Annotated in this window: 53 protein-coding genes and 1 tRNA gene; 31 read left to right on the forward strand and 23 right to left on the reverse strand. The window is 68.0% G+C overall.

Going from position 1 to position 56,397, the window contains the following annotated elements; all coding sequences use genetic code 11:
- The 3 genes from OMP43_RS18620 to rpsB all read right to left on the reverse strand — a co-directional run.
- The coding region (locus tag OMP43_RS18620) for a hypothetical protein (RefSeq protein ID WP_280281041.1) at positions 1–432 on the reverse strand (432 nt) is incomplete at its 3' end.
- Between the two features lie 90 nt (positions 433–522).
- Positions 523–1,449 (reverse strand): translation elongation factor Ts, encoded by a 927-nt coding sequence (gene tsf / locus OMP43_RS18625; RefSeq protein ID WP_280281043.1) that lies wholly within the window; start codon positions 1,447–1,449, stop codon positions 523–525.
- 224 nt (positions 1,450–1,673) lie between these two features.
- A complete protein-coding gene (gene rpsB, locus OMP43_RS18630) occupies positions 1,674–2,471 on the reverse strand; it encodes a 30S ribosomal protein S2 (RefSeq protein ID WP_280281045.1) in 798 nt (265 codons plus the stop codon).
- 224 nt (positions 2,472–2,695) lie between these two features.
- Here rpsB and OMP43_RS18635 point away from each other — a divergent pair, with 224 nt between their 5' ends.
- A complete protein-coding gene (locus OMP43_RS18635; protein WP_280281046.1) occupies positions 2,696–2,941 on the forward strand; it encodes a hypothetical protein in 246 nt (81 codons plus the stop codon).
- Positions 2,942–3,351: 410 nt separating this feature from the next.
- Positions 3,352–3,570 (forward strand): hypothetical protein, encoded by a 219-nt coding sequence (locus OMP43_RS18640; protein WP_280281047.1) that lies wholly within the window; start codon positions 3,352–3,354, stop codon positions 3,568–3,570.
- On the opposite strand, the gene OMP43_RS18645 is transcribed toward OMP43_RS18640, so the two are convergent.
- Together OMP43_RS18645 and OMP43_RS18650 are read right to left on the reverse strand one after the other, a co-directional pair.
- Positions 3,506–4,288, reverse strand: a complete 783-nt coding sequence (locus OMP43_RS18645) for a phosphatidylcholine/phosphatidylserine synthase (protein WP_280281136.1) — start codon at positions 4,286–4,288, stop codon at positions 3,506–3,508. The two genes, OMP43_RS18640 and OMP43_RS18645, sit on opposite strands and share 65 nt — an antisense overlap.
- A gap of 56 nt (positions 4,289–4,344) precedes the next feature.
- Positions 4,345–5,073 (reverse strand): phosphatidylserine decarboxylase, encoded by a 729-nt coding sequence (locus tag OMP43_RS18650; RefSeq protein WP_280281048.1) that lies wholly within the window; start codon positions 5,071–5,073, stop codon positions 4,345–4,347.
- A gap of 108 nt (positions 5,074–5,181) precedes the next feature.
- On the opposite strand from OMP43_RS18650, the gene OMP43_RS18655 reads away from it, so the two are divergent.
- The 8 genes from OMP43_RS18655 to OMP43_RS18690 all read left to right on the forward strand — a co-directional run bounded on the left by OMP43_RS18655 (position 5,182) and on the right by OMP43_RS18690 (position 14,379).
- Positions 5,182–6,564, forward strand: a complete 1,383-nt coding sequence (locus OMP43_RS18655; protein WP_280281049.1) for a cytochrome P450 — start codon at positions 5,182–5,184, stop codon at positions 6,562–6,564.
- Positions 6,565–6,686: 122 nt separating this feature from the next.
- Positions 6,687–7,304 carry a methyltransferase domain-containing protein gene (locus OMP43_RS18660; protein ID WP_280281050.1) on the forward strand — a complete coding sequence of 206 codons (618 nt, stop codon included), beginning with the start codon at positions 6,687–6,689 and terminating at the stop codon, positions 7,302–7,304.
- 79 nt (positions 7,305–7,383) lie between these two features.
- The gene (locus OMP43_RS18665; RefSeq protein ID WP_280281051.1) at positions 7,384–8,604 is read left to right on the forward strand and encodes an NADP-dependent isocitrate dehydrogenase; all 1,221 of its coding nucleotides are present in this window, start codon (positions 7,384–7,386) and stop codon (positions 8,602–8,604) included.
- Positions 8,605–8,743: 139 nt separating this feature from the next.
- Positions 8,744–10,702, forward strand: a complete 1,959-nt coding sequence (locus OMP43_RS18670) for a hypothetical protein (RefSeq protein WP_280281052.1) — start codon at positions 8,744–8,746, stop codon at positions 10,700–10,702.
- 13 nt (positions 10,703–10,715) lie between these two features.
- Positions 10,716–11,300: a hypothetical protein gene (locus OMP43_RS18675; protein ID WP_280281053.1), complete on the forward strand. Its 585-nt coding sequence runs from the start codon at positions 10,716–10,718 to the stop codon at positions 11,298–11,300.
- Between the two features lie 178 nt (positions 11,301–11,478).
- Entirely contained in the window at positions 11,479–13,278 is a 1,800-nt protein-coding gene (locus OMP43_RS18680; RefSeq protein ID WP_280281054.1) for a cation:proton antiporter, read from the forward strand.
- 73 nt (positions 13,279–13,351) lie between these two features.
- Positions 13,352–13,864, forward strand: a complete 513-nt coding sequence (locus OMP43_RS18685; protein WP_280281055.1) for a hypothetical protein — start codon at positions 13,352–13,354, stop codon at positions 13,862–13,864.
- Positions 13,865–13,866: 2 nt separating this feature from the next.
- The gene (locus tag OMP43_RS18690; protein ID WP_280281056.1) at positions 13,867–14,379 is read left to right on the forward strand and encodes a hypothetical protein; all 513 of its coding nucleotides are present in this window, start codon (positions 13,867–13,869) and stop codon (positions 14,377–14,379) included.
- Positions 14,380–14,397: 18 nt separating this feature from the next.
- On the opposite strand, the gene alaS is transcribed toward OMP43_RS18690, so the two are convergent.
- Genes alaS through OMP43_RS18705 form a run of 3 tightly spaced genes read right to left on the reverse strand, consistent with a single transcriptional unit; the run spans position 14,398 to position 18,908 of the window.
- Entirely contained in the window at positions 14,398–17,049 is a 2,652-nt protein-coding gene (gene alaS / locus OMP43_RS18695) for an alanine--tRNA ligase (protein WP_280281057.1), read from the reverse strand.
- Positions 17,050–17,093: 44 nt separating this feature from the next.
- Complete coding sequence (locus tag OMP43_RS18700; protein ID WP_280281058.1) at positions 17,094–17,642, reverse strand: site-2 protease family protein; 549 nt, start codon at positions 17,640–17,642, stop codon at positions 17,094–17,096.
- A gap of 9 nt (positions 17,643–17,651) precedes the next feature.
- On the reverse strand, positions 17,652–18,908 hold the full coding sequence (locus tag OMP43_RS18705; RefSeq protein ID WP_280281059.1) for a Xaa-Pro peptidase family protein: 1,257 nt from the start codon (positions 18,906–18,908) through the stop codon (positions 17,652–17,654).
- Positions 18,909–19,071: 163 nt separating this feature from the next.
- Between OMP43_RS18705 and OMP43_RS18710 the strand changes: the two genes are divergently transcribed.
- The 3 genes from OMP43_RS18710 to OMP43_RS18720 all read left to right on the forward strand — a co-directional run bounded on the left by OMP43_RS18710 (position 19,072) and on the right by OMP43_RS18720 (position 21,370).
- On the forward strand, positions 19,072–20,391 hold the full coding sequence (locus OMP43_RS18710; RefSeq protein ID WP_280281060.1) for a dicarboxylate/amino acid:cation symporter: 1,320 nt from the start codon (positions 19,072–19,074) through the stop codon (positions 20,389–20,391).
- Between the two features lie 79 nt (positions 20,392–20,470).
- The gene (locus OMP43_RS18715; protein ID WP_280281061.1) at positions 20,471–21,037 is read left to right on the forward strand and encodes a hypothetical protein; all 567 of its coding nucleotides are present in this window, start codon (positions 20,471–20,473) and stop codon (positions 21,035–21,037) included.
- A gap of 9 nt (positions 21,038–21,046) precedes the next feature.
- Positions 21,047–21,370 (forward strand): hypothetical protein, encoded by a 324-nt coding sequence (locus OMP43_RS18720; protein WP_280281062.1) that lies wholly within the window; start codon positions 21,047–21,049, stop codon positions 21,368–21,370.
- Positions 21,371–21,414: 44 nt separating this feature from the next.
- Here OMP43_RS18720 and OMP43_RS18725 read toward each other — a convergent pair whose 3' ends face one another.
- The 4 genes from OMP43_RS18725 to recA form a co-directional block, all read right to left on the reverse strand.
- Positions 21,415–22,041: a glutathione S-transferase gene (locus tag OMP43_RS18725; RefSeq protein ID WP_280281063.1), complete on the reverse strand. Its 627-nt coding sequence runs from the start codon at positions 22,039–22,041 to the stop codon at positions 21,415–21,417.
- Positions 22,038–22,529, reverse strand: coding sequence for a hypothetical protein (locus OMP43_RS18730; RefSeq protein ID WP_280281064.1), 492 nt, complete (start codon positions 22,527–22,529; stop codon positions 22,038–22,040). The genes OMP43_RS18725 and OMP43_RS18730 overlap by 4 nt, the downstream gene beginning before the upstream one ends.
- Positions 22,526–23,920: an RNB domain-containing ribonuclease gene (locus tag OMP43_RS18735; RefSeq protein ID WP_280281065.1), complete on the reverse strand. Its 1,395-nt coding sequence runs from the start codon at positions 23,918–23,920 to the stop codon at positions 22,526–22,528. Before OMP43_RS18735 ends, OMP43_RS18730 begins: the two co-directional genes overlap by 4 nt.
- A gap of 250 nt (positions 23,921–24,170) precedes the next feature.
- Positions 24,171–25,250: a recombinase RecA gene (gene recA, locus OMP43_RS18740; protein WP_086129910.1), complete on the reverse strand. Its 1,080-nt coding sequence runs from the start codon at positions 25,248–25,250 to the stop codon at positions 24,171–24,173.
- 175 nt (positions 25,251–25,425) lie between these two features.
- Between recA and OMP43_RS18745 the strand changes: the two genes are divergently transcribed.
- Positions 25,426–26,145 (forward strand): MOSC N-terminal beta barrel domain-containing protein, encoded by a 720-nt coding sequence (locus OMP43_RS18745; RefSeq protein WP_280281066.1) that lies wholly within the window; start codon positions 25,426–25,428, stop codon positions 26,143–26,145.
- A gap of 319 nt (positions 26,146–26,464) precedes the next feature.
- On the opposite strand, the gene OMP43_RS18750 is transcribed toward OMP43_RS18745, so the two are convergent.
- The 5 genes from OMP43_RS18750 to smpB form a co-directional block, all read right to left on the reverse strand.
- Positions 26,465–26,827: a response regulator gene (locus OMP43_RS18750; protein WP_280281067.1), complete on the reverse strand. Its 363-nt coding sequence runs from the start codon at positions 26,825–26,827 to the stop codon at positions 26,465–26,467.
- Positions 26,828–26,867: 40 nt separating this feature from the next.
- The gene (locus tag OMP43_RS18755; RefSeq protein ID WP_280281068.1) at positions 26,868–29,264 is read right to left on the reverse strand and encodes a response regulator; all 2,397 of its coding nucleotides are present in this window, start codon (positions 29,262–29,264) and stop codon (positions 26,868–26,870) included.
- A 76-nt stretch (positions 29,265–29,340) separates the two neighbouring features.
- Positions 29,341–31,422 carry a M13 family metallopeptidase gene (locus OMP43_RS18760; RefSeq protein WP_280281069.1) on the reverse strand — a complete coding sequence of 694 codons (2,082 nt, stop codon included), beginning with the start codon at positions 31,420–31,422 and terminating at the stop codon, positions 29,341–29,343.
- A 105-nt stretch (positions 31,423–31,527) separates the two neighbouring features.
- Positions 31,528–32,088, reverse strand: a complete 561-nt coding sequence (locus OMP43_RS18765) for a DUF2062 domain-containing protein (protein WP_345846900.1) — start codon at positions 32,086–32,088, stop codon at positions 31,528–31,530.
- The gene (gene smpB / locus OMP43_RS18770) at positions 32,081–32,560 is read right to left on the reverse strand and encodes an SsrA-binding protein SmpB (RefSeq protein WP_086129916.1); all 480 of its coding nucleotides are present in this window, start codon (positions 32,558–32,560) and stop codon (positions 32,081–32,083) included. Before smpB ends, OMP43_RS18765 begins: the two co-directional genes overlap by 8 nt.
- 225 nt (positions 32,561–32,785) lie before the next feature.
- Here smpB and OMP43_RS18775 point away from each other — a divergent pair, with 225 nt between their 5' ends.
- Together OMP43_RS18775 and recJ are read left to right on the forward strand one after the other, a co-directional pair.
- Positions 32,786–32,950, forward strand: a complete 165-nt coding sequence (locus OMP43_RS18775; RefSeq protein WP_280281070.1) for a hypothetical protein — start codon at positions 32,786–32,788, stop codon at positions 32,948–32,950.
- A gap of 49 nt (positions 32,951–32,999) precedes the next feature.
- Complete coding sequence (recJ, locus tag OMP43_RS18780; RefSeq protein WP_280281071.1) at positions 33,000–34,763, forward strand: single-stranded-DNA-specific exonuclease RecJ; 1,764 nt, start codon at positions 33,000–33,002, stop codon at positions 34,761–34,763.
- Between the two features lie 58 nt (positions 34,764–34,821).
- Here the strand turns inward: recJ and OMP43_RS18785 are convergent.
- The 3 genes from OMP43_RS18785 to OMP43_RS18795 all read right to left on the reverse strand — a co-directional run bounded on the left by OMP43_RS18785 (position 34,822) and on the right by OMP43_RS18795 (position 37,082).
- Positions 34,822–34,896 (reverse strand) — tRNA-Glu (locus OMP43_RS18785).
- Positions 34,897–34,956: 60 nt separating this feature from the next.
- Positions 34,957–35,421, reverse strand: coding sequence for a YbaK/EbsC family protein (locus OMP43_RS18790; protein WP_280281072.1), 465 nt, complete (start codon positions 35,419–35,421; stop codon positions 34,957–34,959).
- The gene (locus OMP43_RS18795; protein WP_280281139.1) at positions 35,418–37,082 is read right to left on the reverse strand and encodes an MFS transporter; all 1,665 of its coding nucleotides are present in this window, start codon (positions 37,080–37,082) and stop codon (positions 35,418–35,420) included. The genes OMP43_RS18790 and OMP43_RS18795 overlap by 4 nt, the downstream gene beginning before the upstream one ends.
- Positions 37,083–37,351: 269 nt before the next feature.
- On the opposite strand from OMP43_RS18795, the gene OMP43_RS18800 reads away from it, so the two are divergent.
- The 3 genes from OMP43_RS18800 (at position 37,352) to hppD (ending at position 40,077) form a co-directional block, all read left to right on the forward strand.
- On the forward strand, positions 37,352–37,618 hold the full coding sequence (locus OMP43_RS18800; RefSeq protein ID WP_280281073.1) for a DUF6356 family protein: 267 nt from the start codon (positions 37,352–37,354) through the stop codon (positions 37,616–37,618).
- Between the two features lies 1 nt (position 37,619).
- The gene (locus OMP43_RS18805; protein WP_280281074.1) at positions 37,620–38,966 is read left to right on the forward strand and encodes an FAD/NAD(P)-binding protein; all 1,347 of its coding nucleotides are present in this window, start codon (positions 37,620–37,622) and stop codon (positions 38,964–38,966) included.
- 73 nt (positions 38,967–39,039) lie between these two features.
- Complete coding sequence (hppD, locus tag OMP43_RS18810) at positions 39,040–40,077, forward strand: 4-hydroxyphenylpyruvate dioxygenase (protein ID WP_280281075.1); 1,038 nt, start codon at positions 39,040–39,042, stop codon at positions 40,075–40,077.
- A gap of 78 nt (positions 40,078–40,155) precedes the next feature.
- On the opposite strand, the gene OMP43_RS18815 is transcribed toward hppD, so the two are convergent.
- Positions 40,156–41,499 (reverse strand): dicarboxylate/amino acid:cation symporter, encoded by a 1,344-nt coding sequence (locus OMP43_RS18815; protein ID WP_280281076.1) that lies wholly within the window; start codon positions 41,497–41,499, stop codon positions 40,156–40,158.
- Between the two features lie 162 nt (positions 41,500–41,661).
- Here OMP43_RS18815 and hmgA point away from each other — a divergent pair, with 162 nt between their 5' ends.
- The 5 genes from hmgA to OMP43_RS18840 all read left to right on the forward strand — a co-directional run bounded on the left by hmgA (position 41,662) and on the right by OMP43_RS18840 (position 45,524).
- Entirely contained in the window at positions 41,662–42,942 is a 1,281-nt protein-coding gene (gene hmgA / locus OMP43_RS18820) for a homogentisate 1,2-dioxygenase (RefSeq protein WP_280281077.1), read from the forward strand.
- Positions 42,939–43,295, forward strand: a complete 357-nt coding sequence (locus OMP43_RS18825) for a Rieske (2Fe-2S) protein (protein ID WP_280281078.1) — start codon at positions 42,939–42,941, stop codon at positions 43,293–43,295. The genes hmgA and OMP43_RS18825 overlap by 4 nt, the downstream gene beginning before the upstream one ends.
- Before the next feature lie 133 nt (positions 43,296–43,428).
- The gene (locus tag OMP43_RS18830; protein ID WP_280281079.1) at positions 43,429–43,860 is read left to right on the forward strand and encodes a hypothetical protein; all 432 of its coding nucleotides are present in this window, start codon (positions 43,429–43,431) and stop codon (positions 43,858–43,860) included.
- Between the two features lie 144 nt (positions 43,861–44,004).
- Positions 44,005–45,159: an isovaleryl-CoA dehydrogenase gene (locus tag OMP43_RS18835; RefSeq protein WP_280281080.1), complete on the forward strand. Its 1,155-nt coding sequence runs from the start codon at positions 44,005–44,007 to the stop codon at positions 45,157–45,159.
- Positions 45,156–45,524, forward strand: coding sequence for a hypothetical protein (locus OMP43_RS18840; protein ID WP_280281081.1), 369 nt, complete (start codon positions 45,156–45,158; stop codon positions 45,522–45,524). Before OMP43_RS18835 ends, OMP43_RS18840 begins: the two co-directional genes overlap by 4 nt.
- 43 nt (positions 45,525–45,567) lie before the next feature.
- Here the strand turns inward: OMP43_RS18840 and OMP43_RS18845 are convergent, their stop codons facing one another.
- Positions 45,568–47,637: a M13 family metallopeptidase gene (locus tag OMP43_RS18845; protein ID WP_280281082.1), complete on the reverse strand. Its 2,070-nt coding sequence runs from the start codon at positions 47,635–47,637 to the stop codon at positions 45,568–45,570.
- A 127-nt stretch (positions 47,638–47,764) separates the two neighbouring features.
- On the opposite strand from OMP43_RS18845, the gene OMP43_RS18850 reads away from it, so the two are divergent.
- The 7 genes from OMP43_RS18850 (at position 47,765) to OMP43_RS18880 (ending at position 54,889) form a co-directional block, all read left to right on the forward strand.
- Complete coding sequence (locus OMP43_RS18850; RefSeq protein ID WP_280281083.1) at positions 47,765–49,366, forward strand: carboxyl transferase domain-containing protein; 1,602 nt, start codon at positions 47,765–47,767, stop codon at positions 49,364–49,366.
- A 40-nt stretch (positions 49,367–49,406) separates the two neighbouring features.
- The gene (locus OMP43_RS18855) at positions 49,407–50,204 is read left to right on the forward strand and encodes a hypothetical protein (protein ID WP_280281084.1); all 798 of its coding nucleotides are present in this window, start codon (positions 49,407–49,409) and stop codon (positions 50,202–50,204) included.
- Between the two features lie 54 nt (positions 50,205–50,258).
- The gene (locus tag OMP43_RS18860; protein ID WP_280281085.1) at positions 50,259–50,762 is read left to right on the forward strand and encodes a hypothetical protein; all 504 of its coding nucleotides are present in this window, start codon (positions 50,259–50,261) and stop codon (positions 50,760–50,762) included.
- The gene (locus OMP43_RS18865; RefSeq protein ID WP_280281086.1) at positions 50,759–51,082 is read left to right on the forward strand and encodes a DUF3088 family protein; all 324 of its coding nucleotides are present in this window, start codon (positions 50,759–50,761) and stop codon (positions 51,080–51,082) included. Before OMP43_RS18860 ends, OMP43_RS18865 begins: the two co-directional genes overlap by 4 nt.
- A 154-nt stretch (positions 51,083–51,236) precedes the next feature.
- The gene (locus tag OMP43_RS18870) at positions 51,237–53,108 is read left to right on the forward strand and encodes a biotin carboxylase N-terminal domain-containing protein (RefSeq protein ID WP_280281087.1); all 1,872 of its coding nucleotides are present in this window, start codon (positions 51,237–51,239) and stop codon (positions 53,106–53,108) included.
- A gap of 114 nt (positions 53,109–53,222) precedes the next feature.
- Positions 53,223–53,678, forward strand: coding sequence for a MaoC family dehydratase (locus tag OMP43_RS18875; RefSeq protein WP_280281088.1), 456 nt, complete (start codon positions 53,223–53,225; stop codon positions 53,676–53,678).
- Positions 53,636–54,889, forward strand: a complete 1,254-nt coding sequence (locus OMP43_RS18880; protein ID WP_280281089.1) for an NAD(P)/FAD-dependent oxidoreductase — start codon at positions 53,636–53,638, stop codon at positions 54,887–54,889. The genes OMP43_RS18875 and OMP43_RS18880 overlap by 43 nt, the downstream gene beginning before the upstream one ends.
- Here the strand turns inward: OMP43_RS18880 and OMP43_RS18885 are convergent.
- Positions 54,886–56,352 (reverse strand): NAD(P)/FAD-dependent oxidoreductase, encoded by a 1,467-nt coding sequence (locus OMP43_RS18885; protein WP_280281090.1) that lies wholly within the window; start codon positions 56,350–56,352, stop codon positions 54,886–54,888. The two genes, OMP43_RS18880 and OMP43_RS18885, sit on opposite strands and share 4 nt — an antisense overlap.
- Between the last annotated feature and the right edge of the window lie 45 nt (positions 56,353–56,397).

Raw genomic sequence — 56,397 nt, forward strand, 5'->3', positions numbered from 1 at the left:
GCGCCGGATCCGGATGACCGGGGCGGATTCCATGCCGGGGACGAGCAGCGCGACCTGGCATATCCCCTCGGGCGCCAGCGCGCGCATCGCCGCCTGCATCTCGCGCTTGCCCGCCCCTTCCGGCAGGCTTGCCGTCAGGTACCGGCCGATATCGTCCGGCCCCCGGGGCCCGGCCGGCGGCGGCACCAGCCCGATGGCGGAAGCATGGGCCTTGCCGTCGACGATCCATTTGCCGGTTGCCGGATCGAACAGCGGCAGCTTCGCGAGCGCCCCGGGCCCGGGGGCAAGATCGACCGAGGCGCCGGTGATCTCGATCTCGGCATCGGGAACCGCCGCCCCGCGCGGCGCCAGGAACCACCAGCCATAGCCGAGCAGGATCAGGACGATCACCCCGATCAGCCCGATCCGCGCCTTGATCCCGAACCCCCGCATCCGCGCGAAGCTGCACCATGCATCCCCCGAACGCAAACGGGCGCGGCACCCCGGGGATGCCGCGCCCGCGCATTCAGGTCCGGGAAGACCTTACTTGGTGAGGCCCGCCGTCGCGGCCACCTCGGCCGCGAAGTCGCTCTCTTCCTTCTCGATGCCTTCGCCGAGCTGGAAGCGGACATAGTCCTTGAGCACGATCGACGCGCCCGCGTCCTTGCCGGCCTTGGCGATGACGTCCGAGATCGGGGTCTTGCCGTCCATCACGAACAGCTGGCTGAGCAGCGCGTTCTCCTTGGCGAACTTCTTCACCGCGCCTTCGACCATCTTGTCGATGATGTCGGCCGGCTTGCCGCTCTCGGCCGCCTTCTCCTTGGCGATCGCGCGCTCGCGCTCCAGCGTTTCCTGATCGAGGCCGGTCTCGTCGAGTGCCAGCGGGAAAGCCGCCGCGATGTGCATCGCGACCTGCTTGCCGAGCGGCTCGAGCACGTCGACGCCCGCATCGCTCTCGAGCGCGACGAGCACGCCGATCTTGCCCAGGCCCGGAGCCGCGGCATTGTGGACGTACGGGATCACCGCGCCCTGCGACACCTGCACCAGCTTCGCGCGGCGCAGGACCTGGTTCTCGCCGATCGTCGAGATGTTGTTGGTCAGCACCTCTTCGACGGTGCCGCCCGGCAGCGGCGCCGCCTTGATCACGTCGATATCGTCGCCCAGCTCGATCGCGACCGAAGTCACGTCACGGACGAAGTTCTGGAAGATCTCGTTCTTGGCGACGAAATCGGTCTGCGAATTGACTTCGACGGCCACGCCCTTGGTGCCGGCGACGGCAACGCCGACCAGGCCCTCGGCCGCGGTGCGGCTCGACTTCTTGGCGGCGGCGGCCAGGCCCTTCGAGCGCAGCCAGTCGCTGGCGGCTTCGAGGTCGCCATTGGTTTCGGTCAGCGCCTTCTTGCAGTCCATCATGCCGGCGCCGCTCTTTTCGCGGAGCTCCTTCACGGCAGCAGCGGTGATCTCGGCCATGTTTCTTTCCTCTTGGTTGCGGCGGGCGCTTGCCCCGCCGGTATGTCAAAACCCCGTTCGTCCCGTGCTTGTCGAAGGGCCGTCTCGCTTGCCGCTCCGGAAAAAGGGCGGGGCTTCGACGACCCCGGACCGGCTCCGGAGGCGAACGGGGGATAAGGCGTCGTTCCGAACTGACCGGGCGCCTAGTGCGCGCCTATGTCAGTTCGGAGACAATCACTTGCAAGTCAGGCGTCGATCTGGCGCTCGCCCTCGACGGCCTGCTCCGAAGCCTCGGTCAGCGCCGGCTCGACCGGTGCTTCGTCCTGCGCGCCCAGGTCGACGCCGAAGCTCGCCTGGCGGTCCTGGTTGCCGCGGGTCGCCGCGATGGCGATCGCCTCGCAGTACAGGCGGATGGCGCGCGAGGCGTCGTCGTTCGCCGGAACCGGGAACGCGATGCCGTCCGGCGAGACGTTCGAATCGAGGATCGCGACGACGGGGATGCCGAGCGTGTTGGCTTCCTTGATCGCCAGCTCTTCCTTGTTCGCGTCGATCACGAACATCACGTCGGGCAGGCCGCCCATGTCGCGGATGCCGCCGAGCGAGAGCTCGAGCTTGTCGCGCTCGCGGGTGAGCTGCAGCACTTCCTTCTTGGTCAGGCCGTGCGTGTCGCCCGAAAGCTGCTCCTCGAGCGTCTTGAGGCGCTTGATCGACTGCGAGATGGTCTTCCAGTTGGTGAGCATGCCGCCCAGCCAGCGATGGTTGACGAAATGCTGGTTCGCGCGGCGCGCGGCCTCGGCGATCGGCTCCTGCGCCTGGCGCTTGGTGCCGACGAAGAGGACCTTGCCGCCGGCGGCGACGGTCGAGTTCACGAACTCCAGCGCGCGCGCGAAGAGCGGCACGGTCTGCGAGAGGTCGATGATGTGAACGCCGTTGCGCTCGCCGAAGATGTAGGGCTTCATCTTCGGGTTCCAGCGATGGGTCTGGTGACCGAAGTGCGCGCCCGATTCGAGCAGCTGCTGCAGGGTGACGACGGGTGCCGCCATAGGGATAACTCCTTCCGGTTGAGCCTCTGGGAAGCGAGTGATCGCGAAACGCGACACCGGTTTATGATGCTTCCCATGCGGGTTGAGAGCGGCGCGCTTACTCGAAAGCGGAAGGCGGCGCAAGCACGCGATGGACGGATAGCGCCTCAGTTTGAATTCTAAGCCACCCACTGTCGCTTTCCGGCCTGTCTCCCGATATGCTTGGCGGAAAGCATGGAGGCGATATGCCGCTTGAGGACATAGGGCCGCCGACCGTCACGCTAACGGGTATAAACACCCGCGCGGTTGATCGGAACGGTACCGCGGTCATCATTTCCGCGTCACAGGAAGCGATCGACGATTTTGGCTGGGGGGTTATCCTGCCCATGGCCAGCCGGAAATATGATGACGGTATGTTTGATGCAAACGCCACTCCGATGGTGCGCGTGACCGTCGCTGATTGCCAGAGATGGATGGACGATAACGCCTAGAACGGATCGACATTCAGGACCTGTATCGAGCGCACCTCGCCGACGGAGAAAAGGCCGTTCCCCGGCGAAGGCCGGAGCCCGGTCGCGGCGTCGTTCGAAAGGTTCTCGTGTCTGGCCAGATGCGCCGAGACTAGGCCCCAGCCTTCGTCGGGGAACGGGAAAGCCCCCCCCCTCAAATATCGATCCGTCCTAGAGGCTCGATGGAAAGAAACGCCCAGCCGAAGCGATCGGCTTGGCGGCACGCTTCGTGCCGCTCCGGCCAACCTGGAACATGCAAGGAACATCCGCTTGACACCGGAACGTTAGCGGAACATAAAGGGCTCACAACGCGGACACGGAACGTCGGCGGGCGCCAAGGGGTTGGAATCGCAGGGTTCTTGCCGGGCAAGGCGCGTTTTGGGAGCCAAGTGATGACTGCACTGCTTAGCGTTCTGCTGTTCGCCGCTGCCTTCGCCGTCGCCGGCTGGACGATCTTCTCATCGATCGCCGCCGCGCTTCCCCGCATGCGGGAACTGACCAGCCGCGCGCTCGCGGCGCCCTTGCCCGAGCCGGCGCCGGCCCGCGTTACCGTTCGCTACTCGGCTCCGGCCCGGCGCTCCGCTGCGTTCCCGCTGCGCGCAGCTGCCTGATCCGGCGATAGCCGCGCATGCTGAGCGGGATCGACGCGAGGTACAGGATCGCGATCACCGCCAGCGTCGGCCAGGGCGCGGCCACCAGCGCCGCGACCAGCACCACCAGCACGGCGATCGCCTCGAAGCGGATGCGCTGCTTCAGCCGGACGTGCGGCGCGAAGGTGGCGACGCTGGAGATCATCAGCACCGCGACGAACGCGCTCCACGGCGCGACGACGATCGGCGAGCGCAGGTGCGGCTCCTCGGTGAACAGCCACAGATAGAGCGGCAGCAGCGCAAGCACGGCGGCCGCGGGCGCGGGCACGCCGGTGAGGAAGCCGGCGGACTTGTGCGGCTGGTCCTCGGCGTCGATCTGGGCGTTGAACCGGGCGAGGCGCAGCGCGCAGAACAATGCATGGATCAGGGCGATCATCCAGCCGAACCGGCCCAGGGCCTGCAACGACCACAGATAGAGGATCAGCGCGGGCGCGACGCCGAACGAGATCGCGTCCGACAGGCTGTCCAGCTCGGCGCCGAACCGGCTTTCGCCGCGCACCATCCGGGCGACCTTGCCGTCCACGCCGTCGAGCAGCCCGGCAATGAGCACCATCAGGACAGCCAATTCCCATTTCGCGTCGATCGCGAACCGTATCGCGGTCAATCCCGAACATAATGCGAGGGCGGTGATGGCGTTGGGCGCGATGGCGCGCAGCGGTATCCCGCGCACCGGGCGCATCCGCCGCATGCGCCGCATTCGGCGGGGCCGGAGCGCGCGCTCCTCGCGCCGCTCGCTCACTGCGAGATGCCGCTGACGGCGGCGGCTCCCTTCCTGGCGATGATCGTCTCGCCCGCGATCGTGCGCTGGCCGAGCGTGACCTGCGCGACATAGTCCGCGGGCAGGAACACGTCGACGCGGCTGCCGAAGCGGATCAGGCCGACGCGCTGGCCCGCGACGACCATGTCGCCCGGCTTGGTGAAGCTGACGATCCGCCGCGCGACCAGGCCGGCGATCTGGGTGAAACCGATGCGCAGGCCGTGCTTGTCCTCGACGATGAAGTGCTGGCGCTCATTCTCCTCGCTCGCCTTGTCGAGATCGGCGTTGAGGAAGCGGCCCGAGATATAGATCACGTGCCGGATCGTGCCGGTGATCGGCGTGCGGTTCACATGGACGTCGAACACGCTCATGAAGATCGAGACGCGCACCATCGGCGCGTCGCCCAGCGCCTGGGGCCCGCGCAGTTCCGGAGGCAGCTCCACCGGCTGGATCATCGTCACCAGCCCGTCCGCCGGGGCGATCAGCATCCCTTCCCCCTGTGGCGTCACGCGGATCGGATCGCGGAAGAATGCCGCGACGCCAAAGGCGAGAAACACCAGCGGCCAGGTGATGAAGTCGAAGATGAACAGGCTCGCCAGGGCGATCGCGGCGGCGATGGCCACATATTTGCGCCCCTCGGGGTGAATGTCCGGGAAACGCCACTTCACCGTCGAGGTCCCCAGCGGGGGCTTGTCCATAGATGCCATTGGAAGCCTCTAGCCGCGTGTCGCGGCCAACACAACGCAGGCGACGCCGCCTCTTTCCCGCGGGACACTCGCGGCGTAGGGAACCGGCATCGCCTTGGAGGATGCGCGATGCTGACGGACGGCGCGATTCGAGCCTTTGCCGAAGCCGGAGACGGCGGCCCGGCCGCGTTCCATCCGCCCCGTCCCGAGCCCCTGGCCAGCGTGCTGCCCTGGCGGATCCTGGGCACCGCCATGCGCAATCCGATCGCGGCCTGGCCGCCTGTGCTGTTCGAGGGCACGAGCTGGCGCCCGCCCTTCCCCGGCGCGCCCGTGTTCCTCACCGATCCAGCCGCCGTCCGCGCCGCCATGGGCGAGCGGGCCGAGGATTTCCGCCACGGCGATCTGTGGCGCCGGGTGATGCACCCCGCCTGGGGCGAGGGGCTGGTCGCCGTCGAGGGCGCCGAGTGGCGCTGGCAGCGCCGCGCCGCCGCGCCGGCGTTCCGTGCCGCCCAGATGGCGGCCCTCGCCCCGCGCATGCGCACCGCCGCCGAGGCCGCGCTTCTGCGCTGGCGCCACGCCGCCCAGCCGATCGACATCGCCGCCGAAACCGGCCGAATCGCCTTCGACGTGATCCTCGACACCGTCCTTTCGGGCGGGGAGGATTTCGAACGCGCCGAGACGGAGGCCCGCGTCGGCGCCTTTCTCGGTCAGCTCGAATATCGGCGGCTCAGCTACCTCCTCCTCCCGGACCGGGCACATCGCGGCAAGCTGAACAAGCCCGCGCCCGAAGCCGCGCAGCTCCGCGCGGATGTCGACCGGATGATCGCCCGCCGCCGCGCCGCGCCGCCGCGCGGCGACCTGGTCGACCTGCTGCTCGACGCCACCGATCCGGAGACCGGCCGCCCGATGGACGACGGGCTGCTGCGCGACAATCTGCTCGGCTTCATCCTCGCCGGCCACGAGACCAGCGCCGTCGCGCTCGGCTGGGCGCTGTGGCTCGCCGCCGCGCACCCGCCAACGGCCGGGCGCCTGCGCGTCGAGGTCGAGACGGTCACCGGCGGCGCCCCTGTCGACGCCGGCCATCTCGAGAGCCTGGTCTTCACTCGCCAGGTGATCCAGGAGACGCTCCGCCTCTATCCCCCCGGCTATCAGCTCACCCGCGTCGCCATGCGCGATACCGAGATCGACGGCCGCCGGATCCGCGCCGGCACGCGCATCCTGATCGCCGTCTATGCGCTCCACCGCCATCGCCGCCACTGGCACGACCCCGACGCCTTCGACCCCGATCGCTTCGCCCCCGGCATGCCGGTGCCCGACCGGCATCTCTACATGCCTTTCGGCGCGGGCCCGCGCATATGCCTGGGCGCTGCGTTCGCGATGACCGAGCTGGTCGTCACCCTCGCCACGCTCGTCCGCGCCGCGCGCTTCACGCCCCTGTCGGCGCTTTTTCCCGTCGCCGGCACGAGCATCCGGCCGGGTGGCGGACTGCCGATGCGCGTCGCATTTCCCTGAGCGCCGCCCGATTTGCCCACAGTTCAGCTGCCCGGATGCGGCGAAATGCAACCGTGCCGCTTGCATGTTCGTTCGAATTGCCCAAATGCCGCGACTGTCTCCAAGTTGTAATAAGGTCGCCCATGCCCGCTTCCACTGCCGCCAAGGCCCGCACGCGTCACCGCCGCCCCGCCGGCACGCCGTCGCCCTGGGGCATGTTCTTCCGCGGCTTCCTGAAGCGCCCGGTGATGGTCGGCGCCGTCGCGCCCTCGTCGCGCTTCACGATCAACAAGATGCTCGCGCCGGTGGACTGGGAGAACACGAAGCTGTTCGTCGAGTACGGCCCCGGCGTCGGCACCTTCACCCGGCCGATCCTCGAGCGGCTCGCGCCGGACGCGAAGCTGATCGTGATCGACACCAATCCCGATTTCATCCGCTATCTGAAGCAGAGCATCACCGATCCGCGCCTGATCGCGGTGCAGGGCTCGGCCGCGGACGTGAAGCAGATCATCGCCGATCACGGCTTCGCGCATGCCGACTATATCGCCTCGGGCCTGCCCTTCTCCACCCTGCCCCCCGGCGTGGGCGACGCGATCGCCAAGGCGACGCGCGAAGTGATCCGCAAGGGCGGCGCCTTCCTCGTCTACCAGTATAATCCACGCGTGAAGAACTTCCTCACGCCGCACTGGTCGCACATCGATCATGCGATGGAGTGGATCAACATCCCGCCCGCGCAGCTCTGGTGGGCCTGGAACGACTGACGGCCGGCGCGGGGTGCTTGATCCCCCCGCCCCATCCTCCTAGACGCTCGCCAAACCCCCTTAAAAGGACAAGCGAGCAATGGCGAAGATCAAGGTTGCAACGCCCGTCGTGGAGATCGACGGCGACGAAATGACGCGGATCATCTGGCAGTGGATCCGCGAGCGCCTGATCCTCCCCTATCTCGACGTCGAGCTGAAATACTACGACCTCTCGATCGAGAACCGCGACGCGACCGACGACCAGGTCACCATCGATTCGGCCAAGGCGATCCAGCAGTACGGCGTCGGCGTGAAGTGCGCCACGATCACGCCGGACGAGGCCCGTGTCGAGGAATTCAGCCTCAAGAAGATGTGGAAGTCGCCGAACGGCACGATCCGCAACATCCTGGGCGGCGTCGTGTTCCGCGAGCCGATCGTGATCAAGAACGTTCCCCGCCTGGTTCCGGGCTGGACCGACCCGATCGTCGTCGGCCGTCACGCCTTCGGCGACCAGTATCGCGCGACCGACTTCAAGGTGCCCGGCGCCGGCAAGCTCACGATGAAGTGGGTCGGCACCAATGGCGACGAGCTCGAATATGAAGTGTTCGACTTCCCCGCCGCCGGCGTCGCCATGGGCATGTACAATCTCGACGAGTCGATCCGCGACTTCGCCAAGGCGAGCATGAACTATGCGCTCGACCGCGGCTGGCCGCTCTACCTCTCGACCAAGAACACGATCCTCAAGGCCTATGACGGCCGCTTCAAGGACCTGTTCCAGGAGACCTTCGACGCCGAGTTCGCGCAGAAGTTCAAGGATGCCGGCATCGTCTACGAGCACCGCCTGATCGACGACATGGTCGCCTCGGCGCTGAAGTGGTCGGGCAAGTTCGTCTGGGCCTGCAAGAATTATGACGGCGACGTCCAGTCGGACACCGTGGCCCAGGGCTTCGGCTCGCTCGGCCTGATGACCTCGGTCCTCATGTCGCCGGACGGCAAGACGATCGAGGCGGAGGCGGCGCACGGCACCGTCACCCGCCACTATCGCATGCACCAGCAGGGCAAGGCGACCTCGACCAACCCGATCGCGTCGATCTTCGCCTGGACGCAGGGCCTGTCGTTCCGCGGCAAGTTCGACAACACGCCGGACGTCACCAAGTTTGCCGAGACGCTGGAGCAGGTCTGCATCGAGACCGTCGAGAGCGGCAAGATGACCAAGGATCTCGCCATCCTGATCGGCCCGGACCAGCCCTGGATGACCACCGAGCAGTTCTTCGAGGCGATCCGCGAGAATCTCGAAGCGAAGATGGCCGCCTGGGCGTAAGGCATATCCACCTCCGGCACCCCCGGGTGCCGGAGGCCGGAAGGTTAACCTTCATCTCGGTGCAAATGAGCGATTGTCACCGCCCTTGAGATGAATCTACCATCCCTCCCGATCAAGAGGATGATCGAGGGGGGAAATCATGCTCAGTTCGTTGCGCCAGTTGGCGGCAGCGCTCACGCTGCTCGTCGCCGCGGCCCTGCCTGCCGCCGCGCAGCCCTTTCCGGGCCCATTCCAGCCAGCGCCCTTTCCGCAGCCCTTCCCCTCGCCGGGACCGCTGCCCGCGCCGGCGCCCTTTCCGGGTTCGGTGCCGTTTCCCGGGCCGCCCGTGGCGCTGCCGCCCCTCACGCAAATCGGGATCGATCCCAATCTCGGCCCGATCTGCGCGGGCCTTCCCGGCCTCGGCGCCGCACCCTGCGAAATCGTGCAGCGCCAGATTCCGATAGAGATGCGCGCGACGCAGATCTTCCCCCAGCTCATGCGCACGGGTTTCGACCCCATCCAGGGCCAGATCTGCGCCGGCCCGCTCGGCCCGGGGCCGTGCGTCGCCGTCGCCCGCTGGATCGCGATGCAGGAACTGGCGCAGCAGCAGATCCAGCTGCAGGTGATCGGCAACGTGCCCGGTGTCGGCCCGATCTGCGCGGGTCCGCTCGGTCCCGGACCATGCGAGGCGGTTCGCCTCTATCTCATGCAGGCGACTGCATCGATGCCGATGAATCCGTTCAATCTCCGCCAGGTCCAGGCGGTGGGAGGGAGCGGGATAGCCGGGCCGAACTGCAACGGGCCGTTCGGCATGATGCCGTGCCCGATGGTCGGGCAGGTCGGCCTCGATCAGCTGGGCATGACGCCAATCCCCGGCGCCGGCACGTTCGGCCTTCCCGGCGGACTGAACACGCCGCAGGCGCTGGCAGCTGCCTGCGCGCAGCGCGTCGCGCTCGACGTCGGCGCCTTTGCCGGTTGCGTGGGCCAGCAGGTCATCCTGCCGCAGAACGAGCAGGCGGTGCTGGATTGCGCGGTATCCAGCAGCGATGTGACGGCTTTCGGCAAATGCGCGGCGCCGCAGCTGGGCATCCGCGTTTCCGAGGATCAGAAGATCCTCGCCGATTGCGCCTTCCGGACCAGGGGCGACGCGCAGCGGTTCGCCGCCTGCGCCGGCGGCCAGTTCGCGGCGGGGGCGCTCGGCCCGAACGAACAGGCGGTGCTCGCCTGCGCGGCATCGTCGGGCGCCAATAGCGAGGCGTTCGTCGCTTGCGCGGCGCCGCGCTTCCTGTCGCGCCAGCAGCAAGCGGTGCTCGATTGCGCGGTCGGCGCGAGTGACGTGACCAGCTTCGCCACCTGCGCGGCGCCGAATGCCGGCATCTCGATGTCCGAAGATCAGCGTATCGTCGCCCGCTGCGCCATGCGCAGCAACGGGGACTCGGCTAGCTTCGCGACCTGTGCGGGATCGGCATATCTGGCCAACGGACTGGGCGAGCGCGAGCGGGCCGTGCTGGGGTGCGCGGCCAGCGCCAATGGCGACAAGGGCAGGTTCGCGGGATGCGCGGCCGAGACGCTGTTCGGCAAGAATCTGAGCCGCGAGCAGCAGATCGCCCTGCGCTGCGCCGCGGAATCGGGCGGCGACGGCAGCGTGATGCTCGGTTGCGCCGCCGCGAACATGTTCAATCTCCAGCTCAACCCCGAGCAGCAGATCGCCGTGCAGTGCGTGGTCGGAACCGGCGGCCAGCCCTATGCGGCGGCCGGCTGCATCGCCTCGCGCCTGACCTTGCGCGAATTGACCAAGTGCCTGAGCGACGGAGTCGGCGGCAAGGGCTGTTTCGGCGATTCCAACGACCTTGTGGGGAAGAATGGCTGGGTGCGCCGGACCATGGGCCAGATCGCCGGCGGGCCGAACTCGCTGATCAACAACCCCGGGCAGATCTGGGGCGGCGACAACAGCTTCGTCCGCAATCCCGGGCAGATCTTTGGCGGTTCGAACTCTTTCGTGCGCAATCCCGGGCAGATCTTCGGCGGGCCCAATTCGGTGTTCAACAGGCCGAGCCAGCTGCTCCGGGCGCCGAAGGTCCGGATCGGCGGCAAGAGGATCTGCCTGCCCTGGTGCTGAAATGGAGGACATGATGCGCAAGTCGATCGGCCTGCTTCTGGGATTGGTGTTGTTCACGACGCCGGCCCTGGCGCGCGACAAGGACCTTCGCACGATGAGCAGTGCGAGCGGCGAGGCCGAGATCGGCTTCTGCGTGCGCCCCAGCCCGGATGCCTTCGGGTTCCCGGGCCACAGCTTCGTCACTTTCTCCGCCACGCGCCCCGGCGGCGGACGCAGCTTCCGCGCGGTCGGGCACACTGTCGCCGCCGGCACGAGCCCTGCCGGCGCCGCCTTCACCTATTTCGGGGGAAGGCCGGTGGCCGGTGCGCAGATGGAGGAGCGCTACACCCATCTCAAACAGGCCTGCCTGAACCTGAAGGTGGACCGGGCAGCCTATGATCGCGCGGTCGCGGCCGCGCGTCCGACCCTGACCGCGCTCGGCTTTTCGAACGAGACGGCGGCGGCGCTCGAGCGCTATTCGCTCAATGGGAATGACTGTATCGATTTCGCCGTCCGCGTCGCCGACGCGCTCGCGCCGGCGGGGCTCCGGGTTCCGGCACGAAGCGCAGTCGACACGCCGCGGACCTATCTGGAGAAGCTGATCGCGGCCAATCCCTGATTATGGCGCGATTCCCGGCGCTTCGAGCCTTGCAATATGGGACCCGCCATGCTGCCCTTTGCCGCATGGTCAGAATCTCCCCCAGCACGCATATCCCGGCGAAATCGGCTCCGGTTCGAGCCGATTCTCGTTGCCGCCCAGGCGCGGGATTCGCGAAGGCCGGCGGAGCCCCCGCTCCATGCTGAACCTCGGCAATAGCGGCCTCAGCGACACGCTGGTGATCCTCGGCGCCGCCGGGCTGGTCATCCCCGCCTTCGCGCGCGTCCGGATCAGTCCGGTGATCGGGTTCATCCTGGTCGGCGCGCTGGTCGGCCCGTTCGGCCTGGGCAGCCTCGTGCCCACCAATCCCTGGCTCTATCACATCACCATCTCGGACGCGCATGCGATCGAGCCGTTCGCCGAGTTCGGCATCATCCTGCTGCTGTTCTCGATCGGCCTCGAGCTGTCGTTCAAGCGATTATGGTCGATGCGCACCCTCGTCTTCGGCGTGGGCGCGACCGAGCTGCTCGGCGCCGGGCTCATCCTCGCCGCCGTCCTCTATCTCACCGGGCTCAGCACCGGCGGCGCGATCGGGCTCGGCCTGGCGCTGGCGCTGTCCTCCACCGCGATCGTGCTGCCGATCGCCGGCACCACCAGCGCGGTCGGCCGCGCCGCCTTCGCGATGCTGCTGTTCGAGGATCTCGCGCTCGTCCCGATCATCTTCCTGCTCGGCGCGCTCGCCCCCGCGGCGGGCGGCGAAGCCGGCTGGATCAAGCTCGCCGTGACGCTCGGCTTCGGCCTCGCCACGGTCGCGATCCTGTTCGTCGGCGGGCGCATGCTGCTGCCGCGCATGTTCGCCCAGGCGGCGCGCACCAAGAGCCCCGAGCTGTTCCTCGCCGCCAGCCTGCTGGTGGTTATCGTCGCCAGCCTCGCCACCAGCGCGGCCGGCCTCTCGCCGATCGTCGGCGCGCTGATCGCGGGCCTGCTGATCGCCGAGACCGAATATCATGGCGAGGTCGAAGCGATCACCGCGCCGTTCAAGGGCCTGGCGCTCGGCGTGTTCCTGATCACCGTGGGCATGCGGCTGGACCTGGACTTCATCGTCCACAACTGGGCGCCGCTGCTCGGTGCCTCGCTGCTGGTGATGCTGGTCAAGGCGGCGGTGACGACCGGCCTGCTCCGCCTCTCGGGCGCGCGCGCCGGCACCGCGGCGGAAGCCGGGGTGCTGATGGCCAGCCCCTCCGAGACCACGCTGATCGTGCTTGGCGTGGCCGGGGCGGCGGGACTGATCAGCCCGAGCACCGCGGCCTTCTGGACCACCGTCACCGCGATCGGCCTCACCGCCACGCCGCTGCTCGCCAAGGCGGGGAGCGCCGTCGCGCAGCTGATCGAGCGCTCGAAGATGGAGGAGGCGTCCGACCCCGCGCTCGAGGAAGTGCAGAACGGCACCGTCATCATCGGCTTCGGCCGGGTCGGCCGCACCGTGGCGGACATGCTGCGCCGCCACAACCTGCCCTATATCGGCGTCGACGCCGATATCGACAATGTCAACGCGGCGCGGCGCGGCGGCTATAACGTGCTGTTCGGCGACGTCACCCGCTCCGAGCTGGTCGACAAGCTCAACCTCGGCCATGCCAAGGCGCTGGTCCTCACCATGGACGATCCGGTGCTCACCGTGCGCCTTGCCAAGCGAGTGCGCGGCTGGGTGCCCAACCTGCCGATCATCGCCCGCGCCCGCGATTCCGGCCACGCCGCCGAGCTCTATCGCGCCGGTGCCAGCGAAGCGGTGCCCGAGGCGCTGGAAAGCTCGCTCCAGCTCTCCGAAGTGGTGCTGGTCGATCTCGGGCTCGCCGTGGGCCCGGTGATCGCCTCGATCCACGAGAAGCGGGACGAGATGCGCAAGAAGATCAAGGAAGTCGCCGGCATGGATCGCGAGCCGCGCTTCCGCCGGGTGCGCGTCGACAAGGGCGGCGGCGAGGAGGCGGACGCGCCGGCCTGAGGCCGATTGCGCTTGCCGCCCGCGCCGGCCGGGCGCATTTCAGGCACCTGTTCCCGTTCGGAGAATATTGACGATGTTCCTCAGCCTGCTGCTCCTCGCGCATGCCGCCGCCGGCCAGACCGCCGATCCCGTCGCGCCCGCCCGCGCCGGCCAGTATCAGTGCGTCGTGCCCAATCGGGAGAAGAAGACCTGCCTCGGCACCACCAGCTACAAGATCGCCGGCAGCAGCTATGAAGCGGTCACTCGCCTGTTCCTCGCTCCCTCGCCGCTGATCACGATGGAGGTGCGGACCCGCGGCACGGTGGCGGACGGCAAGTTCTGCGAGACGGTGAAGCTCGCCGATTTCGAGGCGGGCACGGTGATGGCGAACGGCAAGCCGGCCGATGCGGCGACCGCGACCGCGGTGAAGAGCCAGCTCACCGCGGTCGTCGCGGCGCTCGACGGCAAGACCGTCTGCTCCGCGATCAAGCCCGCCGAGGACGGCCTGCTGCTCAACGAGACTACCATCGATGGTGCCGCCCGCCCCGATCTCGGCCAGAAGTTCATCTGGGTCGGCGAGAAGGACGGCTACGGCCTGGGAATGTGACCATGATCGCGACCCTGCTCCTCCTCGCCGCCGCCGCGCCGCTCCCCGCCGCCGACGCTCTCGACCCGGCCCGCGCCGGAAAGATCCGCTGCATCGGCCCGGACGCGCATGCGCGCACCTGCGCCACCATGGTGCGCTACACGGTGCACGAGGACGGCCGCTTCGAAGCCGTGGTCACCGGCGTCGTCTCCACCGAGCCGACGATCCTGCTCGAATATCAGACCGCGGGCCGGATCGAGGACGGCGCCGTCTGCTCGACCGTCCGCCCGGTCGACTTCACGTCGGGCCGGCTCAGCAAGGACGGGGCACCGCTCGCCCCGGCCGTGGAAAGCTCGGTCCGCGAGCGGCTGATGCTCGCGCTCCAGCCGCTTGCCGGCAGGAAGCGCTGCTATCGCGACAAGGTCGATGGCGACGGCATCGTGTCCGACATCACGATCGACGGCCTTGTCCGCGCCGACATGAACCAGCGCGCTCTATGGGTCTCGTCCGAGGACGGCTGGGCACCAGGGATGTGAACGGCGCTCCGCGGCGGCTCAGGCCGCCGCGGTCGCCTCGGCCAGTGCGGCCTTGACCGCGTCGAGCGCCGCAGCGCCCTTGTCGCCGTCCGGGCCGCCGCCCTGGGCCATGTCGGGCCGGCCGCCGCCACCCTGCCCGCCCAGCACCGCCACGGCGACCTTGACCAGGTCCACGGCATTGGCCGGCACGCCCTCCGTCACGCCGACCGCGACCGAAGCCCGTCCCTCGTTGACCGCGACCAGCGCGACCACGCCGCTGCCGACGCGCTGCTTGGCCTCATCGACCGCGCCGCGCAGTTCCTTGGGCTCCAGCCCGTCGATCACCTGGCCGATGAAGTTGATGCCGGCCACCTGCTCCGGCCCCGCCGCCTGGGCAGACCCGCCGCCGCCCAGCGCCAGCGCCTTTTTCGCATCGGCCAGCTCGCGCTCGAGCTTGCGGCGCTCCTCGACCAGCGCAGCGACGCGCGCCGGCACTTCGTCCGGGCTGGCCTTGAGCGTCGCGGCGGCCTCGCGCAGCCGCTCGTCGCGTGCGTTCAGCCACAGCCGCGCGCCTTCGCCGGTCAGCGCCTCGATGCGCCGCACGCCCGAGGAGACCGCGCTCTCCGAAACGATCTTGAAGATCGCGATGTCGCCGGTCGCATTGACGTGCGTGCCGCCGCACAGCTCGACCGAATAGGACGCATCCTCGCCCAGCCCCATCGAGAGCACGCGCACTTCGTCGCCATATTTCTCGCCGAACAGCGCCATCGCGCCCGCGGCGATCGCGTCGTCGGGCGTCATCAGCCGCGTCTCGACCGCGCCGTTGTGGCGGATCTGCGCGTTCACATCGGCCTCGATGTCGGCGATCTCCCCGGGCGTGAGCGCCGACGGGTGGGAGAAATCGAAGCGCAGCCGATCCGGCGCCACCAGGCTGCCCTTCTGGGTAACATGCCCGCCAAGCCGCTTGCGCAGCGCCGCGTGCAGCAGGTGCGTCGCCGAATGGTTGGCCCGCACCCGGTCGCGGCGATCGGCATCGACGGTGAGGTGGACGGCATCGCCCACCGCGATCTCGCCCTTCTCGATCCTGGCATGGTGCGCATGCAGGCGGCCGAGCGGCTTGGACGTGTCGGCCACCGCGGCGCTCGCCTTGTCGTTCCAGATCACGCCGGCATCGCCCATCTGCCCGCCGCTCTCGGCGTAGAACGGCGTCTGGTTGGTCAGGATCGTCACGCTGTCGCCGGCGCCGGCCCGATCGACCTTGGCGCCTTCCTTGACGATCGCGACCACCTGGCCCTCGCCCTGGGTGCCGGCATAGCCGGTGAACTCGGTGCCGCCCAGTTCGTCGGCCAGATCATACCACAGCTCTTCCGAAGCCTTTTCGCCCGAGCCCTTCCAGGCGGCGCGCGCGGCTTCCTTCTGGCGCTTCATCGCCGCGTCGAAGCCCGCGCGGTCCACGCCGATCGCGTTGGCGCGCAGCGCGTCCTCGGTCAGGTCATAGGGGAAGCCATATGTGTCGTAGAGCTTGAACGCAGTCTCGCCCGGCAGCGTATCGCCTTCGGCCATGCCCTGCGTCGCCTCGTCGAGCAGGCGCAGGCCGTTCGCCAGCGTCTGGCGGAAGCGCGTCTCCTCCTGCAGCAGCGTCGCCTCGATCAGCGGCTGGGCGCGGACGAGCTCGGGATAGGCGGCGCCCATCTCGGCGACCAGCGCCGGCACCATGCGGTGCATCAGCGGATCCTTGGCGCCGAGCAGATGGGCGTGGCGCATCGCACGGCGCATGATCCGGCGCAGCACATAGCCGCGGCCTTCATTGGCCGGCAGCACGCCGTCCGCCACCAGGAAGCCCGAGGAGCGCAGGTGATCGGCGATCACGCGATGGCTCGCCTGGTTCTCGCCGGTGGTCGAAGCGCCGGTCAGCGCGCCCGATTCGGCGATCAGCGCCCTGAACGTGTCGGTATCGTAATTGTCGTGCACGCCCTGGAGGACGGCGGCGACGCGCTCCAGACCCATGCCCGTGTCGATGCTCGGGCGCGGCAGGTCGCCGATGATCTCGTCATTCTCCTGCACGAACTGCATGAAGACGAGATTCCAGATCTCGACGAAGCGGTCGCCATCCTCTTCGGGCGATCCCGGCGGGCCGCCCCAGATATGGTCGCCATGGTCGTAGAAGATCTCCGAGCACGGCCCGCACGGCCCGTCCGAGCCCATCGCCCAGAAATTGTCCTTGGTCGGGATGCGGATGATCCGCTCCTCGGGCAGGCCGGCGATCTTCTTCCACAACTCGAAGGCCTGGTCGTCGGTATGATAGACGGTCGCGGTCAGCCTGGCCGGCGAAATGCCCCACACCTTGGTGAGCAGGGTCCAGGCATGGGTGATCGCCTGCTCCTTGAAATAATCGCCGAAGGAGAAATTCCCCAGCATTTCGAAGAAGGTATGATGGCGCGCGGTATAGCCGACATTGTCGAGGTCATTGTGCTTGCCGCCGGCCCGGACGCATTTCTGCGAGCTGGTCGCGGTCGAATAGGGGCGGCTCTCCAGCCCGGTGAACACATTCTTGAACGGCACCATGCCGGCGTTCACGAACATCAGGGTCGGGTCGTTGTGCGGCACCAGCGGGGCGCTGGGAACGCGGGCATGACCCTGGCCCTCGAAATAGTCGAGGAAGGAACGGCGGATATCGTTGGTGGACGTCATACGCGCGACTTAAGCGAGCAGTTGGGGATGAACAAGCATTTCGACTAGCCGCGGCGGCGATGGCTGGCATGTATCGTTCGCAAGATCACGGACCCGTCACTTCCTTTGAACGGCAGAAGGTTGGCAACCGCCATGCCGCCTGACACGAGCACAAGCGGCGCCAGTGCCAGCTCGGCAACGTGCAGGCCCATCATTCCCAGCAGCGTGGCAACACCGCCGGCGACGAGCGCCACCGCGAAATTCGCAGCCGGCCCTGCCGCCGCGATATATGCTTCGAAGCGCTGGCGCCCCCAATGGCCCGCGAACTCATATACGACATATCCGGCGACATCACCGCCTCCTCGCGGCGCGACAATCGTCAGCTGCCGTGGACGCATCCGAAGGGAGAATATCCAGACGCAAATATACCTCACCTCTGCGCCGAGCCTCGCAGCCATCCAAGCGTGACCGAGCTCGTGAATCAGCGTGGCGCCGAACGACGACAGGAAGAACAGCAGCAGCGCCGACGGAAAATTGAAGTGGGCGCCCTCATAGAGGGCGCCGAAGGCAACGGCGTTGACGATTAGAAAGACGGCTATCGCAAGCTGGCGCATATATATCCCTCAGACCGGCGCATCGATCGACCGGGGCGGTTCGCTGAACCATTTCGGCCCGCCATCGGTCATGTGGAAGCAGTCCTCCAGCCGCACGCCGAAGCTGCCGGGAATATAGATGCCCGGCTCGTTCGAGAAACACATGCCCGGCGCCAGCTGCGTCCGCTCGCCGCGCACCAGGTTGACCGGCTCGTGCCCGTCGAGCCCGATGCCGTGCCCGGTGCGGTGCGACAGGCCGGGCAGCCTGTAGTCCGGCCCCCAGCCCAGCGAGGCATAATAGCGGCGCACCGCATCGTCCACGCTGCCCGCGGTCGCGCCGATCCTGGCCGCGGCAAAAGCGGTCCGCTGGCCCTGCGCCACCTGGTCCCAAACCTTGCGCTGCTCCGCCGTCGGGGTGCCGTGCACCCAGGTGCGCGACACGTCGGACTGATAGCCCTGCACGGTGCAGCCGCAATCCATCAGCACGATCCGGCCCTCGGCCACCGGCGACGGCACCTTGGTGCCGTGCGGATAGGCCGCGCCCTCGCCCACCAGCACCATGCTGAACTCCGGGCTGCCGCCCAGCTTGCGCGTCGCCGCGTCCATCAGCGCCGAGACGTCGCGCTGGCTCATCCCCTTCTCGACGCGCGGATGGACCCAGCGATAGGCCGCGATCGTCACGTCGGTGGCGAGCTGCATCAGCGCGATCTCGGCCGGCGTCTTGAGCATCCGGCAGCCGCGCACCACCGGATTGGCCGAAACCACGGCGAGTCCCGCCTTTTGCAGCCCGTCGACCGCGAAATAGCGCACCGTCTCCTCGATGCCGACCGGCAGGTGCGCGAGCTTGCGATCCTTGAGGAAGCCGGCCACGGTCTTCAGCGGATCCTCGTCCTCCTGCCACACGCGGATCTCGGCGGGGATCGCCAGCCCTTCGCGGGTGCGCGCCTCTTCGAAGAAAGGCGTCACGATGCAGGGTTCGCCCTCGGCCGGCAGCACCAGGGCGGTCAGCCGCTCGCTGCGCCCCCAGCGCAGCCCGGTGAAATAGAGCAGCGAAGACCCACCTTCGACCAGCACCGCGCCGATGCGGTTCGCCTGCATCAGCCGCTGGGCCCGGGCGAGCCGCGCGGCGCGCTCGGCATTGTCGATCGGCACCGCGCCCCTGGTGATGTCCTGCAGCGCCGAAAGATCCGGCTCGGCGGCGCGCAGCACGCCCGGCAGGGCGAGCAGCGGCGCGGCGGCGGCGGCACGGACGGCAGCGCTGACAAGGGCACGGCGGTGAAGGCGCATCGTCATTCTCCGGAAACAGCGATGCATGCGATAGGGCCGCTTCGCGCACCGCCGCAATACCCGCCGTGCATAGGGCAGCACACATCGGCTGGGCGCGCGGGGCTTGACCCGGCGCGCGCAATCCCCTTTGCCTGCGACCAAAGGATTTTTAGGGGGGCCTCCGTTGGGCAAGCGACTTACCTGGTTCATTTTGGCGGCGCTGCTGCTCGGCGGCCTGCTGGGCTATGCCCTCAACGTCTCGCTCGCGGGCACGCCGGAGGGGGCGAAGGCAATCGAGAACTGGGCCTATGGCCTGGACATACCGACCCAGATGTTCCTCCATTTGATCAAGATGATCATCGCCCCGCTGGTGGTCTCCACGCTGGTGGTCGGCATCGCCCATATGGGCGGCGGCGGCGCGATCGGGCGCGTCGGCCTCAAGGCGTTCTTCTGGTTCGTCTGCGCGAGCCTGGTCTCGCTCACGCTCGGACTGATCTTCGTCAACCTGCTCCAGCCCGGCGTCGGCCTCAACCTGACGGTCCCCGCCGCCACGGCATCGAGCGGCGTCGATCGCTCGAGCTTCGACCTTGCCAAGTTCTTCATCCACATCGTGCCGACCAGCGGCATCGATGCGATGGCGAGCAACGACATCCTCCAGCTCGTCATCTTCTCGCTCTTCTTCGGCGTTGGCCTTGCCGCCATCGGCGAGAAGGGCGCACCGCTGGTCCGCGGGCTCGAGGCGCTGGTGCAGGTGATGCTCACCGTCACCGGCTATGTCATGCTCTTCGCGCCGGTCGCCGTGTTCTGCGCCGTGGCCAAGGCGCTGGCGACCAAGGGCATCGGCGTGGTCGGCGACCTCGCCTTCTTCATGGGCAGCTTCTATCTGGGCCTGTTCGCGCTCTGGGCGACGCTGCTCGGCGTCTGCTTCCTGATCGTCGGCCCGCGCACCCGCACGCTGCTGCGCTATCTGCGCGACCCGATCCTGCTCGGCTTCTCGACCGCCTCGTCCGAGGCGGCCTATCCGCGCACGCTCGACGCGCTCGACCGGTTCGGCGTGCCGCCGCGCATCGCCAGCTTCGTGCTGCCCCTCGGCTATTCGTTCAATCTCGACGGCTCGATGATGTACATGACGTTCGCGTCGATCTTCATCGCCCAGGCCTATGGCATCCATCTCGACTGGATGACGATGATCCAGATGCTGCTGATCCTGATGGTCACCAGCAAGGGCATTGCCGGCGTGCCGCGCGCCAGCCTGGTGGTGATCACCGGCACGCTCAGCCATTTCAACATTCCCGAGGCCGGCGTGCTGCTGATCCTCGCGGTCGACCATTTCCTCGACATGGGCCGCACCGCGACCAATGTGATCGGCAATGCCGTGGCCAGCGTGGTGGTGGCGCGCTGGGAGGGCAAGCTCGACGCGCCCCAGCCGATCGAGCCGATCGTCCCGCCCATGCAGGGCCCGGCGACCGAGGCGGAGAGCTTCCAGGATTATGGCCGCCACTGAACGCGCCGGTCCGCGGCGGCGCCATCGCCGTTGGACTTTCCCGCGCGAAGATGAAAGTCTCTCCCCGGGGGAGACTTTCATGCGCGCCTTGACGGGGTTCGGACGGGATCTGCGGCGGCTCGCCGCGCTGCTGCTGCTCGCGGTCGCGCTGGCCGGCTGCGCGCACGTCCAGCTTGCCGCGCCCTATGACGCGGCGACCGATGCCGAGCTCGGATCGGTGCTGCAGGACACGACCAGCTTCGTCGCGAAGATGGCGACCAATGCCGGCCAACCCGCCGGCGCCTATGCCCAGAACACCGACTTCTACGACAATATGGAAGGCCGGGTGGCGCTGCTCGTCGCCCGGGCGCAGGCGAACCGGGTGCTGGACAATTGCCCGTCCACCCAGGCGATGGCCAGGGCGCTGGCGGCGGCGGACCTGCCGCCCGCGATCGGCGGGAAGATCGGCACCCCGCCCCAGGGCGATTGCGACGTGGTGCTGATGCAATTGCTCCAGCAGCAGTTCCACGACCTGCGCGCCTTTCACCAGGCGGAAGGCGGGCTGGGCATTCCCGCCGCCGCCGTCGGCCCGCTGCTCGACGGCGGGCTCGGCGCCACCCTGCGCGCGGCGATGGCCGTGCAGCGCGCCAAGCAACTGAGCCGATAGGAGAAGGCGATGCAGGTGGACGTGGACGGGCTGGTCGACCGGATGACCGCCGCGGGGCGCGGGCTGGCGGGCGGCATCTGGGCGGAGATGGAAAGCTATGCGGTGCCCGAGCTCAAGAAGATCGCGATCCAGGTGGAGGCGATCGCCGAGAACCATGCCCAATACACGTTGCGCGGGGCCGAGATCCTGTTCGACATGCAGATTCGCGCCGCCGTCTCGGTGATCGTGGCGATGACCAGCATGACGCTGGTGCTGGTGCAGAATGCGATCAACGCGATCGTCGATGCAGTGAAGGACTTCATCAACGCCGCGACCGGCTTCGCCCTGATATGATCGCCCTTGCCGCCATTTAGGCGCAGCCGGGGGCGCCGGGCTGTTCAGGCATAGGCATAGGGGCCGCCGGCGGCCAGCGCCGCCTTATAGGCCGGGCGGGCATGGATCTTCTCGATCCAGGCATCCATGAATGGCCGCCCCGCAATGGCATTGGCGCGGCTCACCGCGGCTTCGAGGGGGAAGCTCATCATCACGTCGGCCGCGGTGAATTCGGGGCCGGCGAACCAGGGCCGCGCCATCAGCTCGCCCTCGACATAGTCGAGATGGACGTCGATCATCGGCTGGAACTTCTTCTGCGCCACCTTGCCGAGCAGCGGCACGCGGCTGAGCACCAGCTTGGTGAAGAGCGGCGGCATCAGCGACCCCTCGGCATAGTGCAGGAAATGGCGATAGCGCAGCGCGTCCTCGCGATGCCCCGGCATGCCCAGGCGACCATCGGCCAGCTCGACCAGATATTCGACGATCGCCCCCGTCTCGGCGATGATGTTGCCCGCATGCTCGATCACGGGCGACTTGCCGAGCGGATGGACCTGGCGAAGCTCGGGCGGCGCGAGCATCGTCGCCTTGTCGCGCCGATAGCGGCGGACCTCATAGGGCAGCCCCAGTTCCTCGAGCAGCCAGAGCACGCGCTGCGAGCGGGAGTTCTCGAGATGATGGACGATGATCGTCATGCGGCGTCTCCGGCTGGGCGGCGCGGCCGTTGCCGGGCCGATATCGACTTGACGATGGTCCGCCCGCCCGCCGGAGGCAAGGGCCGCCGCGCCCCATCGAGCGCGGCCGCGATCAGGGCGGCGATCGCGGGCGCGTCGAGCAGCGCCACGTCCTTGAGGCAGACATAGCGCCCCCGCCGCCCCTCTCCCTGAAGCAGCCCTTCCGGATCGGGCAATCCGACGCCGGGCAGGAAATAGAGCAATATGTTGCGCGGATAGACGGCAAGGCTGAACACCGCCTCGGACGTCTTCTCGCCCGGACCATAGCCGATCGCGAGCGCGTTGTAATTGTCGTAGACCAGCTCGGTCGCGCCGGGCAGCCGCGCACGCAACACCGCGCGCGCGGCGCGAACGCGGTTCGCGATCTCGGGCGTGAAGCGGGCAATGAAGCCTTCGAGCTGGGCCGCGGTCGCCGCGATGTCTTCGGGATCGGCGGGTATCGCCGTCACGATGCCACGCCGATCGCTTCGAAGCGCACCGCGCGGTCAGTCGGGTCGGCATCGACCAGCCGGACGCGGATCGGCGTTCCCGGCGCGGTTCCGGGAGCGTCGATTCGCGTCACCACCGGCAGGTCGGCGAGCTGCATCCGTGCGCCGCGGACATCCACATCGGTGACGATCGCCGCGAATTCCTCCCCCTCGCGCCCGGCGAGCATCACCGCTTCGGCCAGGTCGACCACCGCGCGATCGATCTGGCCGCTCACGGCATCGGCACGCCCCATTACCTTGGGCAGCCGCTCAAAGGCCTGGGCGACGATCTCGGGCACCGGCCGGCCCGCCATGATCGCCAGGGCCGCCTGGATGACATAGCGATCCGCCAGCCGCCGGAGCGGCGCGGTGGCATGGACATAGGGCGCCGCGACGGCGGCGTGCCATGGCACCGTGCCCTCGTGCCATGGGGCGTAGCTGGCGCCCTGCCCCGCCCGGCGGATCGCGAGCATCAGCGCCGCCTGGTGCGGATCGGCCGGATCCAGGCCCGTGCGGAAAGCCACGAGCGATTGCGCTTCGGGCCAGGCGATGCCGAGCGCGCGCGCCGTGTTCCGCAGCCGCGATACCGCCGCCGCATCGGGCTCGGCCATCACGCGGAACAGGCCGGTATGATGTGCCTGCAACAGCTCGGCGATGGCAAGGTTGGTCGCGAGCGACAGGGCCGCATTGCGCGCCTCCGATGCGTGACGCGCGCGGAAGGCCAACGCATAGCCGCCATCCGCGCGGCGCACGACTTCCTGTTCGGGCGGATCGACACGGGCGGCGCCCCGACGCGCCTCGGCAAGGGCGATGCGGCGGGCGAGCTCGGCGAATTGCGGAGGCAGGTCCGCGTCGTCCGCCGTCTCATAAGCGAGCTTGGCGCGGCTCCTGACCAGCGCCCGCTCCGCCGCGTCCAGCCGCGCCTCGCCATCGGGCGCCACCCGCACCGTGAAGAGCACCGCCGGGCGTGGACCATCGGGCAACAGGCTCGCCGCTCCCTCGCTCAATATCGGCGGATAGAGCCCGGCCTTTCCGTCCGGCAGATAGAGCGTCGCCCCGCGCCGCCAGGCCTCGCGGTCGATCGGATCGCCATCGTCGACGAACCAGGCGACATCGGCGATCGCATAGCGCAGCAGCAGGTCGCTCCCACTGGACTCGATCGCGAAGGCCTGGTCGAGATCGGTGGAGCTCGCCGGATCGAGCGTGACCAGGGGAAGCGCCGTCCGGTCCGCATGGTCGGCCGGCACGCGCCGCGCCGCGGCCTGGGCGGCGGCGATCACCTCCGGGGGAAAGGCCTGCGGGACATGGAACTGGTCGCGGATGGCGGCGAGGCCGCCGGCCAGCACGCGATCGGGATCGAAAACCGCCTTCATCGCCCGCGACTATAACGCCCGCCGCGGATCGGGAAACCGGGATCGCAAGGCGGCGCACGCTCTCTTCCCGCCCCGAGCGTGACGAACGTCGCGCATGCAAGGCATCGCGCGCGTGCCCGAACGCGAATGTTCGGACGCAAATGCCCGGACGCGAAAGACCCGGCGCGGGGCAACGCGCCGGGTCTTCCCATGGGTCTCAGCCCGTGACCGCCGCCGCACGCATCACACGCGGGCGCGGCCTGAATATGGATCAAAGGTCGTCGTCACCGTCATCGGCGTCGGGCCCGGTCATCAGACCCTCGGCGACCTTCTCGGTGCGTGCCCGGATCGCCGCTTCGAGACGCTCGCGCAGCTCGCCATTCTCCTTGAGGAAATTCTTGGCGTTCTCGCGTCCCTGGCCGATCCGGACGCTGTCGTACGAGAACCAGGCACCCGACTTCTCGACCAGTCCGGCCTTGACGCCGAGGTCGAGTATCTCGCCGATCTTTGAGATGCCCTCGCCATACATGATGTCGAACTCGACCTGCTTGAACGGCGGTGCCACCTTGTTCTTCACCACCTTCACGCGCGTGGTGTTGCCGATGATGTCCTCGCGGTCCTTGATCTGGCCGGTGCGGCGGATGTCGAGGCGGACCGAAGCGTAGAATTTCAGCGCATTGCCGCCGGTCGTGGTCTCCGGATTGCCGTACATCACGCCGATCTTCATGCGCAGCTGGTTGATGAAGATCACCATGCAGCGCGAGCGGCTGATCGAGCCGGTCAGCTTGCGCAGCGACTGCGACATCAGCCGGGCCTGGAGGCCGACATGGCTGTCGCCCATCTCGCCCTCGATCTCGGCGCGCGGCACCAGCGCGGCGACCGAATCGACCACGAGCACGTCGATCGCGTTCGAGCGGACCAGCGTATCGGTGATCTCCAGCGCCTGCTCGCCGGTATCGGGCTGCGAGACGATCAGCTCGTCGATGTTGACGCCCAGCTTCTTGGCATAGACCGGGTCCAGCGCATGCTCGGCGTCGACGAACGCCGCGACGCCGCCGCTCCGCTGCGCTTCGGCGATGACGTGCAGCGCCAGCGTGGTCTTGCCCGAGCTTTCCGGCCCATAGACTTCGATCACGCGGCCACGGGGCAGGCCGCCCACGCCGAGCGCGATGTCGAGCCCGAGCGACCCGGTCGAGATCGCCTCGACCTGCATCGCCTCCTTGGAGCCGAGCTTCATCGCCGACCCCTTGCCGAATGCGCGGTCGATCTGCGCGAGGGCGGCGTCGAGCGCCTTCTGCTTGTCCGAAGAAATCGCCATGTTGCCGTCAATCACCTTGAGCGAAGCTGCCATTGGAAGTCCCCGTCGCTAGAAGGTTTGGCTCGCGCCTTCAACCTGTGTTGGAAGCCATGTATCGTGTTTGTTCTCATGGAACAAGAGCGGAACGAAATTTTTTGTTCCATAACCGTTCCACCACCCCGCCGGACCGCGATTGCCCTTCCCGCTTCCCGTCGCTAGCCGGGGTGCCATGTCCCGCATCGTCGGCCATGTCCGCGCGCTCAATCGCTTTCCGGTCAAGTCGATGGCCGGGGAGCGGCTCGATATGGCGGAGCTCGACTGGCAGGGAATCGAAGGCGACCGCCAATATGCGTTCGTCCGCGCGGCCAATGGCACGCGCTTTCCCTGGCTCACCGCGCGCGAGGTGCCCGCCATGGTCCTCCACCGGGCGCGCTTCGACGATCCGGCCCGGCCCAAGACCAGCGCAGTGACGGTCGAGACGCCCGAGGGCGCGACGGTCCCGCTCCGCGATCCGCTGCTCAAGGCACAGCTGGAGGCGGCCGCGGGCGAACCCGCCACGCTGATCCAGGTGGCGCGCGGCATCTATGATTCGATGCCGGTCTCGATCCAGACCAGCGCCGGCCACGCCGCGCTGGAAGCCGCGCATGGCGAACCGCTGGCGATCGATCGGTTCCGGATCAACCTGATCGTGGAGAGCGAGGTGCCCGCCACCGAATGGCGGGGCCGAAGACTGGCGTTCGGCCGCGAGGACGGGGACGGTGCGGTGGTGCAATGCGCCGATCCGATCGCGCGCTGCGTGATCGTGACGATCGATCCGGACACCGGAGTGAAGGAACCGCGCCTGCTGCGGACCGTCGCGCGGGATTTCGGCAATGCCTATGGGGTTTACGCGGGTCCGGCCCGGCCGGGGCTGATCCGGCTGCGCGATCCAGTGCGGCTGCTGGATTAGGTGGGTTCGCGCAGCGACGCTGCACCGCGACGAAGAAGACATTGCTCACGCGGAGACGCGGAGGCGCGAAGATGTTGCGTGTGCGGTTGGGGCATGCGCCGCGTCAGCGGCCGGAAAATGGGAGCTTTGTCGTGGAGGGCGCCGCTGGAGCGGCGCGAGCCCTCTTCGCGTCTCCGCGTCTCCGCGTGAACCATCTCTTCTTCGTAGCATCGTTGCGCGAAACAATTTCCGCCAGATGTGCCCGTATCGCACCCCCGCCTGAGATCCCGGCGTTCGCCGGGATGACGGCCATGGCATGGGGAAGGAGGAAAGCCGGCGCTCAGTCCGCCGCGACGAGGCTGTCGAGCACCTTCTCGACACTGTCCATCGTGAACGGCTTGGAGAGCACGGGGCGGTCGCGATAGGCTTCCGCGATCATGTCCCCCGCCCCGCCGGTGGCGAGCACGAACGGAATGCCGCGCGCCGCCAGCGCATCGGCGATCGGCCAGCAGGTCTCGCCGCCGCGCAGGTTCACGTCCATCACGGCCGCGTCGATGCCGCCCGCCTCGACCAGTTCCACCGCCGAGGCGACACTGTCCGCCATGCCGGCGACGACGCGATCGAGCGCGTCGAGAAAGTCCTCGAGCATCATCGCGATGAGCGGCTCGTCTTCGACGATCAGGATCTTCTGGGGCCCCGGCATGGCCGCTCCCATCGCAGGAAAATCGCGAAACGCCAAGTATTTATTTGGGCGAAAGCACGTCGCGCGCGGCTTCTGCAAGTTGTTGCACCGAAAAGGGCTTCGGCAGGAAGGCGACTTGCTCCAGATCAATCGACTTGCGCAGCTGTTCTTCGGCATAGCCCGACATGAACAGGATCGGCAGGTCGGGATATTTGGCCCGGATCCGGCGTGCCATCGTCGGCCCGTCCATCACCGGCATGACCACGTCGGAGATGAGCAGATCGGGCCGGTCGATCGTCTCGATCAGCTCGAGCGCGGCCTCGCCATTGTCCGCGGTGACCACGGTATAGCCCTGGCGGGCGAGCGCGCGCTCGGCAATGGCGCGGACCATGTCCTCGTCCTCGACCACCAGGATCGTGCCGGTGCCCCAGGTATCGGCGGGCTTTTCCTTGGGGCCGGGCAGCTTGGCGGCGACCGGCGCCTCGGTTGCGGCATGCACCGGCAGATAGATGGTGAACTCCGCCCCGCCGCCGGGCACATTCTCGGCGAAGATGAATCCGCCCGATTGCTTGATGATGCCATAGACGGTGGAAAGGCCCAGGCCGGTGCCCTTGCCCACTTCCTTGGTGGTGAAGAACGGCTCCCAGATCTTGGCGAGGATCTCGGGCGGGATGCCGGTGCCGGTATCGGCGATGCGCAGCGCGGTATAGTCGCCGACCGGCAGCACGTCGTCGTCCATCCGGCGCACATCGGCCGCCGGCACCGCCATCGTCTCGATGGTGAGCGTGCCGCCGCCATTGGGATTCTGCGAAAGCATCGCGTCGCGCGCATTGACCGCGAGATTGACCACCACCTGCTCGAGCTGGCCCGGATCCGCGCGCACCGGGCCCAGGTTGCGGCCATGCTTGACCTCGAGCCGGACGGTCTCGCCGAGCAGGCGCTTCAGCAGGTTCGAGACCTCGGAGATGACGTCCGGCAGCTGGAGCAGCTGCGGGCGCAGCGTCTGCTGGCGCGAAAAGGCGAGCAGCTGGCGCGTGAGCGAGGCGGCGCGGTTCGAATTGGCGCGGATCTGCTGGATGTCGTCATAGTCGCTGTCGCCGGGCGAATGGCGCATCAGCATCAGGTCGCAATGCCCGATGATCGCGGTGAGGATGTTGTTGAAGTCATGCGCGACGCCGCCGGCGAGCTGCCCGACCGCCTGCATCTTGGTCGCCTGCGCGACCTGGCGCTTGAGCTTGGACTCCTCGCCCGAATCCTTGAGGCTGATCAGCACGGCCGCCTCGCCCAGCCCGCGCGCGCCGGCGATGCCGATCGAGACCGGTTCCTCGGGCGCGTCGGCCAGGCGCACGGTCATCTCGGCCGATTGCGGCGCGCCGCCGGCGAAGCGGCGGATGGCGTCGGCGAGCGCGGCCTTGTCCTCGCGCACCATCAGGTCGCCCGGATAGAGCGGCGGCGCCGCGGCATTGACGCGGGTGGCGCGGACGAACGCATCGTTCATGCTGGCGAAACGGCCGTCCCGGTCGACCAGCGCAAGCCCGAGCGGCAGCAGCGCGATCAGCGAGCGGACATGCGCGCCGGCGCTGGCGCCGATCGCGGGCGTGGGCACATTGCCCTGCTCCTCGTCGAGCAGCGCCACGAGCAGCGGCGCCTCCTCGCCGTCGAGGAAGGGAATCTGCAGCACGCGCAGCGGATTGCCCTCCAGCCCCTCGCGCTCGAAACGGACCAGGCCCATAGAATCGGTGATCAGGAAGCGGGCGAAGTCGCGGCCCTCGGCGGCGGCTTCGGGGCTGCCCATGGCACGCAGGCGGAACACCCGGTTGGCGCTGCGCACCCGGCCCTCGGGCGAGACCATCGCGGCCATGATGCCGGCCGAGGCCAGCCGGTCGCCGGTATGGCCGTCGATCAGCGCCTGGACCTGGCTGGCGAGATCGAGCGCCTGCACGCCGATGAAGCGCCAGACGAGCGATTCCTCGCCGACCCGCTGGACCCGCGCCGAAACGGGAGCGCCGAACACCTGGATGCCGTCCTCGCGCGCCTCGCCGTCGCGCCAGGCGGTGCGCGCCGCGGTGCCGAGCGCGGCGACGGCGGCGTCGCTGATGGGCAGGTTGGGCGGCGTCGGCCAGCCGGCGAACAGCGCCTCGAAACGGCTGTTGGCGCAGACCAGGCGCCCGGCGCGATCGGTGACCGCAAGCGCGTCGTCACTGGCCGCGGCGAGCGCCTGGGCGACCGACCAGTCGACCGAGGCCTCACCGGCGGCCTCCGCATGGAAGAGCTTGCGCGCGCCCCAGAGCCCGCCCGCCGCGAGCAGCCCCGCCGCGACGAAGCCGACCGCGACCGCGCGATCGTTCAGCGTCAGCAGGATCACCGCGCCCGCGAGGAACCCGGCCAGGATCGCCGCCGCGAAGGGCAGCCAGCGGCGAGACGGCGATGCGGGCGTGTGGACGGGCAACGTGGCCATGCGCCACCGATGTTCGGTAGCAGCGGCCGGGTCAAGCTATTCTCCCTCTCCCCGCCGGGGAGAGGGAGAAATCAGATCACCAGATGCGGACGCGCTTGTCGGGCGTCAGGAACAGCTTGGTCGCCGGATCGGGGTTGTACGCCCCGTACCAGGGATCGAGGTTGCGCACGACCCAGGCGCGCTGCTGCGACGGCGAGTGCGGATCGGTGAGCAGGCGCTGGCGCAGGTTCGCCTCGCGATAGTTGCGGCGCCACACCTGGGCCCAGCCCTGGTAGAAGCGCTGGTCGCCCGTGGTGCCGTCGAGCACCGGCGCGGCCTGGCCGTTCAGCGAAGCCTGGTACGCGTCATGGGCGACCGTGAGGCCGGCCAGGTCGGCCACATTCTCGCCGAGCGTCAGCGCGCCCTTCACATGCATGCCCGGCAGCGGCTCATACTGGTCGTACTGGGCGACCAGCGCGTCGGTGCGCGCCTTGAACGCCTTGACGTCCGCCGGCGTCCACCAGTCGGTCAGGCGGCCTTCCTTGTCGTACTTCGCGCCCTGGTCGTCGAAATGGTGGCTCAGCTCATGGCCGATCACCGCGCCGATTCCGCCATAGTTCACCGCCGGATCGGCGTTCGGATCGAAGAAGGGCGGCTGCAGGATCGCGGCCGGGAACACGATCTCGACCATGCCGAAATTGGCATAGGCGTTGATCGTCATCGGGGTCATCCCCCATTCCCAGCGGCGGATCGGCTGGCCGAGCTTCGAGACATTGTCGTCATACTGCCAGTTGTTGGCGCGGACATTGTTGCCGAAGGCGTCGCCCGCCGTGATCGTCAGCGCCGAATAATCCTGCCAGCGCTCCGGATAGCCGATCTTCGGCTTGAAGGCGGCGAGCTTCTCATGCGCCTTCACCTTGGTCTCGGGCGCCATCCATTCGAGCTTGTCGATCCGGCGGTCCATCGCCGCGATCACGTTCTTCACCAGCTGGTCGGCGGCCGCCTTGGTTTCGGGCGGGAAATATTTGGTGACATAGACCTGGCTGACATCGTCGGAAAGCGCGCCGGTGGTGAAGTCCACCGCCCGCTTCCAGCGTACCTCCTGCTCCGGCGTGCCCGACAGGGTGGTGCCGTAGAAGGCGAACTGCTCCTTGTCGAAGGCGCTCGGCAGCACATCGGCGAAATTGTCGAGCGTGCGGACCAGCAGCTGGTCCTTGAGCACCGCCAGCGGCGCCTGCTGGATCAGCCGGGCGATGCCGGTGACCGCGCTGGGCTGGCCGACGATCACGCTCTCCACCGGCGTCTTGCCGGCGGCGAAGAAGCCCTTGAAGTCGAAGCCCGGCGCCGCCTTCTGCAGCTGGTCGACGGTCATCTTGTTATAGGTCTTGGTCGCGTCGCGGCTTTCGACGCGGGTCCACTGCACCGCGGCGATCTTGGTCTCGAAATCGACGATCGCCTGGGCGCGCGCGGCGGCATTGGGCTCGCCGGCGAGCGTCAGCACGTTGGTGAGGTGCTTGAGATAGGCCGCCTTGGTCTCGACGAACTTGGCGTCCTTCGAGAGGTAGTAATCGCGGTCCGGCATGCCCAGCCCGGCCTGGAACAGGCTCAGCGCATAGACTTCCGGCTCCTTGTCGTCCTGGCCGACATAGGTGGCGAAGGGCACGCCCACGCCGTTGCGGCGCGCGGCGGCGGCGAGCGCCGGATAGCCGGCCTTCGAGGTCAGCGCCTTGATCCGGTCGAGCCACGGCTTGGCCGGCGCCAGGCCCTTGGCGTCGATCGCGGCGGTGTCGAGATAGGTGGCATAGGCGGTGCCGATCTTCGAGTTCGGATCGGCCTTCGCCGCGTCGAGGATCTCGTGCGTCTGCTTCTTGGCGTTGTCGTCCAGGATGTTGAACGAGCCATAGTTCGACTTGTCTGCCGGGATCGGCGTGTTCTTCGCCCAGGCGCCATTGGCATAGTTGTAGAAATCGTCGCCCGGCTTGATCGCGGGGTCCATGCCGGCGGTGTCGAAGCCATAGGTGCCGTAGACCGGCTTGGGCTTTTCGGGCTGCGGCGCCGGATCGGGCTCGGTGACCGGCGCGGCCTCGACCGGGGTGGCCGGCAGCGGGGCGTTGTGCGCGCAGCCGGCGAGCAGCACGGGCGCGGCGAGGAAGGTGGTGGTGAGGAGCGACAGGCGCATGGTAATCCCCGATGGTTGATCGGGCTGTCTTAGACCGTCGATAGGCTCCGTCAATCGGGCGGGCGTAACATTATTACACCGCGATGACGACGTTTCCCGCCGCGTTCAGCCGCGGGCGGCGCGGGCGTCGGCGCGCCGCTTCCATTTGCGGGCGATCCACAGGCGCCACGCCAGCGCGGTGCCGAAATAGCCGATCAGGGCGAGCGCGGCGGTGATGGTGAGCAGGCCGGTGAGCGTGGCCGGGCCGGCCTGGTGCACCAGCCAGTCGCTCCAGCTCCGCTCGATCGCCTGCGCCTTCTCGACCACCGCGCCGGGGCCGATCATCCAGCTGCCCAGCCAATAGGCCGCCACCCAGAGCGGCGGCGTCGTGACCGGATTGGTGATGAAGGTGGTCGCCGCGGCCGCCGGAATGTTGGCGCGCAGGGGAAGCGCGAGCACGGCCGAAGCGGGGATCTGCCCCATCGGCACCAGCACGCCGGTCACCATGCCCAGCGCGACGCCGCGCGGCACCGAACGGCGGGTGAAGCGCCACAGCGAGCTGTGCATCACCCGGTTCGCGACCGGGCGAAGCCAGCGATTGCCCTCTACCGATTCGCGGCTGGGCATCGCCTGGTCGAGCCAGCGGCGGAAACGCGACTTGCCCGACACGGGCGCGGGATCAGCCACGGTCGCGGAGCAGTCGCCCCTGCTCCCGCTTCCAGTCCCGCTCCTTGATCGAGTCGCGCTTGTCATGCGTCTTCTTGCCCTTCGCCAGCGCCAGCTCGACCTTCGCGCGGCCTCGCCCGTTGAAATAGATGGACAGCGGCACGAGGGTCATGCCCTCGCGCGCCACCGCGCCATGGAGCTTGTTTATCTCCCGCTCATGAAGGAGCAATTTACGAGGACGCTTCGGCTCGTGGTTGAAGCGGTTGCCATGGCTGAATTCGGGGATGTTCGAATTGACCAGCCAGACGCCGCCGTCGTTCACTTCGGCATAGGCCTCGGCGATCGACCCCTCGCCGAAGCGCAGCGACTTCACCTCGGTGCCGGTAAGCGCAATGCCGGCCTCATAGGTCTGCTCGATGAAATAATCGAACCGCGCGCGCCGATTCTCGGCGACGGTCTTGACTTTCTCTTGGGCGGGACGCGGACGGGCCATAAGGCGATGCGATGTAGGCGCGGATTGCCGGGAGCGCCAGCCCGGCGCTTGCAAGGGGCGGAAGCGGCGGCGTTCCGCAAATGCGACGAACCGAATTGCGAGCGCCGTATTCGCTCGCCTCATCCAGAAAAATCACGTATCTACAATATATTGGCGCCCCGGACCCCGAGCATGGCGCGAACTGACAGCAACTGGAAAGCTGCCGCTTGAAGTCGGAGCCTTTCCATGCCCCAGCAGAATGATCGCGAATATCTCGAGCGACGCCAGCGCCTGAGCGCGGAAAAGGCCCGCACCGCCACCGACCCCGGTATCGCCCGCATCCATGGCGAATTCGCCGCGGCCTATGCCCGGCGCCTGGAACAGCAACAGGCGATGCCCCAGGCCGAATAGGGCGGGCCGGGAATGGACAGCCCCCTGCCCGCTGTTCCATAGCCGGCGCATGTCCGCCGTGCTCAACATCCAGCGCTCGATCACCGGCCAGCCCTGGCACTGGCGCGGCCTCGCCGCCGATTCGCGCGGCGGGCTGGTGCCGGACGATCTGGTGACGCAGCTGCTGATCGCCCGCGGCGTGGCGCGCGAGGAGCTCGACATGCACCGGGCGCCGAGCATCCGCGCCTTCATGCCCGACCCCTCGATCTTCCGCGACATGGACAAGGCGGCCGCGCGGCTCGCCGATGCGGTGGAGCAGCGCGAGCACGTCGCGATCTTTGGCGATTATGACGTGGATGGAGCCACTTCCGCGGCACTGCTCATATTGCTGCTGAGGGACCTGGGGCTCGAGGCGCGCCCCTATATCCCCGACCGGCTTATGGAAGGCTATGGCCCCTCGGGTGAGGCGCTGGTGCGGCTCAAGCAGGAAGGCGCCGCCCTGATCGTCACCGTCGATTGCGGCGCCCAGGCGTTCGAAGCGCTGGCGATGGCCAAGGGCGCCGGAGCCGAAGTGATCGTCGTCGACCATCACAAATGCACCACCGAGCTTCCCCAGGCGCTCGCGCTGGTGAACCCCAATCGGCTCGATGAGACCGAAGGCGCGGCGCATGGCCATCTGGCGGCGGTCGGCGTCGCCTGGCTGCTCGGCGCGGCGCTGATCCGCACGCTGCGCACGCGCGGCTATTTCGCCGGCCGGGCCGAGCCCAAATTGCTCGACCTGCTCGACATCGTCGCGCTCGGCACCGTCGCCGACGTGGCGGCGCTCAAGGGCCTCAACCGCGCCTTTGTCGCCCAGGGCCTCAAGGTGATGGCGCAGCGCCGCAACATCGGGCTCAACGCGCTGATCGAGGCCTCGCGCCTCACGCGCGCGCCGACCGCGACCGATCTGGGCTTCGCGCTCGGCCCCCGGATCAATGCCGGCGGGCGCGTCGGCCGGTCGGACCTGGGCGTGCGCCTGCTCACCACCCGCGACCCCGAGGAAGCGCGTGCGATCGCCGAGGAGCTGAACCAGCTCAACGAAGAGCGTCGCGCGATCGAGGCGGGCGTGCAGGCCGAGGCGGAGGAACTCAGCCTGCACAAGGCGAACCACGCGGTCGCGGTGATCGCGAGCAGGGGCTGGCATGCCGGCGTGATCGGCATCGTCGCGGGGCGGCTGAAGGAGAAGCTCGGCCGGCCGGCGATCGTGATCGCGCTCGACGAGGACGGTGTCGGCAAGGGTTCGGGCCGCTCGATCCCGGGCGTCGACCTGGGCGCGGCGGTGCTTGCCGCCAAGGATGCCGGGCTGCTCCGGGCGGGCGGCGGCCATGCCATGGCCTGCGGCGTGACGATCGATGCCGACCGGCTCGATGCCTTTGCCGAGTTCCTCGAGGAGCGGCTTGCCGAGCGCGTCACCCAGGCGATGGGCGAGCGCGCGCTGCTGCTCGACGCGGTGGTGGCGCCGGGCGGCGTCTGCCCCGATCTCGTCAATGCGATGGAGGCCGGCGGCCCCTATGGCATGGGCTGGCCGGCGCCGCGCGTGGCGGCCGGGCCGGTTACGGTGATCAAGGCCGATGTGGTCGGCACGGGCGGGCATGTGCGGCTGATCGTGGCGGGGCCGGACGGGCGCAGCATCAAGGCAGTCGCCTTCCGCCAGGCCGATACCGAACTGGGCCAGGCGCTGCTCTCTGCCCCGCGCCACCGCAAGCTCTGGCTCGCCGGCCGCGCCAGGATCGACGACTGGGGCTCCCGCCCCGCCGCCGAGCTGCACGTCGAGGACGCAGCCTGGGCCGACTAGCGCCCGCCGCCGCCACGGAAATCCATCGATGTCGAAGAACCACGCCGCGCGCGGCGAATGGTGACCCCTACGGGAATCGAACCCGTGTTTCAGCCGTGAAAGGGCCGCGTCCTAACCGCTAGACGAAGGGGCCATGCCGAAGCGTGGAGGCGGTCCGTTAGGGAAGGTTGCGCGGCGGGTCAAGCGCATTTGCTCAGCCCGGCCTGCAGACGTCCACCCAGCGCCGCGAAACCAGCGCCGCCAGCCGTTCGGGCGCGATCTCCACCGCTGCGGTGCGCGAGCCCGCCGCCGGGAACACCGTCGCGAAACCGCGGATCGAGACGTCGCAATAGACCGGCAGCGGCGTCGCCAGTCCGAAGGGGCAGACACCGCCCACCGGATGGCCGGTCAGCACCTCCGCCTCCTCGGCGCCGAGCATGGAGGCGCGGCCGGCGAACTCGGCCTTGATCTTCGGATTGTCGAGCCGGGCATCGCCGCGCGCGACGACGAGCACGACGCCCTCGCCCACGCGCAGCGCCAGCGTCTTGGCGATGCGCCCGGGCTCGACCCCGAGCGTCGCCGCCGCCTCCGCCACCGTGGCCGTGCTCGCCGCCTGCTCGATCAGGGCCAGGTCCGGGGCATGTTCGGCAAGCCAGGCGCGCACGGTCTCGACGGTCATTCCTCGATCTTCCTCCGGAACGTCTCGGGGAGCAGCAACAGGCCGATGACGAGCGTCGCGGCCGCGGCCACCACGGGATACCAGAGGCCGTAATAAATATCCCCGGTCGCCGCCACCATCGCAAAGGCGGTGGCGGGCAGGAAGCCGCCGAACCAGCCATTGCCCAGATGATAGGGCAGGCTCATCGACGTATAGCGGATGCGGCTGGGGAACAGCTCGACCAGCATGCCCGCGATCGGGCCATAGACCATGGTCACCAGCAGCACGAGCGCGAACAGGATCGCGACCACCAGCGGCTTGTTGATCCGGGCGTCCTCGGCCTTGGCGGGATAGCCGGCCCTGGTGAGCTCGGCCTGGAGGTCCTTCTGGAAAGCGGCGATCAGGCCCTTGCGGGCCGATGCATCCGCAAACTCCGATGCACGAGGTGCGGGCAGGAAACGGTTGCCGATCTGCACGGTGATCTCGGATGGCTGTCCAAGGATGTCTGGTGAGGCTTCGCTCAGTTTTCCCTGTGCGTAGGGGACGCCCGCCTTGGCAAGATAGGATTTGACGACATCGCACGCCGAACTGTCGAACTTGTTCTTGCCGATGGGATCAAATTGAAACGAGCAGGTCGCTTCGACGACTGCGATGTTGTCGTCGAAGGCGAAGGTCAGCACCTTCACCGGCGCCCGCGCCTGCGCCTCGGCCAGCGCCGGGTTGGCTGCCTGGGTCAGCGCGTGGAATAGCGGGAAATAGCTGACCGCCGCGAGCAGGCAGCCCGCCAGGATGATCGGCTTGCGGCCGATCCTGTCGGAGAGCCAGCCGAAGAACACGAAGAACGGCGTGCCCAGCGCCAGCGCGATGGCGATCAGGACGTTCGCGGTCATCCCGTCGACCTTCAGCGTCTTTTCGAGGAAGAACAGCGCGTAGAATTGCCCCGTGTACCAGACCACCGCCTGGCCCACCACCGCGCCGAACAGCGCGATTAGGACGATGCGCAGATTGCCCCAGCGCAGAAACGCCTCGGTGAGCGGCGCCTTGGAAGTGTTGCCGCTCGCCTTCATCCGGGCATAGACGGGGCTCTCGTTGAGCTGGAGGCGCACCCAGAGCGACACGCCCAGCAGCAGGATCGAGGCGAGGAACGGCACGCGCCAGCCCCAGTTGGCGAACGCCGCCTCGCCCAGCCACGAGCGCGTGCCGATCACGACGAGCAGCGAGGCGAACAGGCCCAGCGTCGCGGTGGTCTGGATCCAGCTGGTGTAGAGGCCGCGCTTGTGGTTGGGCGCATGCTCGGCGACATAAGTGGCGGCCCCGCCATATTGGCCGCCCAGCGCCAGTCCCTGGAGCACGCGGAGCGTCACCAGCAGGATCGGCGCCGCCACGCCGGCAGTGGCGAAATTCGGGAGCAGGCCCACCGCGAAGGTCGACCCGCCCATGATCCCCATCGTCACCAGAAAGGTGTTCTTGCGCCCCACCAGGTCGCCGATCCGCCCGAAGACGAGCGCGCCGAACGGCCGCACCGCGAACCCCGCCGCGAACGCGGCGAGCGCGAAGATGAAGGCGGTGGTATCGTTCACGCCGGCGAAGAACTGCGCCGAGATCGTCGTGGCGAGCAGGCCGTAGAGATAGAAATCATACCATTCGAACACGGTGCCCAGCGACGATGCCGCGATCACCATCTTCTCGTTGCGGGTGGCCGTGTGATGTTCGCCCAAGGGCGCCGACGGACTGTCGGACCGTGCATCCTCGCTCAAGCTGTCTTCCCCTCTTATTGTTAGCGCTAACCAACCACAGTCCTGCCGCAGTTGGAACCCCCGTCGCCACGCGCGCTCTCCGGCGCGCCTCGTCCACAGGTTCGGCCATGCCCGGCCGCATTGCAAACAAAGCCAGGCTTGGGAGTGCAAAAGCTGTACTTCACAGTGCGGCCCGGTGAGCGTAAACGGCCCTCATGTTCGAGCGCATCTTCCTGTCCCATCCGCGCGCCGTCGGCGAAAGCTATGGCGAGCACGCCAGCACCGCCGCGCGATTCGGCTTCACCATGATCATCGGGGGCGCGGCCTGCGTGGTCCATGCCATCGTGCCCGCCCTGTTCGTCCGCACCGCGAGCGACGCGGTGAAGCGGCTCTATGGCCAGATGCTCGCGCGCCAGCCCGGCATGGCGGCGCGCAAGCCGGCCTATGAACAGCCCGAGTGGCAGATCGAATACGAAATCTGACGTGATCGAGCATGTCGCGATCATCGGTGCCGGCTTTTCCGGCACCCTGCAGGCGATCAACCTGCTCCGCCACGACGGCCCCCGCGCCACGCTGATCGAGCGTGCGCCGGTCGCCGGCCTCGGCCTCGCCTATGGCGCCGCGCATCCCAGTCATGTGCTCAACGTGCGCGCATCAAACATGAGCGCCTTTCCCGACGATCCGTCGCACTTCGTCCGCTGGCTCGAGGCGCGCGGCGTGGCGGACGCACCCGGCGCCTTCATCCCGCGCGTCACCTATGGCGAATATCTGCGCGAGCTGCTCGACGCCGCGCTGCTCGCTCATCCCGATCGCCTGCAGCTGGTGCGCGACGAGGTCGAGGATCTCGACTTCGCCGATGGCGTGACGGTGCGCCTCAAGGGCCGCACGGTGACGGCCGACGCGGCGGTGCTCGCGGTCGGCAACCTGCCGCCGCACGATCCGCCGGGCCTCGACCCCGAAAAGCTGAGCGCCGAACGCTACAAGGGCGATCCCTGGGACGCGAGCGTGCCCGACGGGCTCGGCCCGGACGATACCGTGCTGGTGATCGGTACCGGTCTCACCATGATCGACGTCGTGCTGCTGCTCGATGCGCGCGGCTTCAGGGGCAGGATCGTCGCGCTGTCCCGCCGCGGCCTCCTTCCGCGCCCACACGCGCCGGGCAGCGACTGGAAGAAGCTCGCCGAACGCCCCGCCACCACTGCCTCGAAGCTGCTCCAGGCACTGCGCGCGCGGGGCGAGGAGATCGGCTGGCGCAATGCCGTCGACGAGCTCCGGCCCTTCACCCAGGCGATGTGGGGGAATGCCAGCGAGGACGAGCGCGGCCGGTTCCTCCGCCACCTTCGCCCCTGGTGGGACGTGCATCGCCACCGCCTCGCGCCCGAGGTTTATGCGCGGCTGATGGCCGTGATCGCGCGCGGCCAGCTCGAAGTGATCGCCGGCAAGACGCTCGGCTTCGCGGAGCAGCCCGGGGGCATCGCGGTGACGCTGCGCCGCCGCGGCGCCGATGCGGCCGAGACGATGACGGTGCAGCGCATCGTCAACTGCACCGGGCCGCTCGGCGACCTCAACCGCACGCAGGAGCCCCTGCTCCAGAAGCTCGCCGCGCGCGGGGTGATCCGCCCCGACGCGGCGCATCTCGGCATCGATGTCGACAATCAGGGCCAGACGATCGACGCGGCCGGCCGGCCCAACGCCAATCTCTACGCCCTCGGCCCGATGACTCGCGGTGCTTTCTGGGAGATCGTCGCGGTGCCGGACATCCGCACCCAGACCTGGAGCGTCGCCCGGCGCCTCTCCAACGCGCACTGGGTGGGCGGCGAAGGGCTATGACCGCAACTAGTATCAATTGACACTAACTGCACTTCGGACTAGCCCGCGCGTTACCTTCTTGGAGCGTGCACCCATGACCGATCCTGCCAATCCGCTCGGCCTCAACGGCTTCGAGTTCGTCGAATTCACCTCGCCCGATCCCGAGGCGATGGGGAAGCAGTTCGAGATGCTGGGCTTCGTGCCGACGCACCGGCATCCGACCAAGAACGTCACCCGCTACAAGCAGGGCCGTATCAACCTGATGCTCAATCGCGACGAAGCCGGCCGCGTGGCGGCGTTCCGCGGCGAGCACGGGCCCTCGGCAAGCGCGATGGCCTTCCGCGTCGCCGATCCGGCCAAGGCGATGGCATGGGCGCTCGCGCACGGCGCCAAGCGCACCGACGAGGACGACACCGTCATCCTCGGCATCGGCGGCTCCTATCTCTATTTCATCGAGGACGGCCACAACCTCTACCAGGATTGGGCCGAGTTCCCGGGCTGGCGGGAGGCCGAGGCGAAGAACAATGTCGGGCTCGACCTGCTCGATCACCTCACCCACAATGTGCGCCGCGGCCAGATGCGGGTGTGGAGCGAATTCTACAAGACGCTCTTCGGCTTCGAGGAGCAGAAGTATTTCGACATCAAGGGCCAGGCGACCGGCCTGTTCAGCCAGGCGATGATCGCGCCCGACAAGGCTATCCGCATCCCGCTGAACGAGAGCCAGGACGACAAGAGCCAGATCGAGGAGTTCATCCGCGAATACAAGGGCGAGGGCATCCAGCACCTCGCGCTGACCACGCCGGACATCTACGACACGGTGGAGCGCCTGCGCGCCCGCGGCGTCAAGCTACAGGACACGATCGAGACCTATTACGAACTGGTCGACAAGCGCGTGCCCGGGCACGGCGAGGACCTGGAGCGCCTGCGCAAAAACCGTATCCTGATCGACGGCAATATCGGCGACGAGGGCATCCTGCTCCAGATCTTCACCGAGAACATGTTCGGCCCGATCTTCTTCGAGATCATCCAGCGCAAGGGCAATGAAGGCTTTGGCAACGGCAATTTCCAGGCGCTGTTCGAGAGCATCGAGCTCGACCAGATCCGCCGCGGTGTAATTAAAGTCGACGCGTAACCTTCGGAATTCGGCTTGGAGAGGAGCCGGGGGAGCGACGCCAGTCGCGTAGCGTGAAGCTCACCCCGGCCGAAATCCTCAGGCGAATGCCGGCTCGCCCCGCACTTCGCCCGCCCCCGCGCGGAAGCGCGCCTCGTCGAGCAGCCCTTCCCGCTTCGCCACGATCACCGGCACCAGCATCTGCCCGGCCACATTGGTCGCGGTCCGGCCCATGTCGAGGATCGGGTCGATCGCGAGCAGCAGCCCGACGCCATCCAGCGGCAGCCCCAGCGTGGAGAGCGTGAGCGTGAGCATCACGGTCGCGCCGGTAAGGCCGGCGGTGGCGGCCGATCCCAGCACCGAGACGAAGGCGATCAGCGCATAATGCTCGATCCCCAGCGGGATGCCGTAGAACTGAGCGACGAAGATCGCCGAGATCGCCGGATAGATCGCCGCGCAGCCGTCCATCTTGGTCGTGGCGCCCAGCGGCACGGCGAAGGCGGCATAGGCACGCGGCACGCCGAGCGCACGCTCGGTCACATCCTCCGTCACCGGCAGCGTGCCCACCGAGGAGCGCGAGACGAAGCCGAGCTGGATCGCCGGCCAGGCCGAGGCGAAGAAGCGCATGGGGCTGAGGCCGTGCGCCGCCAGCAGCGCCGGATAGACGACCAGCAGCACCAGGCCGAGCCCGAGATAGACCGCGCCGGCATAGGTACCGAGCGCCGCCAGCGACTCCCAGCCATAGCGCACCACCGCATCGCCGATCAGCGCCGCGGTGCCGATCGGAGTCAGCCGGATCACCCAGCGCAGCAGCAGCCGGAAGACCGCGAGCGCCGAGGCGTTGAAATCGAGGAAGCGGCGTCCCGCCTCGCCCGCCTTCACCGCCGCCGCGCCGATCGCGACCGCCAGCACGATGATCTGGAGCACGTTGAACGAGAGCCCGGTGGTGGCGCCGCCATCGCCCAGCCGGGTTGACGCCGCCAGCCCCAGGAAATTCGCCGGCACCAGCCCCTTCAGGAAATCGAGCCAGCTCCCCGTGCTCGCAGGCACCGCCGCCGCGGCCGCCGCCACGGCGCTGTGGTGCCCCGGCTGGAGCACCAGGCCGAGCGTTATGCCGATCGCCACCGCCATGGCCGCGGTGATCGCGAACCAGAGCAGCGTCCGCACCACCAGCCGCGCGGCATTGTTCAGGTCCCGCAGCGCCGCGATCGACGCGACGATCGCAGTGAAGACCAGCGGCGGCACCAGCACCTTGAGCAGCTGGACGAAGATCTGCCCGACCGTCTGCAACGCCTGGGCGAGGCCGTTGGCGGTCTCGCCGTCGCCGCCGATCGCCCGCGCGGCCAGGCCCAGCGCCAGCCCGGCCGCCATGCCGATGGCGACCTGCACCCCGAAACCGGGCAGCCGGAACCGCCGCGGCGCGGCTGCGCTGATAGAGGCCATTGGTTTCGACTCCGGAATTAAACCCACTAAAGAAATAGGAATTACTCCGCCGCCGCCCAAGATAGTTTAGGTTCGCGCCCTGATAGCCGATCACGCACCAGATGGTATCATTTGACACTATTATGGGCAGCGCTACAGGGAGGCGAGCATAGAGAGGATGCGATGACCGACTATTTCCCCGGCTTCGGCAACCATGTTTCCACCGAGGCGGTGCCCGGCGCGCTGCCGGTGGGGCGCAACAGCCCGCAAAGGCCCGCCTTCGGCCTCTATGCCGAGCAGCTCTCCGGCACTGCCTTCACGGCGCCCCGGCACGAGAATCGCCGCTCCTGGCTCTATCGCCTGCGCCCCACGGCCGAGCATCCGCCGTTCACGCGCTACGAAGGCGCCCGGAACTTCGCGCCCGGCACGGTCGGCGCGGCCCTGCCCCCCAATCGCCTGCGCTGGAACCCGATTCCGGCGCCGCCCCCCGGCACCGACCTGATCGACGGCATGACCACCATGCTCGCCAATCGCGATCCCGCCGACCTGGAGGGCGTGGCGGTGCACGTCTATGCCGCCAACCGGGACATGGAGACCCGCGTCTTCTTCGATGCGGACGGCGAGCTGCTCTTCATTCCCCAGGCCGGCCGCCTCACGCTGCTCACCGAGCTGGGTCGGATCGACATCGCGCCCGGCCAGGTCGCGCTCGTGCCGCGCGGCGTCCGCTTCCGCGCGCTGCTCCCGGACGGCGCGGCGCATGGCTATGTCGCCGAGAATCACGGCGCGCTGTTCCGCCTGCCCGATCTCGGGCCCATCGGCGCGAACGGCCTCGCCAATGCGCGCGACTTCGAGACGCCCGCCGCCTGGTTCGAGGATCGCGACGAGGATTTCGAAGTCATCCAGAAGCATCTCGGCGCGCTCTGGACCACCACCCTTCCCCACAGTCCGCTCGACGTGGTCGCCTGGCACGGCAATCTCGCGCCCTGGCGCTACGATCTCGCCCGGTTCAACACGATGAACACGGTGAGCTTCGACCATCCCGATCCGTCGATCTTCACGGTCCTCACCTCGCCCAGCGACGTGCCGGGCCGGGCCAATGCCGATTTCGTGATCTTCCCGCCGCGCTGGATGGTCGCCGAGGACACGTTCCGTCCGCCCTGGTTCCATCGCAACGTGATGAGCGAGGCCATGGGACTGATCACCGGCGCCTATGACGCCAAGGCCGAAGGCTTCGCGCCCGGCGGCCTGTCGCTCCACAACCTGATGGCCGGGCACGGCCCCGATGTCGCCAGCTGGCAGGGCGCCACCAGCGCCGAGCTCAAGCCGCACAAGATCGACGGGACGATGGCCTTCATGGTCGAGACCTGCTGGCCCTACAGGCCCACGCAATATGCGCTCGATCGCGCCCAGCCCGATTATGACGCGGCCTGGACGGGCTTCCCGAAGGCGAAGCTGCCGAAGTGAGCGAACGCCTCACCGAGACGCCCCCCAACGTAACGCTCGGCCCGCTCGACCTCATCCCCGACGGCAAGGCGCGCAACTTCGTGCTCGAGATGCGCGCCGGCCGCTTCCACGGCTTCGTCGTGCGCCGGGGCGAGACGGTCCATGGCTATCTCGACCTGTGCGCCCATATGGCGCTGCCGCTCACCAACCGGCTGGACGATTATCTCACGCCCGATGGCGGCCATATCCAGTGCAGCTGGCATGGAGCGCTGTACCGGGTCGAGGATGGAACCTGTGTCGGCGGCCCCTGTGTCGGGGCAAGGCTGCGCCGCTGGCCGGTGACGGTGCACGACGGGATGATCGTCACCAGCTGATCGCACCAAATCCGGATCGGATCAAGTTGACTCCAATGTAACCCCGAGTCCAGTTGACCGACTCACCGTGATAACGCTCAATATAATACCGACAAATACATTCACGATATTTGTCTATTTCGAGGAGCGAGCCATGGCCAACCTTAGAAACTTCGTGAATCCTGCCCTGAACGAGGGCGAGACGTTCGACGTATATCTCAATCGCTTCCCCCAGATCGGCTCCGGCAAGGCCAATGCGCTCGTGCCGCTATTCGCCAGCTTCGCCATCGATGCCTCGGTACTCGGCCATCCGATCAAAGGTAACATCGAAATCCAGATGCCCGATCTCAGCCCCTCGGGCACCTGCCTGATCAGTTTCCTCGGGGCCCAGCACAAGGCGCCCTATACCACCGGCGGCGGCAAGCTGCAGATCCAGGCTCCCGGCCGCACCGTCACCTTATATGGGGGCGACAAGCAATGGAGCTGGATCGACGTCAGCGGCGTGCCGGGCTCGATCGGCATCTGGCCGACCAGCCATGTGCTGCGGGACGAAGACGAAGTGGATCTTGCCGGCGCGGAAGCCTGAGTTTCCCCCGATTCCCCCGGCATGGGTCGCGCCGGGGGAATTGCGCACCCCCTCTCCTCTCCCCTTGCCGCCCCGCACGAAATCGGGGAAAAGCGCGCAGAAAAAGGTCAGCACTGCTGACGCGCATATCCCGGAGAGAGACCCATGGATCCCACGCTCGATTTCAGCCTCGGCGAGACCGCCGACATGATCCGCGAGACGACGCAGCGCTTCGCGAAGGAGCGCATCGAGCCGCTCGCCGCCAGGATCGACGCGGAGGACTGGTTTCCCAAGGCCGAGCTGTGGCCGGCGATGGGCGAGCTCGGCCTGCACGGCATCACCGTCGAGGAGGAATGGGGCGGCCTGGGCCTGGGCTATCTCGAGCATGTCGTCGCGCAGGAGGAAGTCGCCCGCGCATCGGCTTCGATCGGATTGAGCTACGGCGCCCATTCGAACCTGTGCGTCAACCAGATCCGCCGCTGGGCCAATCCCGAGCAGAAGGCCAAATATCTTCCCAAGCTGATCTCGGGCGAGCATGTCGGGTCGCTCGCCATGTCCGAGGCGGGCGCCGGCTCGGACGTCGTCTCGATGAAGCTGCGCGCCGAGCGGACCGATCGCGGCTATGTGCTCAACGGCACCAAGTTCTGGATCACCAACGCGGCCTATGCGGACACGCTGGTCGTCTATGCCAAGACGGGCGAAGGCTCGCGCGGCATCACCACCTTCCTGATCGAGAAGGACATGCCCGGCTTCTCGATCGGCCAGAAGATCGACAAGATGGGCATGCGCGGCTCGCCCACCGCCGAGTTGGTGTTCGACGATTGCGAGGTTCCGGAAGAGAATGTCATGGGCCCGCTCAACGGCGGCGTCGGCGTGCTGATGTCGGGCCTGGACTATGAGCGCACCGTGCTCGCCGGCATCCAGCTCGGCATCATGCAGGCCTGTCTCGACGTCGTGCTGCCCTATATCCGCGAGCGCAGGCAGTTCGGCCAGCCGATCGGCCATTTCCAGCTGATGCAGGCCAAGGTGGCGGACATGTACGTCGCGCTGAACAGCGCCCGCGCCTATGTCTATGCCGTGGCGAAGAGCTGCGACGCCGGCAAGACCACGCGCTTCGACGCGGCCGGCGCAATCCTGCTCGCCTCGGAGAATGCCGTGAAGGTGTCGCTCGAGGCGATCCAGGCGCTGGGCGGCGCCGGCTATACCAAGGACTGGCCGGTCGAGCGCTTCGCCCGCGACGCCAAGCTGCTCGACATCGGCGCCGGCACCAACGAGATCCGCCGCATGCTGATCGGACGCGAGCTGATCGGGGCGGCATGAGGCTGCTCCGCATCCTGGGCGTGATCGGCGCGATCCTGCTGATGGCGGGCGAAGCCTATCGTTCCTGGGGTGCCGGCCGGCCGGTGGTGTTCTGGATGGACGACATGCTGGCCGGCACGATGATGATCGCCGCGGCGATACTTGTCGGCCGCCAGAGCTTCGCCACCCGCAGCTTCTTCGCGGCAAGCTGGGGCGTCGCGGTGGGCATGCTTTATGGCAGCTTCTTCGGGAAACTCTACGATCCGGCGAACGGCCATCCCGGCAATTTCTCGATCGGCCTGCTGACCTGGCTGGTCGGCATCGCCTTCGTGCTCGCGATCGGCGGGCTGATCGCGAGCATCCTGCTGCCCAATCCGCGACGGTGACCGGTGAACCTCCCCGGGGCCAGGCCCGGGGAGGTCGCGGGAACTACCAGATCTTCACGCGCTTGTCGGGCGCAAGGTACAGCTTCTCGCCCGGCTGCACGTTGAACGCCGGATACCATGCGTCGAGGTTGCGCACGGTGAAGGCGCGCCAGCGGCCCGGCGCGTGCGGGTCGGTCGCCACTTCGGCGCGCAACGCCTCCTGGCGCTGCTTCTCGCGCCAGCTCTGGGCATAAGCGAGGAAGAAGCGCTGGTCGCCGGTCAGCCCGTTGATCACCGGCGCCTCCTTGCCCTTGAGCGAGGCATGATAGGCCTCGTAGGACGCGGTCAGCCCCGCCACGTCGGCGATGTTCTCCGCCAGCACCTGCTTGCCGTTGAGGAACAGGCCCGGCAGCACCTCATAGGCGCTGTACTGCGCCGCCAGCGCCGCGCTGGCTTCCTGGAAGTGCTTCAGGTCCTCCGGCGTCCACCAGTTGCGCAGCTTGCCGGCGCTGTCGAAGCTCGACCCCGTATTGTCGAAGCTGTGGCTGATCTCATGGCCGATCGTCGCGCCGATCGAGCCGTAATTGGCCGCCGCGTCGGATTTGGGATCGTAGAAGGGCGCCTGCAGGATCGCCGCCGGGAAGTTGAGCGCGTTCTGCAGCGGCAGGTTCACGGCATTCACCGTCTGCGGCGTCATCCACCATTCGCCCTTGTCGACCGGCTTGCCGATCTTGGCGAGCTGGTGCCGCGTCTCGGCCTTCTCGGCGCGCTGCAGGTTGCCGACCGGGTCGTCCGCCTTCACCTCGAGCGAGGCATAGTCGCGCCACGCCTCCGGATAGCCGACGCCGACGCGCATCGTCTCGATCTTCTTGCGCGCCTCGGCCTTGGTCGCCTCGTCCATCCAGCTGAGGCCGGCGACGCGCTTGTCGAACGCCGCCTTGATGTTCGCCACCATGTTCTGGATGTCGGCCTTGGACGAGGCCGGGAAATAGTCCTTCACATAAAGCTGGCCGACCGCGTCGCCCAGATTGTTGTTGACGCTGGCGATGGCGCGCTTCTCGCGCGGGCGCATCGCCTGCTGGCCGCGCAGCTGCTTCGAGAAGAAGTCGAAGCTCGCCTGGTCGAACTTCGCCGGCAGCGCCGCGGTCACCTGGTTGATCTGGTGGAAGGCCAGCCAGTCCTGCCAGGCCTCGATCGGCTCGCTCTCGACCAGCTTGGCGAGCTTCGCCGTGGTGGCCGGATGCCAGACGATGAACTCCTGCTGCCCGCCCAGCCCGGCGGCGTTCCAGAAGCCGTCCCAGTCGATCCCCGGCGCCTTGGCCGCGAAATCGGCCTTTTTCCACCAATTGTCGGCCTTCTGCACGTCCTGGCTGGCGACGATGTCGGTATGCGCGGTGGCGATCTTGGTCTCGAGGTCGAAGACCCGCGCGGCGCGCGCCGCCGGATCGCTCATGCCCGCCAGCGTGAAGACCTTGAGCAGATAGGCCTTGTAGCCGTCGCGCGCCTTGGCCATCGCCTCGGTCTTCGAGAGATAATAGTCGCGATCCTCGAGCCCGAGGCCGCCCTGCAGCACATAGGGCACGGCCTGGTCGGGCTTGTCGAGCGCCTGGCTCACCCACAGGCCGAACAGGTTCTCGGTGTGGAAATTGGTCGCGTTGAGCGGATCGACATCGGCGCGGATATTGCCGCCCAGCATCGCCGAGAGCGCATGCTTGTCCTTCAGCGCGGCGATGGCGTCCAGCACGGGCTTGAGCGGCATCAGCCCGCGCGCCTCGATCCCGGCGGTGTCGGTATAGGCCTTGTACCAGTCGGCGATCCGCCGCTGATCGGTGCCGGTGGCGGCATCGGCCTTCAGCGCGGCGTCGATGATCGCCTTGTTGTTCGCCTCGGCCTTGTTGAACACGTCGAGGAACATGCCGGTGATGACGCGATCGGCCGGAATCTCGGTCTTCGCGCGCCAGCCGCCATTGGCATATTCCTCGAAATCGTCACCCGGCTTCACCTGCTTGTCGAGCCCGACCAGGTCGACGCCGACGCCGGTGCCGGCCGCGGCGGTCGTGCCGGTACCGGGGCCCGAGGGGGTGCAGGCGGTGGTCGCGAGCAATGCCGCGACGAGGAGCGTGTAAGTCTTCAAGCCGACTCTCCCGTATTACTGTATGACAAGAGCGCTACTCCTGCGCGCTGCTTTGCGCCAGCACCTTCCCATGCCCGCCCGGCCAGTGTAGGGAAGGGAAAACTAGGACAGGAAGGATGCCCTATCTATGAGCGCCCCGGTGCTCGATTCGAGGGTTGCGGCGGACAGCGCGGATTTCCGCGCCCGTGCCGCGCACAATCGCGCCTTGGCGGAGCGGCTTCGCGCCGATGTCGCCCGGGCGGCGCTCGGCGGCAGCGAAGCCGCCCGTGAACGCCATGCCGGCCGCGGCAAGCTGCTCCCGCGCGAGCGCGTGGAGCGGCTGCTCGATCCCGGCGCCCCCTTTCTCGAGATCGGCCAGCTCGCCGCCTGCGACATGTACGAGGGCGAGGTTCCCGGTGCCGGCATGATCGCCGGCATCGGCCGGGTCTCCGGGCGCACCGTGATGATCGTCTGCAACGATGCGACGGTGAAGGGCGGCACCTATTATCCGATGACGGTGAAGAAGCATCTCCGTGCCCAGGAGATCGCCGAGCAGAACCGCCTGCCCTGCATCTACCTGGTCGATTCGGGCGGCGCCAACCTGCCCCACCAGGCCGAGGTCTTCCCCGATCGCGACCATTTCGGCCGCATCTTCTTCAACCAGGCCAACATGTCGGCCAAGGGCATCCCGCAGATCGCCTGCGTGATGGGCAGCTGCACGGCCGGCGGCGCCTATGTCCCCGCCATGTCCGACGAGACGGTGATCGTCCGCGAGCAGGGCACGATCTTCCTCGCCGGCCCGCCGCTGGTGAAGGCCGCCACGGGCGAAGTCATCTCGGCGGAAGACCTGGGCGGCGGCGACCTCCATGCGCGCAAGTCAGGCGTGGTCGATCACCTCGCCGAGAATGACGAACATGCGCTGACCATCGTCCGCGACATCGTCAGCCACCTGCCCGCCGATCGCACGCCCGATATCGCGCTGCTCGATCCGCGCGCGCCGAAATATGACGCGGAAGAGCTGTACGGCATCGTCCCCGAGGACGTCCGCGCGCCCTATGATGTGCACGAGGTCATCGCCCGCATCACCGACGGCAGCGAATTCCACGAGTTCAAATCGCTCTACGGCACCTCGCTGGTCTGCGGCTTCGCGCATATCTGGGGCATGCCAGTGGGCATCATCGCCAATAATGGCGTGCTGTTCAGCGAGAGCGCGCAGAAGGGTGCGCACTTCATCGAGCTGGCCTGCCAGCGCCGCATCCCGCTGCTCTTCCTCCAGAACATCTCCGGCTTCATGGTCGGTGGCAAATATGAGGCGGAAGGCATTGCGAAACATGGCGCGAAGCTGGTCACCGCCGTCGCTACCGCCACGGTGCCCAAGATCACCGTGCTGATCGGCGGCAGCTTCGGCGCCGGCAATTACGGCATGTGCGGCAGGGCCTATTCGCCCCGCTTCCTGTTCACCTGGCCCAACAGCCGCATCTCGGTGATGGGTGGCGAGCAGGCCGCATCGGTGCTCGCCACCGTCCACCGCGACGCCGAGAAATGGACGCCGGAGGAAACCGAGGCCTTCAAGGCGCCGATCCGCCAGCGCTATGAGGATGAGGGCAATCCGTGGCACGCCACCGCGCGCCTGTGGGACGACGGCATCATCGATCCGGCCCAGACGCGCGACGTGCTCGGCATCGCGCTCGCCGCGACGCTGAACGCGCCGATTCCGGAGCGCCCGGCCTTCGGCGTGTTCCGGATGTGAATTCATGCAACACTGAAATCGCTAACGGGGGGAGGCGAATTTGCAGCGAGACTATGCACCCATCATGAACCTGGCGCTCGAACTCGAGGGCACCGATCCCGGCGATCACGCACGGCGTGACGAGACCGAAGGCCGCTATCGGGCGGCGATCGGCAGCTTCGTCGAACAGCTGGTCGCGGAGCGGAGATCCGCCGATGCGGCGACGCGTGCGGTCAACGACGACCTGGACGAGATTTCCGCGCTCTCCGCCGCCGAGCTTCATTCGACCTACGACAGAATACGCTACGATCTGTTGAACCAGATCGAGGAGGTGGCAGGTCCATCGCCCTGGCAGCGCGCCGCCCAGAAGCGCCTGGTAGGCCTTGGCGGCGTGGTGCTCGTGGTCCTTCTCGTCGCCGGCTATTTCGGCTTGCGTCAGTATAACCTGACTCCGGTGACGGCGCCGCTCGAGACCCGCGCCGGACTGGAGCAGCGGGCCAATGCGCTCGCCAAGGTGCTCCACTACGAGTCCTGGGCAAGCGGGCGACGCGGCATGATCAAGAACCTCCTGCTCTGGCCGTTCGAACCGCTCCCGGAAGAAGTGGCCGGTGCCCGCGAGCTTTCCAGCGTCGCGCTTACCGGCGCCGCCAAGCTGGTGGAGCTTCGCGAGGCATGCGGCCTGCAGCTCGGCAGCGGGGATCAGGCACTGACGCCGCAGGAATATGGCGTGCTGAACAAGGTTTCGGATCATCTGCGCAACAAGGCGTCGCAATGGCGCGACCCGCCGGTTCTGACCGTGCTCGATCCGATCCGGTCGAGCTATCCCTGCCCCGAGCCGGCCGCGCAAACGCGACATTGACCATGCACCTGCTCCCTCGCGTAACCTGCGCGAGGGAGCCTCGAAGGATCCGCCATGAAACCTCTCTTCGCAGCCCTCGCCCTCCTCGCCCCGCTCCCGGCACTTGCCCAGACCACGCCCACGCCCAGGCTGCCCCCGGCCAACCCGCTGCCCTATGAGGATGCCGAGGCCGCGGCCGTGATGACTCCGATCAACGCCATGTTCGCCGGCCTGGCCGCGCGGGACGGCGCCGCGGTCCTCGCCCAGACCCGGCCCGAGGGCGGCGCCACTGTCGCGATCGAGAAGCCCGACGGCAGCCGCGTCATCCGCCATCTCAGCTGGGCCGAGTTCGCCGCCGGGATCAAGCCGGGATCCGAGAAGCTCGAGGAGCGCAGCTCGCTGCCGGCGATCGAAGTGGACGGCGACATCGCCATGGTCTGGGCGCCCTATGTCTTCCTGATCGACGGCAAGGCCCATCATTGCGGGATCAACCATTTCGACCTGGTCCGCGAGAATGCGTCGTGGAAGGTGCTCAACGTCACCTGGTCGCAGCGCACCACCGGTTGCGCCGCGCGATGAGCCGCGACACGCTCTTCCTGCTCGAGCACGAATTCGCCGATCCCGCCCTTGGCGGCCAACGGGTCTTCTATTGCCGGGACTGCATGATCATCGAAGGCCTGCTCGCCACCTTCCCGGAGCGCGCCGCCGATATCGAAGTGGTCCGCGTCGCCTGGCCGCGCCCGCGCGCCGCGGTGGTGGCGGCGATCGGTGCGGAGAACCAGAATCTTCCCGCGCTCGCCTGGACGCGGGAGGACGGCAGCGCCGGCTTCGTCAACGAGATCGAGGCACTGCTCGCGGCCCTGGCCGAGCGGCACGGCTTTCCGGAGCGGCATCCGTGATTTCCGCTTCCCAGATAGGATTTCGCGTGTTTCCACCGGCAACGATGCAGCGCAGCCTTCGCCTCGCCATTCTCCGGTCTTCGCGGCCGGCGCTCGAGGCGGGGATTCGGAGGTTCCATAGCCTAAACTTCGTAAACTTCCGCGAGGCCGCCCGATGATCCAGTCCCTGCTCATCGCCAATCGCGGCGAGATCGCCTGCCGCATCATCCGTACCGCGCGCGCCATGGGCATCCGCACCGTCGCGGTCTATTCGGATGCCGACGCCAGGGCACTGCACGTGCGCCAGGCCGATGCGGCCGTGCATATCGGTGCCTCTCCCGCCCGCGAGAGCTATCTGGTCGGCGAAAGGATCATCGCCGCCGCGAAGCAGGCCGGTGCCGAGGCGATCCATCCCGGCTATGGCTTCCTTTCGGAGAATGCCGATTTCGCCGAGGCGGTGATCGCCGCCGGCCTGGTCTGGGTCGGCCCCCGGCCGGACAGCATCCGCGCCATGGGCCTGAAGGATGCCGCCAAGGCGCGGATGATCGCCGCCGGCGTGCCCGTCACTCCCGGCTATCTCGGCGAGGACCAGTCGCCCGATCGCTTGCAGGCGGAGGCGGACGCGATCGGCTATCCCGTGCTGATCAAGGCGGTGGCCGGCGGCGGCGGCAAGGGCATGCGCCTGGTCGAGGCGCCGGAGGGCTTTCCCGACGCGCTGGCCTCCTGCCAGCGCGAGGCCGCCAGTTCGTTCGGCGACGAGCGGGTGCTGCTCGAGAAATATATCCTCTCGCCCCGCCACATCGAAGTGCAGGTGTTCGGCGACACGCACGGCAATGTCGTCCACCTGTTCGAGCGCGACTGCTCGCTCCAGCGCCGCCACCAGAAGGTGATCGAGGAAGCCCCCGCGCCGGGCATGGACGAAGAGACGCGCGAGGCGATCTGCGCCGCGGCCGTCCGCGCCGCCAGGGCGGTCGACTATGTCGGCGCCGGCACGATCGAGTTCATCGCCGACGCCAGCGAAGGCCTGCGCGCCGACCGCATCTGGTTCATGGAAATGAACACCCGCCTCCAGGTCGAGCATCCGGTGACCGAGGAGATCACCGGCCAGGATCTGGTCGAATGGCAGCTGCGCGTGGCCTCGGGCGAGGAACTGCCCAGGCGGCAGGACGAGCTGGCGATCAGCGGCTGGGCCTTCGAAGCCCGGCTCTACGCCGAGGATCCCGCCACCTTCCTTCCCTCGACCGGCACGCTCGAACAGTGCCATTTCCCGGAGGATCATGTGCGCGTCGAGACCGGGTTCGAGCAGGGCTCGGTCATCTCGCCCTTCTACGATCCGATGATCGCCAAGATCATCACCAATGGCGACACGCGCGAAGACGCGCTTTCCCTGCTGGCCCAGAAGCTCGAGGGCGTCGCGGTCTGGCCGGTCAAGTCCAACGCCGCCTTCCTCCACCGCGCGGCGACGCACCCCGTCTTCCAGGACGGCGACGTGACGACGGCGTTCCTCGCCGACCATGCCGAGGACCTGATCCCGCCCGCCGAGCCGAGCCGCGAGATGCTGCGCCAGGCTGCGGTCCAGCTGGTCCACCAGTTCGAAGATCGCCAACGGGAGGGGTTGAACGGCTTCCGCCTCAACGCCGCTCCGAACATGACCGTGCGGATGACTGCCGCCGGCCAGGCCTATGCCGTGGCGGCACCGGATGATTTCGACGGCGACGTCTATACGTCCACCGCAGCCCCGGGCGTGGCGCTGGTCACCGAGAATGGACTGACCTTCGGCATCGCGCTCGCGCGCCACCAGGGCGGCGCGGCGGGCATTGCCGGCGACGGCGCGATCCTGGCCCCCATGCCGGGCCGAGTCACCGCCGTGGAGGTAGCGGCGGGCGACGCGGTCACCAGGGGCCAGCGCCTCGTCACGCTCGAGGCGATGAAGATGGAACATGGCCTCACCGCGCCGTTCGACGGCACGGTCGTGGAGCTCAACGCCGTCCAGGGCAGCCAGGTGAGCGAAGGCACGCTGCTGGTGAAAGTGGAACGGGCCGAATAACCCCCATCCGTCACCCTGAAACTGTTTCAGGGTCCAACTCTCCTCGAGCGATATCGCTTGTGGTGCTTTGGATGCTGAAACAGGTTCAGCATGACCAAGAAAGAGGCGGAACGAATGGCAGGCAGATATTTCGACGCGTGGCAGGTCGGCGACATGGTCGTCCACGAACTCCGCCGCACCGTGACGGAGACGGACAATCTCCTCTTCTCGACGATGACGCACAACACCCAGCCGCTCCACCTCGATGCCGAGGCGGCGCGGGCGAGCGAGTTCGGCCAGATCCTCGTCAACGGCACCTTCACCTTCAGCCTGATGGTGGGGATCACGGTGGGCGACACCACGGCGGGCACGCTGGTCGCCAATCTCGGCTATGACGCGCTGCGCATGCCGAAGCCCGTCTTCATCGGCGACACGTTGCGGGCGGAAAGCGAAGTGACCGAAGTCCGCCCCAGCAAGTCGCGCCCCGGCCAGGGCATCGTCACCTGGCGGCATCGCATGCGCAACCAGCGCGACGAGATCGTCTGCGAATGCCTGCGCTCCGCCCTGCTCAAGAGCCGGCCGGCGACGTGAAGGATCATGCCGACATCGTCGTGATCGGCGGCGGTGCGGCGGGTATCGGGGCGCTGCGCACCCTTGCCGATGCCGGCAGGGACGTGCTGCTGCTCGAGGCGCAGGACCGGCTCGGCGGGCGCGCTCATACGGTGCATGTCGCCGGGCTGCCGATCGACCTGGGCGCGGGCTGGCTCCATTCGGCGCCCAAGAACCCCTGGGTGGCGATCGCGGAGGCCAGCGGCTTCGCGGTCTATCGGGCGCCGCCGCTCTGGGACGAGCAGTGGCGCGAGCTTGGCCTCTCGCGAACCGAACAGGCCGGCCTATGGGAAGTGTTCGACGCCTGCATGGCGGCGATGGCCGATCCTCCGGCGAGCGACCGCGCCGCGGACCTGCTGCCGCCGGCGGGCGAATGGAACGCCGCGTTCGACGCGCTCTCGGGCTTCATCAACGGCGCGCCGATGCGCGAGATGTCGGTCGCCGACTGGCATGCCTATGACGAAGCCGCGATCGACACGGACTGGCGAGTCGAGCAGGGCTATGGCGCGCTGGTCGCCTCCCATGCCGCGGGGCTGCCCGTGGCGCTGGCGACGCCGGCGAGCGCGATCGACACCACCGGCAGGCGACTCCGCATCGCGACGCCCCGGGGCACGATCACCGCCGACGCCGCGATCATCACCGTCTCCACCAACGTCCTGGCGCGCGGTGCCCTGCGCGTGCCGGGCCATGACGCGATCTTCCACGCCGCGTCCGAGCTGCCGCTCGGCCTTGCCGACAAGCTGTTCTTCGCGCTGGAGGGCGGCGAGGAGATCGACGACAATGCCCATCTGCTCGGCAATCCGCGCAGCGCGTGCACCGGCAGCTACACGCTCCGGCCCTTTGGCCGCCCGCTCGTCGAGTGCATGTTCGGCGGCGAAGGGGCGCGGGCGATGGAGAAGGAAGGGCTGAACGGCGCCGCCGACTTCGCGATCGGCGAGCTATGCCATCTGCTCGGCAGCGACTGGCGCGGGAAGCTGCGCTTCATCGCCGGCTCGGCCTGGGGCCGCGAGACGCACATCCTCGGCAGCTACAGCCACGCCGTGCCCGGCCGGCACGGCGCCCGCGCGGTGCTGCGCACTCCGGTGGACCCGCGCATCCGCTTCGCCGGCGAAGCGTGCTGCGACGGCGAATTCTCCACCGTGCACGGCGCCTATAGCAGCGGCGTCGCGGCGGCGAAGGCGTTGCTGCCCTAGGCGGCGGCCTTGTTCGCGGGTTCGGGACTGGAGAATTCCATCTCCTGGTCGATCCCGCCGAACTTGAGGGCCATCACGTCACGGGCATAATTCTGGTTGAGCCGCCACGGCTTGCGCGTGCCCTGGCGGGGAAGCTTGTCCGCCGCGCGCTGGACATAGCCGGACGTGAAGTCGAGGAACGGCGCCTCCTCGACCGGCGCGGCCATGCGGGGCGTCACTTGCCGCATGCGGCGCTTGCGCATCGCGTTGAGCAGGCGCGTGACATAGTTGGCGGTAAGGTCGCTCTTCAGCGTCCAGCTGGCGTTGGTATAGCCGAAGGAGATCGCGAAATTGGGCACGTCGGAGAACATCATGCCCTTGTAGGTCATTGCCCTGGCGGGCTCGAAGGCCTTGCCGTCCACCCGGATCGGCATGCCACTGAACAGCTGGATCTCGAGCCCCGTCGCCGTGACGACCAGGTCCGCGTCCAGCGTCCTGCCCGAGCCGAGCGCCAACCCGGTCTCGGTGAACCGCTCGATCGTGTCGGTCACCACTTCGGCCCTGCCCTCGCGCAGCGCAGCGAACAGGTCGGCATCGGGCACCAGGCAGACGCGCTGGTCCCAGGGATTGTAGCGGGGGGTGAAATGCGTGGCGACGTCATAGTCCGGCCCCAGCTCGTCCCGGGCCATCTGGACGATCCGCTCGCGGGTCTTTTCGGGGTTCTTGCGGGCGAGGCGGAAGAAGAATTGCTGGAGCAGCACGTTCTTCCAGCGCGTGAGGCCATAGGCGGTCATCGACGGCATCCAGCCGCGCATCCAGTTGGCGAGCTTGTCCTGGGAAGGCCGCGAGACGATGTAGGTGGGCGAGCGCTGGAGCATGGTGACGTGCGCCGCCTGCTTGGCGAGCTCCGGCACCAGCGTCACCGCCGTCGCGCCGCTGCCGATCACCACGACGCGCTTGTCCTTATAGTCGATGTCGTCGGTCCAGAATTGCGGATGGACGATCCGCCCCTTGAAGTCGGCCGTCCCGGCGAAATCGGGGGTATGGCCGCGCGCATAGTTGTAATAGCCGGTGCACAGGAACAGGAAGGCGCAGGTGAAGCTCGCTTCCTCCCCGCCCCGCTCGGCGGTGACGGTCCACAGCGCGTCTTCCGTCGACCAGCTCGCTCCGGTCACCCGAGTCGAATAGCGGATATGCTCGTCGATCCCATAGTCCCGGGCCGCTTCCTCCAGATAGTTGAGGATCGATGGGCCATCGGCGATCGCCTTGCTCGCGGTCCAGGGGCGGAAGGAGAAGCCGAGCGTGAACATGTCCGAGTCCGACCGGATGCCCGGATAGCGGAACAGGTCCCAGGTGCCGCCCAGCCGCTCGCGGCCCTCGAGCACCACATAGCTGCGGTCCGGGCTGTTCGCCTGGAGATGATATGCCGCACCCACGCCGGAAATACCGGCTCCCACGATCACCACGTCGAAATGCTCGGCCACGCGCCTCTCCCGCCGATCTGTTTACACCACTGTAAGCAGGGAAAT

Origin of the sequence: Sphingomonas sp. CBMAI 2297 (assembly GCF_029870595.1) — a bacterium.
Lineage (GTDB): Bacteria > Pseudomonadota > Alphaproteobacteria > Sphingomonadales > Sphingomonadaceae > Sphingomonas.

Bases quoted from the DNA above. Each gene is read 5' to 3' on its own strand.
- tsf (WP_280281043.1), bottom strand. From the start codon at position 1,449: ATGGCCGAGATCACCGCTGCTGCCGTGAAGGAGCTCCGCGAAAAGAGC.
- rpsB (WP_280281045.1), bottom strand. From the start codon at position 2,471: ATGGCGGCACCCGTCGTCACCCTGCAGCAGCTGCTCGAATCGGGCGCG.
- OMP43_RS18635 (WP_280281046.1), top strand. From the start codon at position 2,696: ATGCCGCTTGAGGACATAGGGCCGCCGACCGTCACGCTAACGGGTATA.
- OMP43_RS18640 (WP_280281047.1), top strand. From the start codon at position 3,352: ATGACTGCACTGCTTAGCGTTCTGCTGTTCGCCGCTGCCTTCGCCGTC.
- OMP43_RS18645 (WP_280281136.1), bottom strand. From the start codon at position 4,288: ATGCGCCCGGTGCGCGGGATACCGCTGCGCGCCATCGCGCCCAACGCC.
- OMP43_RS18650 (WP_280281048.1), bottom strand. From the start codon at position 5,073: ATGGCATCTATGGACAAGCCCCCGCTGGGGACCTCGACGGTGAAGTGG.
- OMP43_RS18655 (WP_280281049.1), top strand. From the start codon at position 5,182: ATGCTGACGGACGGCGCGATTCGAGCCTTTGCCGAAGCCGGAGACGGC.
- OMP43_RS18660 (WP_280281050.1), top strand. From the start codon at position 6,687: ATGCCCGCTTCCACTGCCGCCAAGGCCCGCACGCGTCACCGCCGCCCC.
- OMP43_RS18665 (WP_280281051.1), top strand. From the start codon at position 7,384: ATGGCGAAGATCAAGGTTGCAACGCCCGTCGTGGAGATCGACGGCGAC.
- OMP43_RS18670 (WP_280281052.1), top strand. From the start codon at position 8,744: ATGCTCAGTTCGTTGCGCCAGTTGGCGGCAGCGCTCACGCTGCTCGTC.
- OMP43_RS18675 (WP_280281053.1), top strand. From the start codon at position 10,716: ATGCGCAAGTCGATCGGCCTGCTTCTGGGATTGGTGTTGTTCACGACG.
- OMP43_RS18680 (WP_280281054.1), top strand. From the start codon at position 11,479: ATGCTGAACCTCGGCAATAGCGGCCTCAGCGACACGCTGGTGATCCTC.
- OMP43_RS18685 (WP_280281055.1), top strand. From the start codon at position 13,352: ATGTTCCTCAGCCTGCTGCTCCTCGCGCATGCCGCCGCCGGCCAGACC.
- OMP43_RS18690 (WP_280281056.1), top strand. From the start codon at position 13,867: ATGATCGCGACCCTGCTCCTCCTCGCCGCCGCCGCGCCGCTCCCCGCC.
- alaS (WP_280281057.1), bottom strand. From the start codon at position 17,049: ATGACGTCCACCAACGATATCCGCCGTTCCTTCCTCGACTATTTCGAG.
- OMP43_RS18700 (WP_280281058.1), bottom strand. From the start codon at position 17,642: ATGCGCCAGCTTGCGATAGCCGTCTTTCTAATCGTCAACGCCGTTGCC.
- OMP43_RS18705 (WP_280281059.1), bottom strand. From the start codon at position 18,908: ATGCGCCTTCACCGCCGTGCCCTTGTCAGCGCTGCCGTCCGTGCCGCC.
- OMP43_RS18715 (WP_280281061.1), top strand. From the start codon at position 20,471: ATGCGCGCCTTGACGGGGTTCGGACGGGATCTGCGGCGGCTCGCCGCG.
- OMP43_RS18720 (WP_280281062.1), top strand. From the start codon at position 21,047: ATGCAGGTGGACGTGGACGGGCTGGTCGACCGGATGACCGCCGCGGGG.
- OMP43_RS18725 (WP_280281063.1), bottom strand. From the start codon at position 22,041: ATGACGATCATCGTCCATCATCTCGAGAACTCCCGCTCGCAGCGCGTG.
- OMP43_RS18735 (WP_280281065.1), bottom strand. From the start codon at position 23,920: ATGAAGGCGGTTTTCGATCCCGATCGCGTGCTGGCCGGCGGCCTCGCC.
- recA (WP_086129910.1), bottom strand. From the start codon at position 25,250: ATGGCAGCTTCGCTCAAGGTGATTGACGGCAACATGGCGATTTCTTCG.
- OMP43_RS18745 (WP_280281066.1), top strand. From the start codon at position 25,426: ATGTCCCGCATCGTCGGCCATGTCCGCGCGCTCAATCGCTTTCCGGTC.
- OMP43_RS18750 (WP_280281067.1), bottom strand. From the start codon at position 26,827: ATGCCGGGGCCCCAGAAGATCCTGATCGTCGAAGACGAGCCGCTCATC.
- OMP43_RS18755 (WP_280281068.1), bottom strand. From the start codon at position 29,264: ATGGCCACGTTGCCCGTCCACACGCCCGCATCGCCGTCTCGCCGCTGG.
- OMP43_RS18760 (WP_280281069.1), bottom strand. From the start codon at position 31,422: ATGCGCCTGTCGCTCCTCACCACCACCTTCCTCGCCGCGCCCGTGCTG.
- smpB (WP_086129916.1), bottom strand. From the start codon at position 32,560: ATGGCCCGTCCGCGTCCCGCCCAAGAGAAAGTCAAGACCGTCGCCGAG.
- OMP43_RS18775 (WP_280281070.1), top strand. From the start codon at position 32,786: ATGCCCCAGCAGAATGATCGCGAATATCTCGAGCGACGCCAGCGCCTG.
- recJ (WP_280281071.1), top strand. From the start codon at position 33,000: ATGTCCGCCGTGCTCAACATCCAGCGCTCGATCACCGGCCAGCCCTGG.
- OMP43_RS18790 (WP_280281072.1), bottom strand. From the start codon at position 35,421: ATGACCGTCGAGACCGTGCGCGCCTGGCTTGCCGAACATGCCCCGGAC.
- OMP43_RS18795 (WP_280281139.1), bottom strand. From the start codon at position 37,082: ATGGTGATCGCGGCATCGTCGCTGGGCACCGTGTTCGAATGGTATGAT.
- OMP43_RS18800 (WP_280281073.1), top strand. From the start codon at position 37,352: ATGTTCGAGCGCATCTTCCTGTCCCATCCGCGCGCCGTCGGCGAAAGC.
- hppD (WP_280281075.1), top strand. From the start codon at position 39,040: ATGACCGATCCTGCCAATCCGCTCGGCCTCAACGGCTTCGAGTTCGTC.
- OMP43_RS18815 (WP_280281076.1), bottom strand. From the start codon at position 41,499: ATGGCCTCTATCAGCGCAGCCGCGCCGCGGCGGTTCCGGCTGCCCGGT.
- hmgA (WP_280281077.1), top strand. From the start codon at position 41,662: ATGACCGACTATTTCCCCGGCTTCGGCAACCATGTTTCCACCGAGGCG.
- OMP43_RS18830 (WP_280281079.1), top strand. From the start codon at position 43,429: ATGGCCAACCTTAGAAACTTCGTGAATCCTGCCCTGAACGAGGGCGAG.
- OMP43_RS18835 (WP_280281080.1), top strand. From the start codon at position 44,005: ATGGATCCCACGCTCGATTTCAGCCTCGGCGAGACCGCCGACATGATC.
- OMP43_RS18840 (WP_280281081.1), top strand. From the start codon at position 45,156: ATGAGGCTGCTCCGCATCCTGGGCGTGATCGGCGCGATCCTGCTGATG.
- OMP43_RS18850 (WP_280281083.1), top strand. From the start codon at position 47,765: ATGAGCGCCCCGGTGCTCGATTCGAGGGTTGCGGCGGACAGCGCGGAT.
- OMP43_RS18860 (WP_280281085.1), top strand. From the start codon at position 50,259: ATGAAACCTCTCTTCGCAGCCCTCGCCCTCCTCGCCCCGCTCCCGGCA.
- OMP43_RS18865 (WP_280281086.1), top strand. From the start codon at position 50,759: ATGAGCCGCGACACGCTCTTCCTGCTCGAGCACGAATTCGCCGATCCC.
- OMP43_RS18870 (WP_280281087.1), top strand. From the start codon at position 51,237: ATGATCCAGTCCCTGCTCATCGCCAATCGCGGCGAGATCGCCTGCCGC.
- OMP43_RS18875 (WP_280281088.1), top strand. From the start codon at position 53,223: ATGGCAGGCAGATATTTCGACGCGTGGCAGGTCGGCGACATGGTCGTC.
- OMP43_RS18880 (WP_280281089.1), top strand. From the start codon at position 53,636: ATGCCTGCGCTCCGCCCTGCTCAAGAGCCGGCCGGCGACGTGAAGGAT.